This window comes from Natronogracilivirga saccharolytica, assembly GCF_017921895.1.
Classification (GTDB): domain Bacteria; phylum Bacteroidota; class Rhodothermia; order Balneolales; family Natronogracilivirgulaceae; genus Natronogracilivirga; species Natronogracilivirga saccharolytica.
The window spans coordinates 1-57,671 of record NZ_JAFIDN010000007.1 but is presented as its reverse complement, the minus strand read 5'-3'; the positions used below and the strand labels follow the sequence as shown (position 1 = coordinate 57,671).

The following is a 57,671-nucleotide window of genomic DNA, read 5'->3' as shown; positions in this document are numbered from 1 at the left end:
AATGCAGAAAAGCGGGAATATGGCAGGGCAAAAATCAGCGTAATCAAAAGGAATGCCCTGTTTGCAGGAATTCCCGATGAAAATACCGTCTGGATGAGTCATGGTGACCACATCATCCACCTGCCGGACAGCTTTGATGTCATCGCCCGGACAGACAATGCTCCGGTAGCCGCCGTTAAAGATCATACCCGGCCAGTTTACGGCGTACAGTTTCATCCGGAGGTGGTGCATACCGAACACGGCCGTGACATACTCCACAATTTTGTGCGCAAAATTTGCGGCCTGAAGGGTTACTGGACGCCGGAATCTTTTGTCGACAGCACCATTAAACGGATCCGTGAGCAGGCCGGCGACGGCAAAGTCATATGCGGATTGTCCGGCGGGGTGGACTCTACCGTAGCCGCAACGCTTTTGCACCGCGCTATCGGCGACCGACTGTTATGCGTTTTTGTAAACAACGGCGTACTGCGAAAAAATGAATTTTCCGATGTACAGCATCTTTATACCGAAAAGCTGAAACTCCCGGTCAAGGCTGTGGATGCGTCCGACCTGTTTCTCGACCGTCTGAAAGGAGTAAGCGATCCGGAAAAAAAACGGAAGATCATCGGCAATACCTTTATTGAAGTATTCGACAATGCCGTCAGCGAGGAAAATGGATTTACCCATCTGGCACAGGGCACACTTTACCCCGATGTTATCGAGAGCGTTTCATTTCGCGGTCCTTCCGTTACCATCAAATCGCATCACAATGTTGGCGGGCTGCCTGAAAAAATGAACCTGAAGCTTCTGGAGCCGCTCCGGGAACTGTTTAAAGATGAGGTTCGCAAAGTCGGCGCCGCCCTCGATATTCCTTTCGATTTTCTTGGACGCCACCCCTTTCCCGGTCCCGGACTATCGATCAGAATTCTTTCCGACGTCACCCGCGAGAAAGTCCGCCTGCTTCAGGAAGCCGATGCCATCTACATCGAAGAACTGCGCTCACATAACCTGTATGATTCGGTCTGGCAGGCCTTTGTGGTCCTGCTCCCGGTTCAGAGTGTGGGAGTAATGGGAGACGAGCGCACCTATGAGTTTGTGGTCGGCCTGCGGGCTGTTACAAGTGTAGACGGAATGACGGCCGACTGGGCCCACCTCCCATACGATTTTCTTGCAAAGGTATCCAACCGGATCATCAACGAGGTCAAAGGTATCAACAGGGTTGTCTACGATATCAGCTCCAAGCCCCCGGCAACGATCGAGTGGGAATAGGCATATCGGCAACAGCAGATGTATTTCCTTCAATGAGTTATACGTTAACTGGTAAATCATTCTATTTAAATTATCCTTTATGAACAACCACCGTTATTTGTCCGGTCTCTTTTCCATCATTTTTTTCGGCGGATTGCTGCTTTTTTCAGGTCTGACTGCAAATGGTTCTGCGGGGATTACCGGCATGTCCGGCGGCACAGAAGCAACCGATACCGATGACCGCTTCGAGAAAGGAATGGATCATTACCGGAATGCTCAGTTTGACTCAGCGGCATATTTTTTCTCCGGCCTGGAGACTCCTGAAGCAAAGCTTTTCCTGGGCAAAAGCTACTTTGCCCTCAGCGAGTACCCAAAAGCCAAAAACAAGCTTCGCCAGCTGACACGGGATGATGATCCCCGGCTGCATGATGAGGCCCGCTATACACTGTCACTTGCCGATTTTCAGACCCGCCAGTACGGAAAAAGTCTTGATAAGCTGTACAATCTCAAATCCCGTCCTGCCTACCAGGATCTGCATGAAGATGCCGAAATTCTCTATGATCAGATCATAGGGTACCTCACAACCGGACAACGCCGCAAGGCATTTATGCAGAGTGAGTATCCGAGGGTGCAGTTTGATCTGCTGCGTTACGGGCTGGACTACATGGCCAGACCGGAAGCATCAGAGCTGTACAGTACACTTGAGAATTATTTCCATGACACCATCGATACCAATATGGTAGCCGCTCTGAAAAGACGGATCGACCGGTTGCCGGAGCAGAGAAGTGCATCGGCCAGATACGGGCCCGCTCCTGAAGGCATCGTCTACAATATCGGAGTGCTGCTTCCTGAAACGGAAAGCGAATCAAGAGAGTGGCGTGTGGCGCGGTCTCTGTATAACGGATACCTGCTTGCAGCCGAAGAATTCAACAGAGAGAATGACGACAAGCATATCCGTCTGCATCATGTAACAACTTCCGATACTGCACTCACAAACAAGGCGGCGATGGCAAAAATGGCCTGGAAATATCATGCTGACGCGGTAATCGGGCCGCTGTTTTCCGAGGCGGCTTATGAAATCCGGGACCTTGCCGAATATTATCAAATACCCGTCATCCCGCCACTTGCCAATGCGGATACCCTGAACATCGAAAATCCATACATCTACCAAATTAACCCGACATTCGAAGTCAGAGGCAAGGCCATGGCGCGCTTTGCCGTAAACAAACTGGAGCTGGATACACTGGCCGTGATCACCCAGAGCAACCAGCCTGTGGTCCGCGAAGCCCAGGCTTTCAGAAATGAAGCCGAAAAACTGGGAGCCAAGGTGGTGCATTACTTCAGTGAAAATTTTGAAGAGACCGCTTTTGATGTCGATCATATCACTCCCTGGTTTGCACGGAGCGAGCGGCATCTGGGAAGAGGTGTAGACCCTGATGACTATCCTCTTGTACCGATAAAAGGACTCTATCTTTCGGTAACCGGATCAGGGTCGGATCAGCTCATTGATATCATATTGACAGACCTTCAGGCGAACCGGAGCGAGGTTACGATACTTGGAAACGAGGAGATGTCACATGTCGACCTGAGCGATGATAGACGCCGCTATTTTGACATATATTACAGTGATTTTTTCCACACCGATGAAGATAAACGGGCAACCCGCAGATTTCAGGACAACTACCAGTCACTCACCGGCTCCGGCGCCGACAACTTTGCGCACCTTGGCTATGATGTGGCCACATATCTTTTCAAGAGCCTGACTGAATTGCAGAATCCCGGAAGAATCAAGCCGCGCCTGCGTCATTTGCCTGAATACGAAGGAGTGATTACAAACATCGACTTCCAGGGCTCTCACATCAATAATTATCTCCATTTTCTGCATGTCACCAGAGATGAAACCATTCTTTATGTCCCTGAAAAAGATGAGGATGAGGATGATGAAGACGAAGATAACGGTGATAATGACGGGAATACGGATGAATGATGCCGTCCCGGGATGATGATACCATCCTGAGATGATCGTGCCATCATGAAATGATGTTTTTTTCTCAGAGAAAAAGATCGCCCTGAGATGCTGAGAGAATTCCGGACCGGGTTTATCAGCAGAGTTGCCGGATTGTTACCAGTTGGGACGACTTATTTTCGCATTATCGGAAGCCTGGAAAACAGGCTGATTTTTTTCTGCGGGAAGTACCCTTCGCTGGCAGAGCGGACATCCTCTACTGAAATGAAGGCTTTCGGCATTTTTTCATTGATAATTCCGATCATTTCCTGCAGGTCCCGACGCTTTATTACGCTCAGTATAAGACGTACCTGACCGCTGACACCACTTGCCGATATTGATGTCACCCCGAACTCTTTTTCCTTCAGATAGTCGATCAGTTCGGTAGCATCTTCGTTGGTAATCGTGCGGACGCATATCAGTCCCATGGCGATTTTTTCTTCCAGATATATTCCGACATAATTGCCAAGTGCAAATCCGGTTGCATATGCCAGATAGAGTCCGGCATTGGTCAGGCTTTGCATGATCTGCCCTATGGCCACCAGCCAGATCAGCGATTCAAAAAAACCGATCAGCGGGGCAATTTTCCTCATTCCCCGGGATACAAATATAATCCGGAGTGTTCCAAGGGTCACATCGACAACTCTCGCAATGAGTATCAGCAGGGGCAAAATGACCCAGCCGAACCAGCTGAATTCGAACGTAAAAATATCCAGTATTTCCATTTCCCTTCCCTCTTTGTGATCAACTGACCCTCTGTCAGCGATTCATAAAACGATTTTGTAATAATACGTTCAGTCTGCCGCTGCTCCCTGCCGTGCTGCTTCTTCCCTCTCCATCTCTGCCTGCTTCATACGCTGCTCCCGGAGCCAGTCGGTCCACTCCCTGCTCTTCCGCCGATGTTCGGCATATGTTCTTGAGAACGCATGGTAACCGTCGGGCCGTGCCACCATGAACATGTAATCGTGATCTTCCGGATATAGTGCGGCACGCAGTGATGAGTACGAAGGATTAGTAATTGGTCCGGGCGGAAGACCGTGAATGCGATAGGTGTTATACGGGTGATCGATTCTGTAGTCGGCATACACCAGCCTGCTTCTTGTCCCTTTCGCGTAATTGACTGTCGGATCAGCCTGCAGACGCCATCTACTGTCCAGCCGGTTCCAGTAAAGGCCGCTGATAGCCGGTTTCTCATCGTCATATTTAGCTTCCCACTCTATGATGGATGCCAGTGTTGTAACTTCATCGGCACTAAGGCCAAGCTCATCCATCCGGTCAGCGTAACTTTCCATAATCCGCCTTTCAAACTCCGAAAGCAGTCTGTTGACAAGACGCTCAGGCGAGGTGGTCCAGTAGACTTCATAGGAATCACCTATAATCCGCCCGTAAAGTTCATGCGCCTCAATGCCATACCGGTTCAGTATGCTTGTGTCGGACATGGCTGCTGCAAGATCATCGGCTTCAAACTGCATCTGAGAGGCTATGCGCTCTTTCAGTCTCTCCTTGTCAGCGCCGGGAGGTATGCGAAGCGTCATGGGATCCTGCAGGCCCATGGCAAGTTTGTTGAGGAACTCAGGGTAGCTAATGCCTCCGTCAAATTCATACCGGCCGGTGCTGAAATTCCGCAACCCCACAATGCCTGAGGCCCACCGCAATTCATCTGCATCAAAGGAAATGCCGCTTTCTTCCAAAAGGGAAATCAACTCATCCAATTGTATTCTCTCATCGATGAGCAGCACGGTAGCGGGCGGCGCCTGAATGGCTGAATCAGAGTTGAGACGGTATGTCCGTGAAGAGAAAACCAAAACAAAAGCCAGTAAGAGAACCAGCACACCGGCAGCCCATTCCCTGAGTTGCAAATGGTTGAAACCTGATATAAACATCATCACCTTATTTCTTGAAAGCATCTCTGTAACTAATAAACTTCAATGATCTCTTTTTCATTTCGCCTGGACCGGATCATCGCAATGATGGTTGTTATCCCGTAAAGCAGCAGAAATGCCGCAACAATGATGGATATGATATCCGGAAACGAAATGAGCAATACTGCCGCCAGCAGCGGAATAACAGCAAACAGGGTAAATCCGCCACTAAGCAGGGAACCGATTCCTATAACCAGAAGAAAAAAAGCAAAGAAATAAGGTATAAACGAGGGAAAAACAAAAATGAATATACCGGTCACCACGGATGCCGCAACAATCACAGCGGGAGCCTTGAACACCAGAAAAACAAGACCGGTTGCAATCAGGTAACTGCCAATGATGTAGTACAGCGCATCCGGCCAGAGCATGACAAGCACGCCTGTCACGATGGCCAGCAGTGCGTGAAATACACGGCGCTTACCTGTATTGGAATTCATCATAAAATGTATCTGCACAGCCAATTTTTAATTCTCCTGTTTGGTTTCTGAGAACTCTGAATAATACAAAGAACCGGATGTCAATAGAAATACTCTTTGCTCAATAACGGCGATATCCCGAAGTTTTTTCCAGGGCTCATCAACCCGCCAGTTGCCGAGATGCTGCCCGGACAAATCAAACAGGTGCAGCACGCTTCCGGACAGGACCCATATCCGGCGGTCAGCCACACGGACGCGCTCCAGATCAGCGAAGGTGCCGATGCTGGCCAGCTCCCTGCCCGTATCGGTCATGATGTAAATCGTTCCGCTTTTGTAATCGGTGATAAACAGTGATTCATCAAAATAGATCAGGCGCGTCGGGTCTTCGAGGTCATCAAGCCGGAAATGCTGCAAATAGCTGCCGTTGGCATTGAAATGAAACACCCGTCTGTTCCGGCGGTCCAGCACATATACCTCCCCGATTTCATTGGTGGTCACATCTGCTGGTGAAAATTCTGTGTCTTCAAGTGCCCACGAAGGCACTGTAAACGACCGGACATATCCAAAGTCGTGATCCAGCCAATGAACCTGCTGTGAACCTGAGCTCACTACCAGAATTTCGGTATCCAGGATCAGTGAGAGTGACTCCGGCTTGTCCAGATCCGGCAGGATGCGTTCTTCGCTGACAGCATCGGCAGGCGCTGCATGGTCATCTTCAGCAGTTTCTGTGTCATCTGTGGAGCTATCCGTTTCTCCGGATGCATCCGCGTCCTCTTCATCAAATGATACCTGGTAAACGGAGATCCTGTCTGCTCCGGCTTCGGCGATAATCAGCTCGCTGTTTTCGCGGACAACCATGGATTTCGCCTCCTCCAGCCCGCCGACCATCTCGATTTCATTGAGCCGCAGGGTATCTGACCGTTCATCATGTTCCTTATCCGCAAAACCCTCTGCTTTCTGTGCGAAACAAACGAGCAAAACTACCATTCCGCCAAAAACAGCCTTTTTTATGTCACCCGGAAAATGCATGTGCAGCCGTTCTCTAAAATTCAACATATACCTGGCCGGTCAGCCCGCGCTCCACCGGCACATCTTCCTGTATAAAATACAGAGCCGGCTTCCGGAACGGATCAACCCGTCCGGGATCCCAGTTTCGTGAATCATCCCTTATTTCGAATACCTTCACCACATAATTTCCCGGCGGCAGCTTTTCGAACTCCCGTTCCCCGGTCATTTCCTCATCACGCACAACATGGCCCCGTTCATCGATAATGCGGACGCGATAGGTGAGGGTATCCTTTTCGATTTCACCGTTTTCATCCTCTTCAATGATCACATTCATCCCGCCCATGTCGTCTTCGTAATGAATCTGAGGCTGAATCGTTCTGCGGCTCATATCCGCTTCATCCCAGACGCGTATCTCATATGATTCGCTGCTGCTCCACTCCCCGTCAGGATACACAAACAGCAGATTATCCCTTATTTCGGCGTGCGGCCACGGGCTGTGGGTCGTCTGGCTTTCCACCACAATAAGTGAGTCCAGCACATCCGGAGAATCATCCAGGAGTCTTGCATACCGAAAGACGAGGGGTTCATCCGGAGTAATTCCATGCCTGGTATCGTTGCCAATATAGCGTGCAAACGTCGTGTCGGCTTCATCCGACCCCGGAAACTCTTCAACATCCGATTCAGCCGTGTTTCCGGCCAGGTCGGTTATACCCTGCATCTGCAGTTTGTATGACACGCCGTCGGGAAGCGGCTCAGGTGACTGGGCAAGTATGATGCCCTGATCCTGTTCATCTACATAAAGCGGGATGGCATCGGTTATGAACTGCCCGCCGGTATCTGTAATTTCCAGCAGTGCATCATCTTCGATCATCACCTCTTCGCTGAACCGCAGCCTCAAGCGCACTTCAGAAAGCATTCCCACTCCCTGGAGTCTCGGGGGGATGGTGTCCTCACGGGTTACGAAAACCGTGCCGATATCCAGCTCATCTGCTCTCCCAAGCCCGATGGTATCTGTGCGAAACGGCTGGGCGTCTTCGCGGTCACGATCCCATCTGCGGTTTCTGTTCCGGTCATCGAGCCAGAACGCCTTGTACTTGCCTTCACGAAGATAATTGAAGCTGACCACACCGGCAGAATCAGCCTGGGCTACATAATCGGCGCCGGTTTCAAGATCGACAGGATAGCGGTAGAGCACCACCCGCTCGCCCCTCTTGCCCTCACCGGTGCCGGCATCCCTGACCCTGGCCGTTATCTTCCCTTCGTCGATATCAGGTCCGGTGGAAATGGCAAGCTGGTAAGGGGAATTGATTCTGTTGTTGCGGGTATCGGAAAGATCGGTTCCCAAAGTGAAAATGATGGTGGTTGTATCCGGCAACGGATCTTCAAATGTAACCCTGACCGACCTGCGCCGGAAACTGATATCATATTCTATGTCGACATCCGGTTCCATCTGAAAGGCCTCCCGGAAACTGTCACGGTCAACATACTTTGAAAACTGAAAGGTGATCCGGTCACCGTCAAACATAGTGGTGCCGGACGGCGGGTCGGTTTCCACTACTTCCGGAGGAGTGCGGTCGGCAGGTCCACCGGAAGGCTGCGTGGGCGTGGCGCACTCCACCAATAAAAATGCTGTGCTGACAATCAGAAGAAAGAATAAAAATCGGTGCATTCCGGGTTGCATCAACTTCTTACGTTATAGAGAAGGTAAATGGTGACAGCTACTGCTCCGGTAATAATTGCTGGTTCAGCCAGCCGGCTGAGCACGGAGAATCGCCGGGACTCTTCCCTGTGATGAAACCTTGCCGGGTTCCAAGTGCCCGCCAGATCCGAAACCTGACCGGAAGGTATCTCGTCCTCCACATGAAACGAGCTGCTCCATGCAATTTGTATCTCCTGATCCGGATCCAGCCAGGTAAAAAACAGATCGGAGCTCAGGATCCTGCGGCTGGATCCGCCACGTTCAATGATAACGGTATTTTCAGGTTCCCACTCGATACGAATCACATGCCGTTCACCGGAAGAATCGGCCAGCCTGATGCCTTCCTCAAGCAGGCTCCGGTACATCTGGTCACGCACCGAAGCCGGCACATCCATATCAAGATAAACCGGCTGCGGGATGATTCTGTCGTCTCCGGCCAGCAGGTTGTTGTCCGAATCGACATGATCCAGTATGATCCTGACGGTCTCCCCGGCAACGACGGAAGCATTAGAAGCTACCGTATCGTCGCTATCGGAGCCGGAGTCACCGGCGGGGTCACCTGCTTCCGGGGACATTGCCCGGCCGGGTTGCAGCAAGACCGCCATGAATAAAAATGAAATGAATATGCTTACCGGTAAATATTTCAACCTGGGACACGACATCATTTTTAACGCATTTTTCAGAATGAGATGACCAAATTTGTTGCAACAGCAAATACCTGATTGTGGAAATGCCGTTTTCCAAGGCAATATACCTAACTTGTTTTGAATTACGAATTGGTAACACTAAGTTTGTACCGTTACATTCAGAGCAAACTGATTGCCGGGATAGCTTGTTACTTCTCTGTATATCACCTGAATTTAATTATCTGTACATGGGAATAAGGGACATATCGCACCCCGGCTTGTATACCGATCTGTATCAACTGACAATGAGTCAGGGATACTTCAGGACGGGAATGCATAAAAAGCCGGCCTGTTTTGACTACTTTTTCCGGCAGGCTCCATTCGGGGGGCAGTTTGTCGTATTCGCAGGCCTGGCTGACCTGCTGGAAGTGCTGGAATCCTACCGGTTCAGCAAAGATGAGTGCAACTGGCTGCTGGACAAAGGATTTGACCGCGAGTTCTGTGATTATCTTTCCGGTTATCGTTTCGACGGAACCGTCATCAGTGTCAGGGAAGGAGAAATCGTTTTTCCGGCTGAACCCGTACTCACTGTTTCGGGCTCGATGCTTTCCTGTCAGCTGATAGAAACCCTGCTGCTCAACATCCTCAACTTTCAATCGCTTATTGCCACAAAAGCCCGCAGACTCAAACTTGCCTGCGGTGACCGGAAGCTGATCGATTTCGGCCTTCGGCGTGGACAGGGGACCGGAGCAATTGCCGCATCGCGCGCGGCCGCCATCGGAGGCGTCAGCGCCACTTCCAACGTGCTTGCCGGCTATCGTCACAACATCCCTGTTTCGGGAACCATGGCACACTCCTGGATCCAGTGTTTTGACAGCGAGCTCAACGCTTTCCAAAAGTACGCCGATATGTATCCGGATACGTCCATCCTGCTTGTAGATACATACGACTCGGTCGGCTCAGGCATTCCGAATGCGATCACGGTCGCAAAGGAACTGGAGGAACGCGGCAACCGGCTGCTGGCGATCCGTCTGGACAGCGGCAACCCTCTTGAGCTGTCCCGCAAGGCCCGGGCGATGCTGGACGATGCCGGTCTCGATTATGTGGCCATTGCTGTTTCTGACCAGCTGGATGAAGGCCGGATTGTATCATTGATGCGTGATAAAGCCCCGATAGATTATTTCGGAGTTGGTACCCGGCTTATTACCGGCCACCCTGACGGGGCTCTGAGCGGGGTGTACAAGATGAGCTGGTTCGGAGACCGCCCAACGATGAAGTATACTGATGAGCCATCGAAACGAAGCCTTCCCGGTATCAAAAGCCTGTCCCGCGTGTCTGATGAAGACGGTACTTTCCGCCACGATATCATATCACTGAAAAAAACCGGCAGCAGTGATCCCGAAGCAGACAGCGATGGTCCTGACGGACGGGATTCCGTCAATACGCAGCAGTTTATCCGAAAGCTCGTGATGCAGAACGGCAAAATCACAAAAACCACCACCGACCTTTCCGCTATCGCAGGTTTCAGCTCAGAAAGAACAGACAGGGTTCCGGAACCTGTAAAACGATTAAGCAATCCGGCTTGTTATGACATCAGAATCAATCAAAGCATTGCAAACCTTATAGATAAACTGAAGCAGAAAGTGTAATCCATAACAGGACATACATCTCAGCAAAACAATTTCACAGTTTTTATGAATTCAGCTCTTTTGATAGTTGATACTCAAAATGATTTCTGCCCCGGCGGCGCACTGGCTGTGCCTGAGGGAGACCGGGTCGTACCGGTTATCAATCAGCTCACCGGAAAATTCCGGAATATCATTCTTACCCAGGACTGGCATCCTGCCGGACATCACTCCTTTGCCTCATCTCACAGCGCCAAAGAACCTTTTGATGAAGTGACCATGGACTACGGCAGACAGGTACTCTGGCCGGATCATTGCATCCAGGGGACCAAAGGCGCCGAATTTCACCCCGATCTGAATGTCGAATCCGCCCAGCTTATTATCCGCAAGGGGTTTCGCAAAGAAATTGATTCCTACTCCGGGTTTTTTGAAAACGATCATCAGACGGCAACCGGACTTGCAGGATATCTCAAAGAAAGAGATGTTGAAACACTTTATATCGCTGGATTAGCAGCAGATTTTTGCGTAAAATGGACTGTCCTGGATGCCCGGAAACTGGGCTTTCAGGTACATGTTGTAAAAGATGCGGTACAGGGCCTTGATGTGAACGGGTCGCTGGATCAGGCCTGGCACGAGATGTCCGCGTCAGGGGCTCATTTCATTGAATCCAAACAACTTCTTGCGTAAGTACCGCAGTCACGATGACAACTACCGGCAAACGGATGTCGTGTCCTGAATTTGAAAAAAGTAATGTGAAGCATGGAAAAATTTGATGTCATCGTCATCGGCGGTGGATTGGCCGGACTTGCAACGGCAGCACAGCTTATTGAGAAAAACAAAAAACTCCGGATACTGGTACACGAAGCCAGGGAAGTTGGTCAGGGAGCGTCCGGAGTACCCGGGGCAATGGTAAATCCCGCTACCGGACAGAGGGCCCGGATTGCCTGGAATGCAGAGAGCTGCATGCATATGCTCGAGGAGCGGCTGAAGCGTGTTTCAGCATACACAGATGAAAAGCTGTGGACCAGGAACGGTGTATTGCGTCCTGCCATAGATGAGGCTTTGAGTGAAAATTTTCGTAATGCGCTGAAGCGCTCCCGCTGGCCGAAAGGCTGGGTAGAGTGGCTCCAGCCGGATGCCGTTTCCGGTCTCGTCCCCCGCCTGAAAGATCAATCGGGAGGGCTCTTCATACGAAAGGGCATGGTAGTGCAGACTCCGGAATATCTCAATGCCTGCGTCAGATATTTGCAAGAACAGGGAGTTCAGTTTCAATACGGCGGACCCTACCAGCTGGAGCGTGAACGTAACTGGACCCTTACCAGCTTCAAAAAACAGGCAACGGCTCCGACTGTCATCCTAACCGCCGGCTACAAAAGCCGTGAAAACAAATACTGGAATGAACTGCCGCTGAATTCCGTCAAAGGCCAGCTCGCCATTTATGAATGCCAGGAAAATGTGAGCGACCTGCCGGCGATATCTGCCTACGGTTATATCGCACCGATCTCCCGCAACCGTCTGGTCGTTGGAAGTACCTATGAACACCATTTCCATGACGAAAACCCGGATGATCAGGGTGCCGGCCTGCTCGATCAAAAACTCAATGAGCTTCTGCCCGATTTATACACCAAATGCCGCAGAATTGGTCAGTGGTCCGGCATCCGCGCCACGACACCCGATCGTATTCCTCTGGTCGGAGAGCACTATTCCGAGAAAGGCCTTTACATTTTCGCCGGACTGGGTTCCAAGGGCCTGCTTTACTCCGAATGCATTGCCGCCGGGCTGGCCGAGCACCTGATCCGCGGAGAAAAGCTGCCTAAAGAGTTATCCCTTTTCAGGTTTTCCAAACTGCGGGACCTCAGGGAACAAGCGGCTGAAGAGTAACATTTGAATCTGTTCAATCAGTCACGCCGTGTTCCGGGAAATTGTACACTTCAGAACCGGACGACGAATCCGCTCAGGGCCGCACCGATATTGCCTCCTCTGCGCTCCGACCCCGGGGTTGTCATTACACTGAAGCTGAATTCAAAATTTCTTACATCAACCCCGGTTCCGAAGGACAGATTGACGCTTGAACCGCCTCCGGCCCTGATTCCAAAACGCAGCGGAATGGCATTGATCAGCATATATTGACTGCCCAGTGCCGTATAAAATCTCCGGCTGTTTACACCCCGGTTGTTGATTCCCTTCCCGATATCGAGCATCACACCCAGCTTCCCCATGGTTACTGCTCCCCCGAAGGTGAATGCAGGCGTCAACCCAATCCGGTGACTGCTTGTTTCCCTGGATGAAAAGTTGCCATAAATATCACTGCCGATACTGTCTTTGACGACATATTCGAGATAATCCAGCACGTCACCGTCATGCTCCCTGTCGATATAGTCAAAGTCAACGGTCACTCCTTCCCAGTCGAAGGTATCAGCGGCACGAAACTCACCGGCATTATCATCAAAGGAGATAGCTCCGATATCCGTGATTGAAAAAGAGGCTCTGATAATTTGCGGACCCGAGCCTATGACCGGCAGGTCGATGTCTCCCCGGTACCATTCCCAGGTAGCACCCAGATCCAGTCCCAATCCGGTGCCAAACACACCGCCCAGATCCGAGAACGAATCGTCATCGACAAAGTCGGAGAGCAGGGCGTCTTCATTCCCCCTGACACGCCTTTCCTGGTAATAGGCCTCCAGGTCATCCGTAAGATTTCCCACGGTCAGCAGCTTGTAATCAAATTCATGATGCACCCTGGCCTGACCCTGATTCTGACCGGTGACTTGCAGGGACGATTCCAGTCCGATACGGGCATAACCCATTCCGAAAAGGAGTTTGGGTGCAATCCCGGCATAAATACGCTGTGCACCGGGCTCAAAACGTTCCGAATTTCTCCATACCTCCATGGCATATCCGAAAGACCACTCCCACATTCCAAGGAACTCACCTGACAGATCAACATTTTTGGGATCTTTGAATACCTTTGAGCTGAGTCCGGTCAGCGCCAGTTCAAAGAAGCCTTTGCTCATGCGGGCGCTGCTGAGAGTCCGGGCACGTATGGCAGAACTGAAGGCCATACGATCCCGGCGATAACTTGCACCAAGCGGCACAACGCTGACATCGGCTCCCGCATATCCCATGGCATTGCGCGATGTACCGAACCAGTCATCTGAAATATCCATAACCCGGTCGGAATCCAGGACATGGCCTTTTGTGAAATGCTTGTTGTAGAGTGATATATTGACGAGGCTGCCGCCGGCAGAGGAACGAACACCACCCAGCACACCCAGTGTAATGCGTGTGTCGCGCTCCGGGAGCATGAGATTGGCCGGATTTACAAAGGCAGCATGGTAACCCGGCACATAAGCCGAGCCGCCCCCGCCAAGGGCCATACTTGTGGCAGTGGTATGCATTCCCTGCGCAAAAGCACAGTACCCGGGCTGAAATATCAGCCCGGCAATCGTCAGCAACACCGGGAGCAATATGCCTTTTCGCAGATTCATGTGTTTAAAATGACCGGTTTATCGGACCACCTGTTCTTCAGTAACAGTGTTTAATGATATTCCTGCGTTGCAGAGCTCATGCTTTGCCACGCAGTATGTTAGTGTGATCAAAAATGGGTCAGTTAACTTTCAGATTTGTTGAAATATTGACATTGACGCTCAGGGTTATGGTATCGCGGGCACGCACTTTAACCTCACCGGAAATATCATCCCTGCTTGTGGCAAGATCGCCCGTAAGTCGAATTTTCCGTGTCCTGTACAAATAATCAGCCTGTTCACCGCTCACAGTAATTTTCGTAAGACCATCTTTCGGCCGTTCAGTAAAACGGGTTTCCGGATTGACAGTGGCCCCGTCCACAGTGAAACTGAGACTTTCAACAGGTTCACCGCGTGATGTTGTTATGACATTATCGGATGCATCCAGAAACTCGAAAGTAAATTCGCTGTCAAAGGGGAACCCGTTCACATAGGTGATAATGAACTCGGCTTCCGTCAGGCTCAGGTCATCCTGGCTGTCAGGAAGGTCGGAAAGGTCGGCATCAATGATGTCACTGATAGTGGCACGGTCACCATCGCCGGTCGAGAAGGAAACGGGAATATCAATGCCCATGGATGTATTGAATATAACCGGATCTTCAATGAATCCCGGCTTATTGTCCGGATTGGCGGCAACCATCCCGATAAACCGTACCTCAACGGGGAAATTGCTGAGAAACTCATCCACATTTGTAGTGCCGGCATCAAATCTGACTACATTATCACGCGACTTTTCACCCGGACCGGATGCAGGTTCCAGTTCAAACGATATGAGATTGCTCCTGTCTATCGGATTGCCGTCCGCGTATAAAGCGGGGGGATCATCAACGGGCGGTGCTTCCCTGTCGGTTCCCGGTTTTCCGGACAAAAACACCTTCTCTCCTTCCTCATTGACACCCACTATGGCAGCAATCACCTCACCTTCCACTCCGATATTGGTATCATAAAACAGATTGATAACGGGATCGGTGACTGATATTCCGGATACTCTTTCTGAAAACCCTTCAAGATCTTCTATATTGGTGATTTCCGCCTCATTGTCGTTGAATATATCGATTATTCCGTCATCCCCTTCATCCTCGTTGATCAGCTCGGTGCGCGGTGTCACTTTCCCGAACGCCCTGCGAAGCTCCAGATTCTCAACTTCAAACAAACTTGAAACCGCATGATGTGATTCAACCGTGCGCACAGTATCATTTCCGGCAGCAGTACGCGTATCTTCGGTGACCGCAGAAAGGTGGTACGGTATCTTGTTGTCCGGAGCATATATGCGATAATTGTCCAGATCATGTCTGATCCCGGGCTGTCCGGCCCCGGCATCTGATGATCGCCTGATGCGATCCGGTCCCGAAAGTTCTATCCACAGGGAGTCAGCCGGATCGTAAGCCCCGTTGCGGTCTTTGATGATGGTTGGAAATGAGACAATAAGCGTGTCAACATCCAGATCTATCTGATTCTCGATATCACGTATTACGAGCACGCCGGAGGCAATTTCCACATAATGATCAGGGGATGTGAACAGCAGCTCTTCATCTGAAATGTCTGATGCGTCACTTTTTGTAAACTCCTGAGGGCGCAACACAGATGAGGCTGAGGTCAGCAGCACGGAACCTTCCATTTCAGTTCGAATAACGTCGCCGGAAAGTACGGTTGCCGGTTCTGCTGTTCCCTGAGAAGAAGCCGTGCCCTCGTATGCAATGCGATTGGAAATTCCGGTGTTTTCAAGTGGTATAATTTCCGTTATCTCGGACATCGGAGGAATTTCAACTCCCTCGATTTCACCGATTTGTGATCCGCGGTCGAAAAAGGCGCCTGTATTTTTCGCCCGGAACGCCTGGTCATTGTAAAACTGCAGGTAATCAATGGTCAGCGGGAGCTCGCTTTCATTGATAAAAGTCACTTCGATCTGCCCCTCTTCAACCTCTGCTTCCACAAAATCGCCGTCAACATCTTTTACATCTTCAAGGATGATGTCGGATTGAGGATCAATGGCTGAACGGACTTCCTCGAATTCAAGCTCGGTAGTTTCAGCGGTGATTACAATCAGGTCGTTTTCATCCACAGTCAGGTTTCTGCCTCCGGTTGTGCCTATATCGATCTCGTAGGTAAGGTCCCGGGTCAGTTTTTGTCCAGACAAATCAAAAACAGCCGTTGCCGTTTCGTCCTGATTCAGCCTGTCTGCCCCGGGCGTGCTTTCATTTTCAAACCGCCCCGGGCCATCCAGCTGCTCTCCGTCGGAGTTGAATATTGTGATCACCGGCATGCCTGAAATCAAGCTGTCCGCCACAGGCAGCTCGGTTTCATTCACGATCGTTACGATAAGTTCGTAAGGGCTGCCCGGCTCCGGATCATCAGAGACAACAGCGTAATCAAAATCAGGATCAGAAACCTTCAGATCATCCTTTTCCGGTTCCAGTCCCTGTTGTCTGACATTCCCAACAGCGTTTCTTGCCCGCAACCGCTGATCTGATATCCGGAAATGAAGCTCACCCTGGTCTGAACTCATGTTCTGGTCATCCCATTCCGTTGTTACCTCTAATGCCAGAGATGCTTCGAGGAGATCCCCGTCTGAAAAAGCGATGGAACCACTATCCTGTGAACCGTGCTGCAGGTTTTCAAAGAGAAGCGGCGTTCCCACAGGGCTTCCTGTTCCGTTCTCTTCTGAATAGTCTGACAAGAGTGTCACTTCAACTTCGGATAAATCAAACCCGAGATCATTGGCAATTTCCACCTGCATGCTGCCTTGCTGAATTTCGGCTGAGATGAGATCATCATCGTCCAGAATGATAACCGTAGTCGGAGGCTGATCGGGATCGGATCCTGGCAGCGGATCGCCCGGTCCTGGTGATACACCCGGCTGATCAACAACATCACTGAAAGCGGCAGACCCCTGTGCTTCATACTCCAGCTCAAAAGTGCCCACCCTGTTATTCTGATCATCAACAGCTTCCGGTTCATTCTGAATTTTGCCGATATCCGACTCAAAAGATGACGAAAAATCGTCAACTTCTATCAGTCCCAGTTCGGCATCCATGCTTTGCGGATCAACATTCAGGGCGGGGATAATATTATCAAGATCACCCGTTTCGAAATCAAATTCAGAGGAAAAGTAAACCAGCCCCCCGTCACCGGCAGAAAACAGTTCCCGAAAATCGGTACGGGTAGTGTCTATGATCGCTCTGCTGCCCTCACCCACAAAGCGGTAGCTCAGATCACTGAATACCGGTATCTCCATTTCCTGATTCACCTGAAAATCGGGACTTGACGGACGTTCACATGCCACCAGCAATGCAGCAGTCAGAAATGCTATCGCAAATACTTTTTTCATGGAAAAATGGTAAAACCCCACTAACAACCCCGCAGGAATGGATAATGAATTACACAGTCAGAATATTATTTTTGGGAAAAAGGAGTTTTTGCTCCCAATGCTTAGTGAAACCGTTCAGAAAAAATAAGCTGTCTTACAACAAGGTTACCGGAAGATTCCGGATACAACATTAACAAACAGTTTTATTATAATATTTTAATATTACAAAAGCGACACCTTTCCGCCAACAATTTTCAGGGATTTGTCTAAATAACGGACTGCCAGAGGAGGGGCGATAAAAAAGGAGCGGAGAGAGAGGGATTCGAACCCTCGGTACCCGGTTAGGGTACACTCGCTTTCCAGGCGAGCCCGTTCGACCACTCCGGCATCTCTCCATTTCTGTCAGCCCCGGTAATCGAGGATGCCAATATATGACAAATACCATCGCGGGGCAACAGAGCAAGGATATTTTCAATGGTATTTTGCCGGCTCCAAAATAACACCACGGCAAGAAATACACCGGCAGTCAGGCATCGGGCATGTTCAGCTGCCAAATGTAAAGCGATGGCTGGTCGTGGACCTTACCGGTTCGCCCTGATACATGGCGGGGTTAAACCGCCACTGCCTGGCGGCCCGAAGCGTAATTTCCCTGAAGCCGTATCCTGTCTCGCTAACCGACTCAAACTGCCCGGTTTCTTCATTAAAAACCCGGAGATCCTCGATTTCTGCCTCTTCAACCTCTCCGGTTTCCGATACCACGTAAGAAACAATAACCTCCACACGCAAACCGTCCCGTCGCGCAGCCGAAGGAGTAACCGGTTCGACAATCCTGCGGACACTGGGAGGCTGGTCAGGTTGTCCGACAATTTCAGCGGGACCGGGATCTTCAGCAAACGGGGCCAGGTCGCCGTCATCCATACCATTCAAGTCGAGATCATATTCCACATCGACCACTTCATCATCGGGAACGGTAACATCAGGCCGCGGAACCGGGGGAGCATCACGCTGCACGGTCACTTCTTGCCGTGCGATGACAAAATCCTGGTCAATCAGCTCTTCATTTGAAAAGCGCTCCGACAAATCCTGATCCGATTGTTCAAAATCAGGCCAGAACCGGAACAGCATAATAAACACAATCAATGATGTGATTACGGCTATCTGAATTCGGAAATAATAAACCTGGTCTCGCCTGTCTATGGAATGAATAAGCCTCACAATTACGCTTGTTTTGTCAGCCGGAGGCGAAAGCTGTCAGATCCAACGACCAACGCAATTAATCCTTTTCGTAGGACTGTAACGCAGCACGGATAAAACCGTTGTGGTCTTCGAGCTTTTTTTCGGCCTCTTCCCTGCTCACCTTTGCCAGGCCCATCAGCAAGGCAATTTTCACCTTTCCTCCAGACTCTTTTAACAGGCGTGATGACTCTTCGTAACCGGCATCGGTAAACATGCTTATGATACGCCGTGAGCGCTCTACAAGTTTCTTATTGGTAAGCATCAGGTCTACCATGACATTCTCGTAAACTTTTCCAAGTCTGATCATCGCTCCGGTAGAAATCATGTTGCAAACCATTTTTTGAGCGGTGGCACTTTTCAGCCGCGTGCTTCCCATGATGACCTCCGGCCCGACCGGCACGTCAATCATGACATCGGGTTCTTTTTCCAGTTTTACCCGGTCTGCAACCACACAGCAGACCATCACGGTTCTGGCTCCCCTTCTCTTGGCTTCATCCAGCGTTCCAAGCACATAGGGGGTCCGTCCGCTGGCGGCAAGTCCGCAGACCACATCCTTGTCGGAGACATTCAGCTCGGCGATGTCCCTTTCTCCGTGTTCGGGAAGATCTTCAGATCCCTCCTGAGCCACAAACATGGCTTCTCTGCCACCGGCAATGAGACCGATCACCTGGTCGGGATGGGTCCCGAAAGTAGGCGGGCATTCTGCGGCATCAAGCACACCAAGCCTGCCGCTTGTCCCGGCGCCGGTATAAATAAGGCGTCCGCCCTTTGCCAGTGCCTTGTGAGCAAAATCAACGGCCATGGCAATCTGATCTTTTCGCGCGCTTACATACTCGGCAACCTTTTTGTCCTGTTCGTTCATGAGCCTTACTATTTCGCCCGGATCAGCAAGGTCAATATGCAGGGTTTCAGGGTTCCGCTGTTCTGTTTCGAGTTTCTTGAGCTGGTCGTAAAGTTTTTGGCTATCAGACAAATCAGTACTCCGTATTTCTTAATTGGTTGAATTGTAATGTCCCTGTTCATACATATGCAGATAAGTCCGTTTGATAACCTCAGGCAAAGCACCCATCTGCAATAACTGCAAATATACGGAAGTTGTATGAAGGTGTTTTGAAAAATCGGGATGCCGGTCCGCGGTTTTCCATTTGCCGTTTGCCCATCGCATTGGCATCCTTGCGCCGGCAGGCAGAATCAAAAAGGCACATCCGGCCGAAGAAAGATGCCGAAGAAAGATTCAGGGTACGTGGCGCCGCAGTATATCACCCCATATTTCCCAAAGATCTTCCCCCGTTTCAATCCAGTAGTCAAATACATGGTCTATGGCTTTTGAGCGCAGAATATCACTCAGCATGTAGTTGATATCGGAGTAAGGGTCATCCGGGGTGATGACCAGACGGATGTCGGCATTTTTTATGTCATCAAGAAGAGACTGTTCCTCGAGATTGGGCAGATACTCAAGCGGATTGTTATAATACACATTGTCATCAAAGTAATCGTCCATGAACGGACGTATCTGAACGCGTCCGCCAATGGAGATGACTTTCTGGATCTGGCTTGGATATTTGAACAGGAGATTGAGTGCATGGTATCCGCCCATGTGAATTCCGGATGCCATGACAAACAGGTCATCTGACTGTTTGCGTATAAAGGGCAGTACCTCATCAATGATATATTTTTCATATTTCCTGTAGCGTCTGATCCGTGAAGCAGGATCGATATCACTGTTGAAAAAGCTTTCCTGATCGACGGAATCAACGCAGAAAATCATATTGTGCCCGTTATCGATCTGATAAGACAGTGCTTCGATAAGCCCATGCTCTTCCCAGTCATTCCGGTTGCCTGCATCTCCGGGAAAAGCCAGCAAGGGAGTACCCTCAAAACCATAGACCGTCACCGATGTTTTCCTTCCAAGACTGGGACTCTGCCAGTGGTGCTCTTTCTTTTGCATCTTTTGTTCTCTTTTAGCAGCTGATAGTGAATGATCCGAATCACCAGCAAGCTAATGCATCGGAATGAATTTTAAAACAATTTCCGTCAAAAACGGTTAGAAAGCCACCATGCTTTCGGCAGAATGGTCATTTTCTGCATCCAGGTGAGATGGGCACGCGAATCAAATACCTGATAGTTGTTTTTTTCGATGCAATCGAGAATACGCGCATAATTATGGCGCGCAAGCAATACCGGAATCCTGCTGTCTGGTGACAGCAGCGGGATGCCTTCATCGGAACTGGCGTAATATCTGCGGGCACGATCAATCTGAAAACGCATAAAACTCTTGAAGTCCGGAGTCACCTGCTTTTGCTGAATATCATTCTCTGTCAGACCAAAACTGTGAAGCTCATCCAGCGGGAGATATATCCGGTCTCGCTGCAGATCTTCTCCTATATCCCGCAGGATATTGGTCAGCTGCATTGCTATCCCAAGATCAACTGCCCGGTCAAGGGCCTTCTCATCATCGTAACCGAAAACTTCGGATGTCATGAGCCCGACCACCGAAGCCACCTTGTACGAATAGTCGTACAGCTCTTCAAAATTCTCATACCTGTTTTTCACAAGGTCGCTCTGCACTCCATCGATCAGTTCGAAGGGGAGCGATATGGGGATGGCGTGACGCTTCAGCACATCGGAAAATGCAACCAGCACGTAATTATCCGCCTGCTTTTCCTCATAAGTCTGCTCAAGCTTGAACTTCCATTCGTTCAAAGCCGTCCCGGCGTCCCGGATGGCAACAGGGTTTGCCCCTGAGAGATCCTCGGCTTCATCTACGATATTGTCCAGATGGCGGCAAAGTGCGTAAATGGCAAAAATGCTTCTTTGCTTGTGATTTGGCAGAAACCGGGTGGCAAGATAAAATGTTTTCGCGTGTTCACGTGTGACCGATCGGCAATGGGCATAGGCATCACGGACACAGGAGTCATCCACCTCCTCGATAACATTCCTGTGCATTGATGTTCGTTCATACATCGGCCGTAACGCCTGGAAAGCTGATATGCCGGTTCGCTTGCTCATTAATAAATGGTTATAAATAGAAAACTATGCATGTCTGTTGAATTGTCTCTGCAAGACCGTTTTGGAGACCGTAAAAGCCAAAAGTGATTCAGAAAAAAAATCGTTCCCGGAAGCAAACGCAATATTGCTTTCAACCCGCTGTCGTAACATCCTTTAGCTTCGGGACAATCACATCTGCCTGCTTATCAGCCAAACTAACCCCGATGAACCGTATACTGCAAACGCCGCATGCAAATGCCGATATAATTTTTCCTTAAATTTTACTATTATGTAATAATAATTTTAATCAGCAGAAATATTTTTATTCCGGCCGGTTTGATGTCATTCCGGTTGATCAGTTTACGGAATGAGCTGAAGTTTGTACTGCTTCTGATGTCAATGAAAAACCGGCTGACAAACACAGTAAATATACGGGACTGAGGGTCATGTATATGTTACATCCACCTGCTGCAAATATTTTTATCAGGCTTACAGGTTAATTTTACAGATCAATGGCAAAAAAACATACAATCTATGATGTGGCTCGCATAGCCAATGTGGCTATTTCCACCGTATCGCGGGTTTTGAACGGATCGCCCTACGTTTCCAATGACACCAAAGAGCGTGTCCAGAAGGCAATTGACCAGCTGGATTTCAGACCGCAGGTCAATGCCCGCAAATTAGCCCGGCAGGAAGCCCAGATCATTGCAGTAGCATTGCCTACGTTTACAACGCCTTTTTTCAATGAGGTCCTCAAAGGGGTCAAGGATAAGATAAAGGACACCGACCTTGATTTTATCATCTACAACACCGGCTCTGACAATCCCGAAGAGACACTGAAGACATTTCTTGACCGGGGCATTCCGGATGCACTCATCATCTTTTCAATCAATCTGGATGAAGATACCAGAAAACGCCTGCTGAATGCCGGCATCCCGGTGGTGCTTGTTGGATTCAAGCACGAAGATTTCAATTACCTGTACTGGAACAATTACAAGGGCGGTTATCTGGCCGGGGAGCATCTGATCAAGGAAGGGTATCAGAAAATCGGAATGGTCCGGTCGCACAGCAAATCTCCTGTTGCCGACTCCAGGGAAAACGGATTCCGCGATGTGCTGGTCAAATACAACCTCCCTCTGGATGAGAACTTTTTTGTAAAGGGTATCACCAAAAAGCACTCCGGTTACAGCGAGGAAGCCGGCTACGAATCGGTTCAGATCATGCGTGAGCGCGGCGGGTTACCGGAAGCTATCTTTTGCACCAACGATGCCCAGGCGATCGGGGTCATCCACGCGCTGGATGAGCTGAACCTGCGCATTCCCGATGATATCGCCGTAATGGGATATGACAATATAAAAACTGCCCAATATCTTGGCCTTTCCACCATAGATCAGCAGATGTATGAAGTAGGCACCGAGGCCATCTCCCGAATAACAAAAATGATCAAGGACAAAGACCGGTCGCTCGTTCAGAAAGAGATCGAGCCCAAACTAATTGTCCGAAAATCAACCCGCAAACCGTGAGCCAGACCGAGTACAGCCAGAACCTGCTTGACCACTGCATTAACGAAACCGATGCCTCCGGACGCCTCCCGGATTACCGCGGCAAAGTCCGGGATATTTACAATCTCCCGGATAATCAGATGGCGATCGTGGTTACCGACCGCATATCTGCTTTTGATCACATTTTTCCGGAAGCCATACCTTTCAAAGGGCAGTTGCTGAATCTGATCGCATGGCATAACTTCAAGGCAATACAGCCTGTCTGTCCCCATCATGTGCTGGATGTCCCCCATCCCAACGTCACTATTGCACGCAGATGCGATCCCCTGCCGGTGGAGGTTGTCGTCAGGGGATACCTGGCCGGACACGCATGGCGGGTCTACGATCAAGGCGGCAGAACACTTTGCGGAAAAAAACTTCCGGAGGGGCTTCGCAGGAATGAGGCACTTCCGGAACCGCTGATCACGCCCACAACAAAAGCAACCCGCGGACATGATGAAGATATTTCCGAAGATGAGATCATTTCCGGAGGACTCGTGCATCCCGACCGGTGGGAAGAGATCAGACGTGTATCACTTTCCCTGTTTGATCAGGGTTCAGAAATGGCAGCACAAAAGGGACTGATCCTGGTTGATACCAAATATGAATTCGGTATCAGCAACAACGAGCTTGTACTTATCGATGAGGTACACACTCCGGATTCATCGCGCTATTTCTATGCGGATGAATATGAAAAACGGCTGGCTGAAGATGCACCCCAGAAACAGCTTTCAAAAGAGTTTCTCAGGGAGTGGCTGATTGAGAACAGGCACCACGAGAATCTTGACAATCAACTGCCCCGGCTGCCGGATGATTTGCGGATTTCGATCTATGAGCGGTATCGCGAGCTCTATGAAAAACTGACCGGCACATCGTTTGAACCGACCCCTACTCCCGGTTTCAATGCCTTTCTCGCGGATCTGCTGGCATGGTATGACCGCAAGTGACGGATCCTTGCAGAATCAGGGTACATTCAGGAGTTTGTGTGTTTGCAGGCTGATCCGCCAGTCAGGATTTTCCTTGACGTATTTGACGATAAGCGGAACCGACTCCGGGGTGTCCCACTCCGGCTGAAGCATTTTCAGGGTGCCGGCAGGACATTCAGCCGCGTTTTTTTCTGCATAAATGAGATCTTTACGCGTGAGCACCACCACTTTCAATTCATCTACGTGCGGAAAAATCTCCACGAGCGGTTCCTTGAACCTTTTGGGTGACAATGTAACCCAGTCGATATGGCCCGTCAGCGGCGAGGAGCCGCTGGTTTCAAGGTGAATCTGCAGTCCCGCCTCGTGAAGGCCTTCAGTCAAAGCCGTCAGGTCGTGCATCAGCGGTTCTCCTCCGGTTATGACGACAATTGAACTGCCTGATTCACAGGCGGCATCAACCAGCTCTTCCGCAGCAATTTCCGGGTGAACCGATGCATCCCAGCTTTCCTGTACATCGCACCACCAGCATCCGACATCACATCCGGCCAGGCGAATGAAATACGCGGCCTGACCTGCATGGGCTCCTTCGCCCTGAATCGTATAAAAGTGCTCCATGACGGGATAAGCCGTCAGCTTCCAGTCTGACCGCTCCTTGTTTCCGGTATTGCGGGATGAGGTCGTGCTCAATGATGCAGGCATTGCATTATGATGTGTTGCTTTTGATTTGAGTACAGCATGCAAAGGTAACGAAAAACAGGCAGAAGATTGTGCATAATATGCAGTACCCGTCCGTCAGAACCGGATGCTTCGGAGCCAACCCGTAGCTGCAATTCAAGGTTCCCAGTAATGCCGTGACATATCAACGCTGCCGTCCGGATCAAAGCGCACCCCCTCAGATCTGAGCAGATCCTCCATTACATCACCGCCAAACCAGGCTTTGCCGGTCAGTTCACCGTTGCGGTTCACAACCCTGTGACAAGGCAGCATGGTTTGCCCTTCATTTGTTCCGGCTTTTTCTTCCGACAGGGTGCTGTTCAATGCCCATCCCACCAGCCGGGCACTGCCACCCGTACCCAGATGCCGGGCAATGGCGCCGTATGTCGTTACTTTGCCTTCGGGTATGCGCGCTACCACTTCAAAAACGCGCTCGTAAAAATCCTTCCCGGAACCATTTTTTTTATTTCCGCCTGCAGTCATTCTTCTTCGTTCAGCCAGCTTTCAAGTTCACTGTCGCGGGAATCATCCCTGCCGTCTACCCGCTTTGCGACCCTCAGGGCAGCCTGTCCCAGTTCGCGGTACAAACGCAGCGCCTCCGGGTTGCCGGCGAGCAGTTCAATATGCTTTTCGATGGTTTTGGTATCACCACGCATAACAGGTCCGGTCAGAACCTCTTCGGGCGGATTCTCAAGCAGCCCCTTGACCGTCTGCTCAACCAGCGGACGGAAAATCTCCCGGGCCCGGACATTGTTTCCGCTTGCAGTAAGCACCTGCTGTGATGCATCAAAAAGCGGCGCCAAGAAATTGCAGACGAATACCGCACCAAGATGGACTGCAGATTTCTGATCACGATCAACGGGTAGTGGCCGTGCACCGATGGCACGGACCAACAGCTTCAAGTCAGCACACAGTCCGGCATTACCCTGCAGCGTAATAAAACACTGTTCAAAAGCCGCTTCCTGGTTTCCGGAGGTAAATGTTTGAATCGGGTGAAATGATGCGGTTCCCGCCCCTTTATCCGAAAGAGGCTTCAGTACCTCAGCCGGCAGAGCACCTGAAGTGTGTATCCAGGCGGGATGCAGATAGTTTCCGTTTCCGCCCGCCCCCTTGCGCTTGTCCGGGTTATATTCGCCGGGATCCTGATCCCCGTAGATTTGCTGTGCAACGTCATACGCAAAACGTGATATCTGATTATCCGGCAGACACAAAAAAACCAGATCTCCCAGATCCGACCGTTTCAGCGGAAAGGTGTTGCATATCCCGGCATCAACCTTATCTGCAATACGTTCACATGATTCGGGGTTCCGGCTGTAGAGACTTTTAATGGTGTATCCCTTGCTGTGGAGCCGCAGGGCAAGAGACGACCCGAGACGTCCTGTGCCTATGATGGATATGCCTCCGGGAAAGCGCTGTTTGCTGGATTCAAGTGGTGTCATATCTTATCTGTCTGGGAAACCGGCATGGGCGGAAAGCAGGTTGTCATCCGGATTGCCGGATGATGTCCGGTAAAATCGGATTTCCCGTTCGCGATATCGTGCCGCCATCACTCCGGAGAGAAAAACGCCGGCTCCGTGTATGTGGGACTCGCCGCTGTATATCAGATTATTCAGTCGTGTGTCATTTTCTTCGGATATGGCCCTGGTCAGCTTATCGAAGGTATCCTGATACTGTGCCGGCATTTCACAACAGAATACGATCAATCCGTTTTTAAATGGCATGATCTCCTTCAGGACAAAGGTCAGTTCCTGAACAATCGGCGGCGATTCATCCATGAGCTGCATGCCAACCACACTAAAGTCATTTTGCGTCAGCTGAAGCATCTGCAGATGATCGAAGAATCCCAGATGGGTCACATCCGCATCTTCACGGATATAAAAATCATCTTCTTCATCGCAAAAATCGTCTCTCAGCCGCTCATCCAGCGGAACCGGCCCGGACGGCGTCTCAACACTTCTCCCTGCAAGAAGCTGAATTTTTCGCTTTGCATGCCATGAGTCCGGCTCGATAATCACTATGGTATCGTAATCCGTATCCATGATCTGACGGTAGACAAAGCAGAACTCATCCGCATTCTGAGTGGTCATGCGTGGCGGGAGAAAAAGCATGCGCAGGCCGTCCTGACCGCAGTAAGGCATTGACGCCATCCGCTCCTTCAACTCTTCATTTGTGAAGGGGAGCTTGCGTTCGCAGACAAAATGATCGTGTATCATACCTCCTGATTTTCCTTTTCTTTCAGTGCCACTGCAATCCAGTGCTCCCTGAAAAGAAACGAAAAGATTTCGAGGGTATCCACCCCGGTTTCAGCCCGGAACCTGTTCTCATCCAGCATATCGAGTCTGATTTTGCTCATGGCCAGACGAAGGCCCGTTCCCAGGAATTTCAGGGCCGCCTCTTTGATGGTCCACATGCGAATGCAGCACAGATCATCAGGCAGCATTTCCTCTTCCTCCGGATGGCATATGCGCTCGCGCAGGCGCGGATGGAGTGTTCGCCCGGCAGGTTCCACATCCAGTCCGATCTCGCCGCTGGTGTGAATGCCGCAAACCAGCAGCGAGCTGCAGTGTGAAATCCCGATGCCGATATTCTCTCCGTTCACAAGACCGAATGGTTTGCCCGTATCCATTTTCCTGAGCTTAAACGAGCCGGAATCGAGTCCCTGCCTGTCAATGAGCCGGGACAGCACCTGAACGGGGTCGGCACCGGCAGGCCGGTCTTTTCCGGGTTCGCCACCCACAGCCATCAGGATGCATCCGGGCGGAAAAGCAACCGGCACATGGGTATGAACTAACCACTCCACGAGTACCTCTCAATTAATCGAATGATATCAGTTACGCCGGAAAACCGGCAGGCAACAGAAAAAGCCCGACATTACGGTCAGAGCGGCATCCTGTCCGTCCTCTCAAATATAGATAAAAAGCGGAATTTATACCGTTTTTTTGCAATCATTTCCGTAATTTTGGCACTTCAAAATTATCCGTAACAAAACACATTATACATGCAAGAAACCGAGCTCAGTCTGACCGAACAGGCACGCATCCGCCGGGAAAAACTGGATGAAATCCGCAAAATGGGTCTGGATCCCTATCCCCATGATTTTGAAACGGATCATCATGCCGAAGAAATCCGGAATACCCCGGAACTTCTTGACGGCGAAGAGGCTGAGCGGAAACGGGTACGCATTGCCGGACGCATCATGACCCGCCGCATCATGGGCAAAGCGGCTTTTTTCAATCTGCAGGACGAGTCCGGAACCATTCAGGTCTATATTCGCCGGGATGATGTGGGTACAGATATCTATAATACCCTTTTCAAAAAGCTGATTGACATCGGTGATATTGTCGGTGTGAGCGGATTTGTTTTCAAGACCCGGACCGGTGAACTTACGGTTCACGCCGAGTCCTTTGAGCTGCTGACCAAAACACTTCGCCCCCTTCCGGTGGCCAAGGAAGTTGAGGATGAGCAGGGCAACAAGGTCACCTACGACGCTTTTGCGGACAAAGAGCACCGCTACCGTCAGCGCTACCTTGATCTTATTGTCAACCCGGAGGTTCGCGGCGTATTCGAAAAGCGGTCCAGAATGATCCGTGAAATGCGCAACTACATGGCAGACATGGGTTATCTGGAGGTGGAAACGCCCATCCTGCAGCCGGTTTACGGCGGTGCCGCCGCGCGCCCGTTTGAGACGCATCACAACGCGCTGGACATGACCCTGTTTCTGCGGATAGCAAACGAGCTGTACCTCAAACGGCTCATCATCGGCGGCTACGAGGGTGTCTTTGAGTTTGCGAAGGACTTCCGCAATGAGGGAATGAGCCGCTTCCACAATCCGGAATTCACACAGGTGGAGCTGTATGTTGCCTACAAGGACTATGACTGGATGATGGGCTTCGTGGAGCAGATGATCGAGCATGTGGTCAAAGCCCTGCACGGAACCACCAAAATCACCGTCGGGAAGAATGAAATTGACTTCAAGGCTCCCTGGGCCCGCATCCCGATGCTGGATGCCATCGCTCAGGAAACCGGGAAGGACCTCTCCGGGATGGATGAGGATGCCATCCGTAAAACCGCACGTGAACTCGGCGTTCCGGTGGATGAGACGATGGGCAAAGGCAAGCTGATTGACGAAATTTTCGGCGAAAAAGTGGAGGCCAAACTTGTTCAGCCTACATTCATAACCGACTACCCGATCGAAATGAGTCCGCTCGCGAAAAAGCACCGCTCAAAAGAAGGGCTGGTGGAGCGGTTTGAGCTGATCTGCAACGGCAAGGAACTTTGCAATGCCTTCACCGAGCTCAATGACCCCGTGGATCAGCGGCAGCGTCTTGAAGAACAGGCCAGACTGCGGTCTGAAGGTGATGATGAAGCGATGGTGGTGGATGAAGACTTTCTCAAGGCGCTTGAATACGGCATGCCGCCGACGGCCGGACTGGGAATCGGCATTGACCGGCTTGCGATGATCCTGACCAATCAGGAGTCGATCCGGGATGTGCTCTTTTTCCCGCATATGCGGCCGGAGTGATACGTTAGTCTCCTATGAATTTTAAATGGTTTCTTGCATACCGTTACTTTCGCGGCCGCACCACTGGCAGCGCCTTTCTTTCATTTATCAAGATCATGGCTGTTGCAGGCGTTGCTATCGGATCGGCCGGACTGCTCATTGCACTGTCAATCGTGCACGGATTCAGTTCGGTGATCCAGGAAAAAATCCTCGGTTACGGAACACATATTTCCATATCGACCTATGCCGATGACCCGCTCTACCGCAGCGATACTCTTGCGGTTTATCTGCAAGATATTCCGGGCGTCGATGACAGTCAGGCGGTAATCTACTCCCAGGGGATGGTGCAAACCCGCGACTTCGCCGAGGGCACCTTTATCAAAGGCGTTGACCGTGACGGTGACTTGTCCAATATCCGTCAATACATACGCGACGGAGAGTACAATCTGGGGCCGAATGAGGAAGGTCTGCCCGGCGCCGTGATCGGCGCCCGGCTGGCCCGCAACCTCGATGCCTCACCCGGCAGCGTAATAACCGCCTATGCCATCAGAGGCATGCCGACGCCGCTCAACCTTCCGCAAATACAGCAGTTTCATGTATCGGGTATCTATCATACCGGCATAGATCAGTTTGATGATGTGCTGATGCTGGTTGACGTTGACTATGCCCGCGGGCTGTTCGAAATGCCCCCGCCAAGAGCGACCCAGGTGGACCTGCGTGTTGCTGATCTGGACGAAATTGAGAAAGTCAGCGCTCTGCTCAGTGACAGGCTGCCGTTTCCCTATTATACCGAAACCATTTACGAACGCTACAGGAGCATTTTTGCCTGGATCAACCTTCAGGAGCAAACGATTCCTTTTGTCATTGCCGTGATGATTATTGTGGCGGCATTCAACCTCATCGGAACCGTGCTTATCATGGTGCTGGAACGGACGCGGGACATAGGCATTCTTAAGACCATGGGGGCAAACGACAAAAGTGTCCGTTCGATCTTCCTGATTGAGGGGATTATCGTGGGTATTGCCGGACTGCTGATCGGAATTTTTCTGTCACTGGCGTTCTATGTGATCCAGGATACATGGCAGGTCATTCCACTGCCTGAGGAGAGTTACTACATGACTGCAGCACCAGTGCAGCCGCGATGGTTCGACTTTGTGTTAGTCAGCACCATCACACTGATTCTGTGCGCTCTTGCATCCTGGCTTCCGGCACGGGTTGCCGCCAGACTGAACCCCCTCTCTGTGATATCATACGGGCGCTGAGAAGCTGCTGTTGGCCAGAAAGCCACTTGCTGAACAACCGCTGTTGATACATCTGCCGGGGGCGTGATTTCGTCCCCCCGGCAAAACGTATCATTATCTTATTTTGCTCTCAGTACCGGATTACGCTGCGCCGGTTCAGTTGATGAACTCCTCAACAGGCTTCCAATCCAGATCAAATGCGCCGGCAACATCTTTATGTGTGATATCGCCGTAAGCGACATTCAGCCCGGGTATGAGCTCTGGATATTTCCTCAGCGCTTTCTTCCAGCCGTGGTTGGCAATCTCGACCGCATACGGGGTAGTCGCGTTGGTCAGTCCGACCGTCGAGGTGTAGGGAACCGCACCCGGCATGTTGGCGACACAGTAATGGATGACATCATCCACCGTATAAATGGGATTGTCATGTGTTGTCGGTTTGGCCGTTTCGATGCAGCCTCCCTGGTCGATGGCGACATCGACCAGGACTGAGCCCGGACGCATGGTCTTGAGCATGTCGCGGGTTATCAGTTTGGGCGCTTTGGCGCCGGGAATAAGCACACCGCCGATCACCAGATCCAGATTGGGAAGCATTTCACGGATATTGGCTTCCGAGGAGTATATGGTGGTTACATTTCGCGGCATGATATCATCAAGATAGCGCAGCCTGGGCAGGCTGATATCCATGATAGTGACATTGGCCCCCATTCCTGCAGCCATTTTTGCGGCGTTTACACCCACAATACCGCCGCCAAGGACAAGGACGTTGCCGGGTTTCACACCGGGGATACCACTGAGCAGCACTCCGCGTCCGCCCTGGGCTTTTTCAAGATACTTCGCACCCTGCTGTACGGACATCCGTCCGGCCACCTCACTCATGGGAACCAGCAGCGGCAGCGAACGATCAGGATTTTCTACGGTTTCGTAGGCGATAGCGATGCAGCCGGAATCCATGACGGCCTTTGTAAGCTCTTCACTGGCGGCAAAATGGAAAAAGGTGAAGACGATCTGCCCTTCGCGCATGCGCTTGTACTCGGGTCCGACCGGCTCCTTCACTTTCATGATCATTTCGGCATCTGCCCAGAGCTTCTCGACATCCGAAACAATTCTGGCTCCGTTTTTTTCGTAGGCTTCATCTGGAAATCCGCTTCCGGCACCCGCGCCGGCTTCTACAATGACTTCATGACCATGGCGAATCAATCCGAGTGCACCGGATGGCAGCAGCGCCACTCTGCTTTCATGTGATTTAATTTCTTTGGGTACTCCGATAAGCATAATACTATCCCCGTTAATGATGGTTAATGGCTTCTGAGAAAATAATGAAATGGCAGTAAAAAAATACCGCTATGTTACGACACCTGAAAGTATGCAAATCAGCTTCTTTCTGAGGGATTCATTAAAGCAGATGACATCGCATTTGAAATCACATGCCGGACTTCCGTATTATGAGCGGTACCTAATTCTGCTGATGCCATGATCTCCAAAGAGCTTTTTAAAAAAATACGACGCATCGAAATCCACACAAAAGGTCTTGTCAACGAGATTTTCGGTGGGGAGTACCAGTCGGCCTTCAAGGGACGCGGCATGACATTTTCCGAAGTGCGGCCTTATCAGTTCGGCGATGATGTGCGTCAGATCGACTGGAATGTCACGGCACGCAGCCAGGAGCCGTATATCAAAATTTTCGAAGAGGAGCGTGAGCAGACGCTGATGCTGTGCGTCGATATCTCTCCGAGCGGCCAGTTCGGAAGCGGAGACAGGCGTAAGCTGGATCTGGTCACCGAGCTGTCAGCCGTTCTGGCCTTCAGCGCCATCAAAAATAATGACAAGGTGGGCCTGCTCCTGTTCACCGACCGTATCGAAAAGGTGGTTATGCCACGCAAAGGCCGCGGACACGTGCTGCGTCTGATCCGGGAACTGCTGACAACCAATCCTGCCGGTACCGGCACCGATATTGCCGGCGCGGCCGGATATCTGACAAAAATTCTCAAACGTCGCTCCATTTTCATCCTCATCAGTGATTTTCAGGCATCGGGCTTCGAAAAGCAGCTGCGCATTGCCAACCGCAAACACGATTTTGCTGCCATAGTGATCGATGATCCGCTTGAGCGGGAACTGCCCGAGCTGGGCCTTCTGCCGCTGCATGATGCGGAAACCGGGCGGATTCGCATCGTTGATACCTCCAGCGAACAGGTCCGCATCCACTATCGGAAGCGCCGGAAGAACCGCCTGGATCGGCTCAGAAAACTGTTTATCCGATATCAGATAGATTCCATTACATTGCAAACCAATGAGTCGTATATTGACCCGCTGATATCCTTTTTCAAACTCCGGCTGCGGCGCCGGTGATCTGTCAGAATCCCTGCAACAAAACGTCCGGAATCGCAGGTGCTCAGGTTCCGTGACGCCGACAATTCACATTCAGCGTGCAGAAAATCTTATCCGTTATTTTAGATAAAATCATTGCCACGGTTGCAGAAAGCCTGTCCCGGCATGCGGCTGAGTACATTGCTTCAAGTGCGTTTGCTGTGCGTATTACTGCTGCAGGATGTGCGGCATTGGCAGTTATGGCAGCTACACCGGGCCTGACCCCTGCCCAAACCGTGGAATCAGAAATGGACAGGGACACGCTGCGAACCGGCGATATGTTCGAGTATCATGTCACATTAGCCAACCGGGCGGCATATGACGCGGTTATCTATCCTGACAGCGCGTCATTCGGACCGGATTTCATCATCCGGGACACTCAAACCGTGCCTGACAATGCCGGTGAAAGACGCACGTACACCCTGCATTTTTTCGGCGTTGATGTCGATTATGTTCCGGAAATACCGGTACGGCTGGTTGACGGCACCGATACTCTTGATGCGACCATTCCCGCTCAGCCATTTGTTTACGAATCCCGGGTCGATGACGCAGAAACAGCACTTCGTCCGCTGAAACCGATTTTCCCGTTTTTCCGCAACTGGCTGCCCTGGATCATTGCAGCTGTCATTCTGGCGCTGGCAGCCGCCTGGGTATTATACCTGTACCGCGAGCGGATTTTTGGTCAGCGAAAGAAACCGGAGCCAAAGCCCCGCCAGCCAAAGGCCGAACCCTTCCGCAGTCCGCTTTGGCGCCTGCGCATTGAGCTCAAACGCATTGAAGAAACTCACAAAGAGCCTGTAAAAAACCCGGTGCCCTATTTCACCGAGCTCGGAGATGCCTTCCGGACCTACATCGAAGAGGTTCACGGATTTCCGGCACTGGAGTCCACCACATCCGAACTGCTCACCTATCTGAAGAGCCGGGGATTTGACGGCGAGGTGATCCGTTTCCTGAGGTTGATCCTGGAAACAGCCGACCTGGTGAAATTTGCCCGATTTGAGCCCAATGAATCCGACTGTTCCGACGTTATGAAATACGGTTCGGCACTCGTCGACCGCATTTCCCTTACAGACAAGGAGAGGCTCGAAGAGCTGCGACGAAAACACGAAGAAGAACAACAAGCCAAATTACAGGAAGAAAAAAAAGATGATTTGGGATAATCCCGCATGGTTTTGGGCATTGCTGATCATTCCCGTGATGGTATGGGTACAGTATCGCTATTTCAAGCGGCGGCAGATTGCCTGGCTGACCTATTCGGATACCTCCGATCTGGATCACCTGCCCGGCAATTGGCGTACCTACGGGATTTTTGCGGGGTTCGGTCTTCAGATCATCGCTGTCATTCTGATCATCACCGCACTTGCACGTCCTCAGCACGAACAGGTATATACCGAGCGTACGGTAGAAGGCATCGATATCATGCTGGTGCTGGATATCTCCTCATCCATGCTTGCCGAGGATATGCAGCCCAACAGGCTCCTTGCCGTGAAAGATGTGGCTTCCGGTTTTATAGACCGGAGGGAGTCTGACCGCATCGGGCTGGTAGTCTTTGCCAGGGAGAGCTTTACGCTGGTCCCGCCGACACTCGATTATCAGCTGCTTCAATCCCAGCTTGAGCATGTCGACCTGGGCATGGTGCGCGACGGCACGGCAATCGGCATGGGACTGGCTACAGCCGTAAACCGGCTTCGCAACAGCGATGCTGAAAACCGGGTAATTGTACTTCTTACGGACGGCGAAAACAATGCCGGGGAAATCGATCCCATCACCGCAGGGGAGCTGGCAGCTACGTTCGGCATCAGGGTCTACACGATCGGCGCCAGTACGGATGCTCGGACCGCCCCCTACCCGGTTGATGATCCCATACGCGGCACGCGCTATCATGAAATTGTAGTTCAAATCGACGAGGACATGATGCGGGATATTGCGGAACGGACCGGCGGACGCTATTTCCGGGCAACAGACAATGAGTCCCTCGAACAGGTCTACAATGAAATTGATGAACTTGAAAGAACCGAGTTTGAGGAGTCGGTTTACCATGAACTTGCTGACGCCTATCAGGGTTACCTGGCCTGGGGAATGATACTCCTTCTTCTGTCGTTTGCATGCGACAGGTGGCTGTTCCGCATCGAGCTCAACTAACGCTGCCGCAACTGCTTCTTGCTGCAACTGTTTCAGATGTTACCATTTTTTTTCAACTGCATATTACTATTGTTTTCATGTCTCTGAAGAACATTGCTGAGATATTTTCCAAACATTTTCCTGTTGACGAGCTTTCCGGCAACATAGCCCCCGGAAAAAGCGTGCGGCTACAGCACTTCGTGGGGTCCACCCCCGCCCTGCTTATGTCCGGGCTGGCAAAGAAGCACCTCCCTCTTATCGTAATAACACCCGACGCGGAACGGGCGCAGTTCCTGAAGTCAGATATTGACGCACTCGGAAACGGAAACTCGCTTTACTTTCCGCCTTCCGGCGCCCGGCCCTATCAGTCCGGACGAGTAAGCGATACGACCGTTACCGCGCAGCGTTCGGATGTCATTGACCAGATCCGGGAAACCAGAGAGGTCGTCGTGGTGACATCCGCAGAGGCAGTCTTTGAAAAAATGGCATCGGCCGATCATTTCGACAAAGCATCCATTTCGTTGAAGAAACAGAGTGAAATGGATCCGGACGCGCTCGCGGAGAAGCTTGCCGACCAGCAGTATCAGACGGTATCGTTTGTCAATGAACCCGGTGAATATGCCCGGCGTGGCGGCATCATCGACATTTTCCCGTTTTCCGGTGAATATCCGGTACGGCTGGAATTTTTCGGCAACGAAATCGAATCCATCCGGGAGTTTGATCCTGATTCACAGCGGTCCGTTGCATTTCTGGATCAGATACGGCTGCTGCCCAATCTGGAGTCTTTTTCGGACGCAGCGCGGCAGTCGCTGATCTCCTTTTTTGATGAACATGCGGTGATTGCCGCCGTGGATTATCCGGGCATTGTGTCGGAGATCCACAGGCTCAGTGAAGAAGCGGCTCAGCGGTATCGCGAAGTAGTGAGTGAAAATAAAAAAGCCGCTCCAAAACCTCCGGAGCACCGGTACATGACCGCAGACGAGCTGGCCGGTGAACTGCAGCGCCATCCCCGCCTGCTTTTCGGTGCCATCCCGCCTGATCTGACACCTGATGCCGAGTTTACCCTCCAGGCGCGCCCGCAGCCGGACTTCAACTCTTCGGTCAAGCTGCTCCGGAAAGACCTGGCCGACCTCAGTCTGCAGAATATCGAAACCTGGATTTTGTGTGACAACGAGGGGCAGCGAAACCGGTTTGAGGAGCTGCTCGGTGAACCCGGACCGGAACTTCGTTACCGGCTTACAATGGAAACGCTGCACCGCGGTTTCATCCTGCCGGAAATGGACATCGCCGTTTACACCGATCATCAGATTTTCAATCGCTACCATCGTCCCAAAACGCGTTCAAAAGTTCGCCGCGGCGGCATCTCTTTCAAAGAACTGAAAGACCTGAACATCGGCGATTATGTCGTGCACGTTGATCACGGCATTGGGAAATTTGCCGGGTTCCGGAAAATCACCGTCCGCGGGGCTGACCAGGAGTCCGTTGTACTGCGGTACCAGGACGATTCGACGCTTTACGTCAACGTATCCAGTCTGCACAAGCTTCAGAAATACTCCGGCAAGGACGGCACTGCACCCAAGGTCACCAAACTCGGATCGGGCGAATGGGCCAGGAAAAAGGCCAAAACCCGCAAGCGTGTCAAGGACATCGCCCGGGAGCTGATTACGCTCTATGCTAAGCGCAAAGCACAAAAAGCGTGGTCCTTTTCGGGGGATTCGTCCATGCAGACCGAACTTGAAGCGTCCTTCATGTATGAGGAGACGCCGGATCAGGACTCGGTAATCCGGGATGTAAAATCGGATATGCAGAAGGAAATGCCGATGGACCGGCTGGTATGCGGCGATGTGGGCTTCGGCAAGACCGAGGTGGCTGTGCGCGCCGCGTTTAAGGCGGTACTCGACGGAAAGCAGGTTGCCCTGATGGTGCCCACAACGATCCTGGCCGACCAGCACGCCAAAACCTTCCGGGAGCGGATGAAAGACTTTGCCGTAAACATTGAGGTCATCTCGCGTTTTCGCAGCAAAGCAGAGCAGACCGATATCATCAAACGCACCAGGTCGGGCGAGGTCGACATCCTCATCGGAACGCATCGTATTGCATCGAAAGATGTATCTTTCCGGGATCTTGGACTGCTGATCGTGGATGAAGAGCAGCGGTTCGGGGTGAGCGTGAAGGAAAAACTCAAAGAGCTGCGGGCCAGTGTGGATGTACTGACGCTTACGGCAACCCCCATTCCGCGTACGCTGCAGTTTTCACTGATGGGCGCACGGGACCTGAGTGTGATCAACACGCCGCCGCCCAACCGGCAGCCTGTCCTGACCGAAATACACAGCTTTGACAAGCGGTTGATCCGTGATGCCATCATGCAGGAGGTCAGCCGCGGCGGACAAGTGTTCTTCATCCACAACAGGGTGCAGAATATTGAAGAAATTGCCGGGATGGTCCGGTCACTCGTACCGAACATCCGGGTGCGTTTTGCGCACGGACAGATGACCGGCAGCAAGCTTGAAAAAATCATTCTGGACTTCTACGATCACAAATTTGACGTGCTGGTTTCAACCAACATCGTGGAGAACGGAATCGACATTGCCAATGCCAACACGATTATCATCAATCAGGCCAATCATTTCGGACTTTCGGAGCTGCACCAGCTGCGCGGACGGGTCGGGCGTTCAAACCGCAAAGCCTACTGCTACCTGATCACACCGCCGATGGAATCCCTGACGCTGGAGTCACGGCGACGACTGCTGGCACTCGAGGAGTACTCCGACCTTGGTTCGGGATTCAACATTGCCATGCGGGACCTCGACATCCGCGGAGCCGGGGATATCCTGGGCGCCGAGCAGAGCGGTTTCGTCAATGAAGTCGGTTTCGAGATGTACAACAAAATTCTCAACGATGCGGTGCGCGAGCTCAAGGAGACCGAGTTCGCCGGTCTGTTTGAAGAGACAGAGCACATTCCCGAACGGCCCGAGACTACCGTGGAATTTGACTATTCGGCGCTGTTGCCCTCAGATTATGTCTCCGACAATGTGGAAAGGCTGAATCTGTACCGGCGGTTATCCGGATCTGCAGAGCTCAAAGAAGTATCAGACTGGCAGGATGAAGTGGCTGACCGGTTCGGCCCGCTTCCGGAAGCGACCAGGAATCTGGTCACCGCAACAAAAATCAAAATTCTGACATCGCGGCTCTGGCTGACCAAAGTAACGATCCGTGCCGGGCGGATGTGGCTTCAGTGTCCGGACCATGCCAGCGAGGCAGGATCCCGGTTTTACGACCAGGGAGTGATGCAGCATCTGATGCACCGGCTGGAGCAGTTGCGGCCCGATGCGTTTCAGCTGGCACAAAAAGATCAGGCCGTGCGATTTGTGGTTCAGCAGATTTCTGATCCGGAAACGGCCCTTTCGGTTCTTGAGCAACTTCAGCCGGAGAAAACAGCAAAAGAACCGCAGACGGTTTGAGTCCGGCAAACGGAATTCTGGAAATTTACGGCCCGGACTTAAACTGCAGCCATCATACTGGTTAAAACAATGCAGTAAGCATTCACTACTGCATTGACTTAAGCAATATCAAAACCACTGTCAGTCTAATATACATGTTTTGTAGCAGGGCGAAGCCGGTTCACTATCCGAATATTGTTTCGAATATTTCGTGTATTTTGTATATTTCGATAAATCCACGTTAAATTTACTAGACCATGAAGCAAAAAGACAAGACGATATCAGCCGATGATAGAACCTTGGCCAGGCATTCTTTAAAAGTACTGAGAAGAATCGCAAAGGTTCACAAGGAACAATCAAAGCCTTTAGAACTAAAAGTAACTGATGATGGTTCTGAACTTCAAATTCCGTTGTCCGCTATTGACGATCTGGAAAAGCTCTTGAAGAACCTTTCACAAGGGAATAGTATTGAGGTATTAAGTGAGGACCAGATGTTGACCAGTCAAGAGGCGGCCGACTATCTGAATGTTTCCCGGCCATTTGTCGTAAAACTAATGGAGTCGGGAAAAATTCCGTTTTCCAAAGTGGGGCGTCACCGGCGAGTGAGGTTTTCTGATCTTAAAAAATATGAAGCCCAACAACAAAAGATAGCGGATCAGAAGTTGAAAGAATTAACACAACAAGCGCAGGATCTGAATCTGTATTGAGAATGAGAAATACTGCTGATCTTTTGGAGAATCTGCTTTAGCCGGATAGTTATTTTGTCACTTATGATGTGTACATATTAAGAGAGACTACCCGTTGTTAAAAAATATCTCCATTTTGTCATTTTCATTATACTCCGTCCATTCTGAATACTATATTATTGGATTGATCATAAAAAAGCAGTCATGGTAGAAACACATCCTGAAATATCACTTTCCCGATACGCCGGGCAAATCCGAAGCGGAAACGTGGTGGCTTTTCCCACCGAAACGGTCTACGGCCTTGGCGCCGATGCGTGGAATGCAGATGCCGTAGCACAAATATTTGCTCTGAAAGGCCGCCCGCCAGACAATCCGCTGATTGTGCATGTCAGTTCCCTGGAAATGGCTGCTACGCTTGTAACCGAAATTTCCGAAGATGCCCGGCGGCTGATGGACCGGTTCTGGCCCGGCCCGCTTGCCCTTATCCTGCCGAAACGCCCGGAAGTTCTGGATATCGTCACGGCAGGTCTGCCGACGGTGGCCATCCGCATGCCGGACCATCCCATCCCGCTGCGTCTGATATCCGAGGCGGGCCCGATTGCCGCGCCCAGTGCAAATACATCCGGCCGGCCTAGTCCGACCCGGGGCGAACACGTGCGTCAGGATTTTGGGAAAGATGTGCCGGTCATCGACGGCGGATCGTGTCAGTTCGGGCTTGAGTCGACGGTTCTTGATCTGTCAGAGCGGCCCTACACGGTGTTGCGGCCGGGACACATCACCCAGTCTGAGCTGGAGCAGGTGCTGCTTCAGCCAGTCCGGATGGGCGGATTTACGGAACAATCCGGCCCTGAGAGCGGAATTCGCGGACGCGTAGGCTCGGTCCGGGAGCGCGATAGATCCTCATCCGGTGACGACAACAAAGCATTCGGCGGCCATGCTTCGGCACCCCGCAGCCCGGGAATGAAATACACGCATTATGCACCTGATGCGCTGGTGCGATGGATGCATCCCGAAGAACTTCCGGAACCCGCCTTCCCTGCCGAAAACACCCTTTACCTGCTGCATCAGATCCGTCCTGAAGAAAACAAAGGCGAAAATACTTCTTCCGTATCAGCAGATCGTGACATCCCTGTTTCCGGCGATTCCGGTTCCGCGGACTTCGGAAGCATGCAAAACGGAGCAACGCCCGGAGTTATCATACGCTATGACGGCGACTATCAAGAGATGGCGCGCGACCTGTACGACCGTTTCCGGATGGCGGACCTGCAAGGCTTTGAAGAAGTGGCCATAGAACCGTTTTCCAGCTATCCCGAAGAAGCCGAGGCACTGCTTAACCGGATCAGGAAAGCCATAGGCGAATAAGGTTGGCGGTACCACCAGCCTACAGCATCAGATATCTTCTGATAAATTTATAGACAAGCCAGAGTACCACTACGGCCAGCAAGATTTCAAAAAGTTCTCCAAGCATGGTACCCTCCTCCTTATTTCTCGAAACTAGAAGTTATAAGAGTTTACCACCTTTAAATAATAAAAGAGTCACCTATTAGCGCAACTTATCTCTTGATTAAACAAAAAAAACACAAGATGCCATGACAATCTCTTATGAATTTCAAAAATTTACAATTCAATAACAGTAGTGTCCAATTAAAAGTCGAAGAGCCCCAATTGGTTAGGGTTTGACTCTATTGGTTCTGTGAGTTTAGGGTTCAAAAATAGCTCTTTAAACGTCATACGCTCCAATAACGAGACACTGAGCACTTGCATCATCGTGCGTAAATTGACGTTAAAATCATATCTTTTATGGATGATTATCAAGATCATATAAGTACAAACAGCCGTCCAGATCTGGGTTTTGACGGCATTGATGCTTTGTCCGTAAAACGCCTTGATTCGCAAGTTCTGTTTGATCCATTTAAAAAACAATTCAATCTGCCAGCGGCTTTTATAATACTCCGCGATTTGTTGGGCATCACAGTCCATGATGTTAGTCAGCAGGACTATGTCATTATGATTTTCCGGATCAATCAGCCGAACACGCCGCAAGGGATGCGGGTAACGTTGTTTGGACTGGGGGCCTGTCAATCGGATAATTTGATCGCATTGCAATCCGGTCGAGGAATCAACCGGTGTGGAGGATTTTCGGTAAAACTGCAGATTCTTCTTGGCTCGGACCACAAATCGACCACCACTGGTGTGCAGATGATACAGGCGCTGGTAATCCAGGTAGGCACGATCCATAATATAGATGCTGCCGGCAATGATGGGAATCATATCCAGGATCTTCACATCGTGGGTCCTGCCGTCAGAAATGTGAATAAATGTCGGTATAGCCCCCTGCAAATCCATGAGGGTGTGAATCTTAATGGCCCCCTTATGCTCCCGGAACTCAGCTCATGGGAACAGCGACAAACACAGGTCAATGGTCGAAGAATCCAGCGCTTTTATCGACTCAGAGAACTCATCCTTGCCATAAAGCTTTTGACCATGAGCGATCAATACCATGGCCAGATCCTGATAGATTTGCCAGGGCCGATTGGCATTAGCATAAGACAGGGTGCTCAGGGGTACATTGGTTCTGATGCCCATATGGTAGCGACGAGAACCCAGAGCGTTGAGGGTGGAGGCCAGATCCCGAAGGCTGATGTGGTACCCTAAAGCAGGACACCTGAAATAACCAACAGAAGCGGTATCTTGGAATACCACAAAAAAACAGGTGTCTGAAATGAAAGAAAACAAACCTCGCAGAACCTACCCCATTGAATTCAAGCAACAAGCGGTTCCGCTCGTTCGGCACACGGCGTTTGAAACCCCTTCTGGAAGATTTGGGAGAAATCATCTCCCGCAAAAGACTTCGGCGATTGATGCGCGAGTACGACATCAAAGCCATCACGAAACGGGCATATCGACCCAGAACGACTGATTCGCGTCACGATCTACCCATTGCTCCCAACCGGCTTGATCGGGACTTTACGGCCCCGGCGGCCAATCGGGTTTGGTGCGGCGACATAACCTATTTGAGATGCGGTTCGGGTTTTGTATATCTGGCCGTGGTTTTGGATCTGTATTCACGCAAAATTATCGGATGGTCGGTGAGTCGGCGCATGCATACCAGGCTGGTCAATAATGCTTTGAAGATGGCACTGGCCATGAGAGGCCGGCCAACCGGGGTGATTTTTCACTCGGACCGGGGCAGTCAATATGCCAGTAGCGAATACCGGAAGTTATTGGTGGATAATAAACTGGTTGCCAGTATGTCACGGAAAGGAGATTGCTGGGACAACAGTCCAGTGGAGAGCTTCTTTACTTCGTTGAAGAAAGAGTCGTATCTGCATGCCTTGATGAATTATCATCAAATTCGCAACGAGATATTTGAATACATTGCTGTATTTTATAACCGGCAACGACCTCATTCCTGGATGGATGGCAGTAGTCCGGAAAATTTTGAAATCAAACTCCAACCCTTAAACAAATGTGCTTAACCGGGTGTCCTGTTTTTGGGGTCCACTCCAGGCTGTCTCGAAAAGTAAGTTGCCCAAAGCACATACAAAGGAATTGATCCCGGCACGTGAGTTTTTGTGCACGGTAATCTCCTTTGTATTGCTCAACTATTTTTCGAAATTCATATTTGGGAACAACATCCATAAGCTGTGCAAAAATGGTTCGGCCAGTGTACATGATAGCATATATCGATCCAGGATTAAACTGCGTAGACACTGGCAAGCTACGAGTTGAAGTCGATAAAAATTTCAACAGAATCTATTCCATTGTATCACATTGATTTACAGAAACACATAACCGCCTTAATTGGACACTACTGATTCAATAATTCAAATACCTTAACCCGAAGTTAAAATTTTACTCAAAAAAAATATTGAACGAATTGGTTATTCTGTCTTATTATAAATCCATTAAACTGAAGCCCAAAATTGTTTTTTTCAATTTTGATTTGTTTCAAAGTAATTAAGATTGGCAATTAATCTCTATGATTTTTCAAACCGTTGACTGGGTAGTACTGGTCCTTTTTTTTGTTATTTTAGTATCAATCGGTTATTTGGCCTCTTATCAGGCCGGTAAAAGTACCACCAACTTTTTCCTATCAGGGCGAAATATGCCATGGTGGCTGTTGGGTGTATCCATGGTGGCAACCACTTTCTCAGCCGATACTCCTAATCTGGTAACCGACATGGTTCGCACTGGTGGCGTTGCAGCCAATTGGCAGTGGTGGGCTTTTCTGCTTACAGGCATGCTCACAGTTTTTGTATATGCCAAATTGTGGAACCGATCACAAGTAATGACAGATCTTGAGTTCTATGAATTGCGCTATAGCGGAAAAATGGCCGCTTTTCTCCGGGGATTCAGGGCGGTGTATCTGGGCTTCTTTTTTAATGTAATGGTGCTTGCTACGGTATCGCTGGCATTCATCAAGATTTCAGCGGTGATGCTCGGACTGCAACCTGCTCCCGCCCTGATTGTCGCCGCAATAATTGTCGTATTCTATAGCGGGCTTGGTGGTCTCAAATCTATACTCTGGACGGACTTGTTTCAGTTTTCGTTTGCACTGTTCGGAGCAGTAGTAGCTGCAGTCTATGTGGTCAGATCTCCGGAAATTGGCGGCTTAACCAATCTGTTCACACATCCCAATGTACAAGACAACCTGTCATTTGTTCCAAGTATTTCGCAACCCGAACTGTTTGTCAGCATTTTTTTAATACCACTTGCCGTACAATGGTGGTCTGTATGGTATCCGGGTGCGGAACCTGGCGGCGGTGGATATATTGCCCAACGCATGCTATCTGCTAAAAACGAACGTCATGCTGTAGGTGCCACACTGATGTTCAACTTTTTCCATTATGCTTTAAGACCATGGCCATGGATCATTGTAGCCTTAGGGTCCCTGATTGTCTATCCCGATATTGCTTCGATGGCGAGGGAATACCCTGATGTTCCGTCTCACTACATGCAGCACGATTTTGCCTATCCTGCAATGTTACGTGAATTTCTGCCCCCTGGCCTGCTGGGTCTGGTAGTAGCATCACTTATAGCTGCATATATGTCGACCACAGCATCGCATATCAACTGGGGTTCATCTTATTTGGTGAATGACTTTTACGCACGCTTTTACAATCCCGATGCTACTGAACGCCAAAAGGTGCGTTTTGGCAGATTTTCAACTATTAGTCTGATGTTCTTTGCCCTTATTCTGGCACTGACATTGCAAAGTGCTCTTCAAGCCTTTCAGTACATTTTGATGATCGGTGCGGGAACCGGACTTATCTACATTCTTCGTTGGTTCTGGTGGCGAATTAATGCTTTTTCGGAGATTGCGGCTATGATTGCAGCCGGAACGTTTTCTTTGATGTTCATCATAGTAGAAAATTTCGTCCTTGTACAACATAACAGCGGTGATGTTGAACTGTTTGGTTTGGTTACTTCCATGAGTTATTGGAATGTGATCAAGCTGCTGGGCACCGTAACCTTGACTTCACTGACCTGGATTATCGTCACTTTTTTGACCAAACCTGTCGACGAGGAAACTCTGAGAAAATTTTATACAAAAATTAAACCTGGCGGCCCTGGTTGGAAACATGTCGTGGAGCGTGCCAAGGCTGATAATGTAGAGCTAACTAAAGAAGAAAATTTACGATGGGACGTACCCACTGGCATTTTATGCATGATACTGGGCACGATTTCCATATACAGCATGCTATTTACAATTGGTAATTTACTGTACGGAAATTTGCTTCCAGCTCTTTTTCTGGCAATAACTGCCATATTATCCGCATTATTGCTCACCCGCTACTGGAATAGGCTCCGCATGAAATAAATCCAAAGCACTGAGCAATAATTGATAGTACACAAACTCTATGAAACCTGAACTGATCATATTAGCAGCTGGTCTGGCATCACGGTATGGCAGTCAGAAGCAGACTGAAACGGTCGGCCCCTCTGGCGAGGCCATTCTAGACTATTCCTTATATGATGCCATACGTGCTGGATTTGGCAAAGTTATATTCATAATCCGTAAGGAAATGGAGGATTCTTTCCGTAAAAATTTTGTCAGTCGTTTCGCAGACCGCATTGAAACAGTTTGTGTACTACAAGATTCATCCGATTTACCCGATGGCTTTCCTGCTACGCCACTTCGACAAAAACCATGGGGCACAGCACATGCACTTTTAGCTGCACGTAAAGAAGTCAAAGCTCCGTTTTGCGTTATCAATGCCGATGATTTTTACGGTAGGGAAGCTTATGATACCATGCATAGATTTTTAATATCAGATGCAACCGATCATTTATATGCCATGATCGGTTACCAGTTGTCCAACACAATATCACAATATGGCAGTAACTCGCGTGGAATTTGCGATGTGGATAATGACGGATATTTACGGTCGGTAACAGAGCTGACCCAAATCATACGAAGCAACGGCCGTATAATTGGTAAATATGAAAATAACCGGATGGAGCTGCCGAAAGATACCATAGTATCCATGAATATGTGGGGCTTCACTCCTTACATATTTACATATATTCATGAGCAGTTTCGCGCTTTTCTGAAAAATAATATTAACGATCCCAAAGCCGAATTCTATATTCCAACCGTGATCGACCGTATTATTGCAAGCAGAAAAGCACAAGTCAAAGTACTTCGCTGTAAATCCCCCTGGTTTGGAATCACGTATCGGGATGATCTTGAGTGGGTTCGTACTTCCGTACAAAAAAAAGTAGATGCCGGTGAATATCCATCCAATCTTTGGGGTAACCTGTAATTATTCTTTATACACATGAATAAATCATGCATCCCCTCTATTTTTGATCAATTTGCAACCGGTGAAACACTAGAAGATTATGAACCTTTCGGATCAGGACATATTCATCAAACATGGTTAATCCGTTCCAGTGGTGATCATCGTCCCGATTACGTGCTTCAAAAGATAAATCAAAAGATTTTTTCATCGGTGGACGGTATGATGAGTAATATCCAAAAGGTTACAAATCATATCCGGGAAAAATCGACTACTTTGGACAAAAACTGTTGCGATGACCGTGTATTGAAAGTAATTCCGACCCGTGTGGGTAATAGCTACTTGACTGACTCCAGTGGAGAACACTGGCGGTTATATTTAAAAGTAGAATCCGGCATCAGTTACGATTTAGTGCCCAACGAAAAAGTGGCCTATGAAGCAGGGAAAGCCTTCGGTCAATTTATTACGGATCTGGAAGATTTTCCATATGACGAGTTAGAGATTGTTATTCCTGACTTCCACTCAGTGGAGTGGCGATATGAACAACTCTCCGATGCATTGAAACAGAACCTGGCAGGACGAAGAGACAAGGTCGACCCGGAAATCACATTTGCCCGCGATCAGATCAAGCGAATGGTGGTTGTTCCCAGGTTGGTTCAACAAGGGTTATTGCCTGAAAGGGTAACCCATAACGATACCAAATTGAACAACATACTTTTTGATCAGAATGACAAAGCAAAATGTGTGATAGACCTGGATACTGTTATGCCGGGTCTGGTACTCTACGATTTTGGTGATCTTATCCGTACGGCGGCAAATACAGCCCAGGAAGATGAAGCCGATCTGGAACAAGTTCAAATCAATTTTCCGGTTTATGAGGCGATCACTTCAGGTTTTTTTGAGAGTACTCGAAAAATACTGACTCCTGAAGAGGCAGATATTTTAGCTTTGGCGGGCCCATTTATGGCCTATTTGATGGGGATCCGTTTTCTGGCTGATTATCTTAATGGTGACCAGTATTATCACATCGACGACCCCGAGCAAAATCTTAGACGCTGCAGGACGCAGTTTCGCTTCATAGAGCACTTGTTACATGAGGAATCGGAATGTCGGAAACTGATTCAAAACTATTATTCAAATGTCACCCAAAAAGGAAGTTCATTCACTAAATGACACGCGCTCAATGACTCCGCGGAAAACGCCTTCATCAATAACCTCTCCGACTTCATCTCTAATATCCTGTTCCTGCACGACAACCCTTTTGACAAGGCCGTTGGATTCAAAATAGGAGGTCATGTTAAATTCGGATCCATTGAGATAATTGGTCGTCTCAATCACATAGGTATCATACTGGTTATCGTTAATTTCGATGACTTTCTGACCGGTGATCTCGCTTTTACTCAGGAACGGATCGGTGAACGAAGTCCATTTTCTCCCGATGTGAAACCTCACAGGGTGTACCCGTCTGGGGTCCGACCGAAGCGAGAGCTCCTCGTCCTCATTATCCTCAAGATGGAAATCTCCGGTGATCATTCTCACCGGACTGAATTTTTCAAGCAGGTGTGAAATGTTGGCCCGTGGGATTTTTTTGCTTAATTCCGCGATTTTTGGTTGTGCCAGTGAGCCCAAGGGCGGACGGGAATAAACATATTCGGTAAAAAATAGCTCATCATAATGATACCAGACACTGCCGTGAAAGGTACCGGATACTTCCTGTTCCAGGGTCATTTCCATTTTTATGAGGTCGGTCAGCAGCGTATCCCCGATTTCAAGATGATCGTCTGCTTTTGTAACAACCGTTTCGGTTAATTCGGTATACAGCTTTTCATATTCTGTGGAATCTGCCGGACGGAAGTAGGACCTGCTTTCGTAAAGCGAGGTCTGCCCTTCCTGATAATTGACAAAAGGCACACTGCCGTCCCTGTCGCTTGAAAAAATGTTACATCCGGCAACCGCAAGCAGCAGAATTAATGGTACAGACAGTTTTTTCATGTGTTTATAATTTGTGATTCTGACGTCACATGTAGTACCCATGTTGGCTATAATCATGCTCCTGTGTGACGGTAAGCCGCCATGGGCATTTCATCTGTTTAAAATTTTTGATTCATATGGTCAGATGAACCGAAGGTCACGAAGTGAAATGCCATGACCGTATTTAATCATACGCCTGTTTGTCCGGGCGCCAGCCCGGTCATGGACATTTCATAGCATCCTCAGCTTTAATCATAGCTTTCAATTCAATTTAGCGATCCTGCACGCAAGAAAAAAGTCCGGTAATGCCCGACCTACTTCCTCCGTTCCCAGATTCCCATCAGCAGGATCAGAAAAACGGTGCTCGTTCCCAGTCCCCACCCCACCACTATGGCCAGGGTTTGCCAGAAACCGTCCCCCTCCAGCAACATGAGCGGCAGGAGTCCGGCCAGTGTGGTACAGGAGGTGATGAGTACCGGTCGGATTTTCTCCCGGTAGACGTTGAACCAGCTCCGTATGCCATGCACCCCGAGCAGCCGCATCTTCTGCTTGCCGTGCATCAGCAGGATGGCGTTGTTCACCACCACGCCCATCACCAGCAACGCCCCGGCCATCGCGCTGCGGTCAAATGGCAGTTCATGGAAAAGCGATCCGGCCATGATTCCGATACCGCCGAGCGGGATTGCCAGCAGGATGATCAGCGGGTCGCGCCACCGCTCCAGCAGCGCCGAGATGATCATCCAGACGCTCAGCATGGCCATCAGGAAGATGAGCAGCAGGCTGCGGTCCTCATCCTCCCCGAACCAGCCCTGATGGCCGGTCGTGACCGACATTCCGGGAGGTACGGGGAACGTCCCGACGACCTCTTCGGCAACGGATTGTGCAAGCCGATGCGGACCGAGAAAGTCGAACGCCACCACCCTGGTGTACATCTGATCTTCCCGACGGATCTGCGGCAACGTCCGTTCCTGTGTCAGCTCCCCGATATCGGCCAGCGTAAACACCGTCGATCCTGTCAGCCGGGGTGCATGCAGAAAATCCTCCACATACTCGCGGTCACGGAGGTTCCGGGCGATCAGGTACATCTGCGTACCGCCGAATTCGATCCGCCCATACGGCGAATGCTCCCGGTTGATATCCAGCTGCACGGCGTTCAGCACCGCCGGACGGTCCAGCCCCCGCCTGGTCATCCGGTCGTCGTCTGGGCGCAGCACATACTGGTAAAGATCACCCCGCCAGAACCTTTCTGACTGATTGATATCCACATCCTCCACCCGCCGGTGCCGCATCAGCCGCCGCCGAAGCTCCTCAGCCGACGCCTCCAGCTGGTCATACGAGTAGCCGGTCAGCGTGATCCGGTGCTGCATCCGCCCTCCGCCGAATCCGGTGCCGAATGACTCCCCAAAGCCGCGAACCGATATCCTCGTATTGCCGGTCCGCGCCGCCAGATACGATGCCTGCCCGAACAGACGGAACGGATCCGGCCGGTCGAGGTACTCCTCCTTGAAATGGATTTCCAGCCGTCCGAACGCCCCCTGCTCGTTGACCTGCGACTCGTAATAGGTGACGGCATGCTCAAACGATCCGGTCAGCGCCTCAAACTGCCGGATGATCTTGTCGATCTCCTCAAACGGGGTACCGACCGGCGGCTGCACTGTGACAATCACATGATCATATTCCGGCCACCCGGCCCAGCCTTCCCCGAAACGGACTCCGCGATGGAACCGGTATCCGATCCCCCCGAGATAGCGGTTAATCACTTCCTCGTTATCAAAATAGAGCTGCGACCACTCATACAACCGCCCCGGCTCGTCCTCATCATCGCCCCGCTCCGGCTCGGGGATGAGATAGAGCGGCACGCCGATCAGCAGCACCATGGCCGGATAAATCAGCCAGCGCAGCCTGTGGCGCCAGGTGAAGAATCCGAGCAGAATGCGGGTCCGGCCGACCCGTTTTTTCCGGGGGGATGGGTCCTGCGACCGGAAAGAGAACCGGAGGCGGGATGCAAGTTTCGACCAAAGCGTGCGGGGGGATGGGGATTGTGCACCGGGCATCCGCACAAGCCAGATCAGGGCGTAAGGTATCCAGGTGAGCGAAATCAGCACCGAGGCGAGCAGCGTCAGCGTGAGCGCCATGCCCAGCGGCATCAGGAACATCCGCACCTCCTCCATCGCAAAAAGCAGGGGGACAAAGATGCCGACGGTGGTGAGGGTACTGCCGATGACCGGGACCAGCACATGGGGCAGATGGCGGCGGACATGCTCAATGCGCGCCTGCCGGGCAAGCGGGAGCCGCGGATTGATGTGCTCGAACACCACCACCGCGTTGTCGATGATCATCCCGAGGGCGATGGTGAGTCCGGCCAGCGTAATTACATTGATGGTATAGCCCAGAATGTGCAGCATGATCACTGAAAGCAGCAGCGAAAAGAGGATGCTGCCGAGAATGACCAGCGGGGCGCGGACTTTTCGGATGAACAGCAGCAGCACGAGGAACACGGCAAGCAGGCTGAACATCGCCTGGCGTTCCAGTGCGGCGAGCTCTTCGCGCAGGTCCTCGGTGGCGTCGCGTTCGATCTGCAGATGGATGTCGGACGGGAACGCGGCTTCGATTTCATCCATCCGGGCCATCACCGTTTCGGCCAGATCAAGTGCATCCACGCCGGTTTCGCGCTCGAAGCGGATGGTGAGCGCCGGGTTTCCGTTGATACGCCTGGCGGTGCGCTCGGGATAATCGCCTACCGTCACCCGGGCGATATCGCCCAGCGAAATCTGCCGTTCGCTGTCCGGAAGACGGACCGGCATGGCGGTGATGTCGGATGTACCTTCAAACATCGGGGGTACCATCAGGCTGTACCGCATCCCGGCGTGTTCGCGGTATCCGGCCGACCGCCATGAAAGCCGTTCATTGACCTGCCGCATCACATCGGTGGTGCTGATGCCCAGCCGTTCGGCGGCCGGCACGTCGAAGTCGACCAGCAGTGCGGGGTCGCGCACCCCTTCAAGCTCCACCCCCGCGACGCCGCGAATCCCGAGCATCGGCAGCTTGATGTTGCGCCGGGTGAACTCCAGCAGCTCGTTCGGCTCCCGCTCACCGCTGTTGATCGAGTAAATCAGAAAGGTCTGCATTTCCTGAAGTTCCTCCGGAACCCGGTGACTCACCCTGCCGGGCTGCACCGACGGCGGCAGGCTCTCCTCCAGCACGCGCAGATACTCCTGCAGCTCCACGCTGCGGAATTCGACCGGGGCGTGTTTGTGGAAATAGACGGTCACAAAGGAGCGTCCCTCGTTGCTGACCGATGTCACCCGCTCTACATCCCGAAGCCGGCGAACCTGCTGCTCCACGCGGCGAGTGATCTCCTGCTCGACTACCTCAGGTGAGGTCCGGCTCCACTGGTAGCTCACCGTGATGCTCGGCATCTGCACGCCGGGCGACATCTCCACCGGAATCCGCTGCCACACCATAATTCCGACGGCCACCACCGCAAGGTAGAACATCGAAATCAGGTATTTTCGCCGGAAGAGTTCTTTCATGGAAATTCAGCGGTGACGTAATCCAAATTATCAAAACCGGAATCTCGGATTCACCTTCTGCATGTGGCTGATGGCGAAATGCTGATCAACAGCCAGGGTGTCTCCGGGGGTAATTTCCTCATCGTTGATCACCACCCATTCGGATGTGACCGCGACGGGATCGATGTAAATCCATTCGACCTCATCGCCGTTGAGCCGGAAGACGAGCGGACGATCGTCGCGCGTCAGCTTTGCGGCACGCGGTATCCGGGAGCGCCCCTCGACCGATTCGATGAGCACCCGCCCGTCAACCGTCATCCCCCCGCGCAGGCGGCCTTCCGGATTGTCGAACAGCGCCACCACCTGTCCGGTCTTGCTTTCGTCATCCACAACCGGCGAGACCGCCTCCACAACACCGGAAGCCCGGTAGCCGAATCCGGTCTCAAGCTCAACCGTCATGCCCTCGTCGACATCCGCCAGCTCGCTCTCCAGCATGTCGAACCTTACGCGCACCTGCGACTGATCTACCAGGCGGCCCAGCTCGGTTCCGGCCGACAGATATTGCCCGCGCGTGAAATTCTCCCTTGTGTGGATCTGTCCGTCGAACGGGGCCACGAGGGAGGTGTAACTGAGGTCCAGCTCCGCCCGGCGGACCTGAACCATCGCTTCGGAATATCCGTGCACGTTGCGCAGAAACCGGTCCATCTCATCCGGAAGCGCCTCCGAACCAGCGTCACGCAGGCGCTGGTTGCGCTCGATCTGATATTCGGAGGAGGCTTTTTCAAGTGCGTTTTGCGCATCCTCCAGCGCCATCTGCCACTCGCGATCGTCCAGTGCGAGGATGGTGTCGCCCCCGGCAACACGCCTGCCGTCCCGGATCACGTTGGATTCGATGAACCCGGCCAGGCGGTTGTACAGTTTGATCTCGCGGAGCGGCTCCACGGTGCCCTGCGTTTCGATGTGATGATACAGGGGCTGATCATCGGCACGGTCGAAGATGACAACCGGCCGGACCTCCTCCCGTTCGGTGCTTCGGGTCCCGGCCTCCTCCCCGCCGTTATCATCGGAACAGGCCGCGGCAAATCCGCCGAAAACCAGGCTCAGGATGAGTAGTGGTGCCGTGTAAGGACGGCTGCCGGATAAATGGGCTAATGCAATCATTATTTTACTATTTCAAGTGGCAGTTTAGTCACATGCCAGATTTATTAGATAGAATGTTCATAAAATGGCAGATTCATCAAAGTTCATCAGTCATTTCTTCTCATGGCATCAAGATCTCCGGTCCAGCTGACTTTTCCTTTGAGCTCCCGGATATCCCCCTGCTTTTTGCGTTCGATCCACCGGAAAACCATCGGCACGAGGAAGAGCGTGAGCAGCGTGCTGGTCACCATCCCGCCCATCAGGGCAAGGGCCAGCGACTGCCGGAATTCGTATCCATCCCCGATCGGGATGATCATGGGCAGCAGTCCGAGCAGCGTGGTCATCGTGGTCATCACGACCGGACGAAACCGGTGCCGCCCCGCCAGATGCACAGCCTCGTCGAGGTTGCCGGTGTCCTGGAAGTAGCGCCGCATGAAATCGACCTTGAGGATGGCGTCGTTGACGGCGATCCCGGTGAGCACCAGAATCCCCATGAACGACAGGATGTTGAGGCTGAGCCCGGCCGGCCAGAGCACCAGCAGCGATCCGATCCACGCGAACGGCACCCCGAGCATGATGATCAGCGGGTATTTCATGTTCTCGTACTGCACGGTGAGGATGACGTAGATCAGAATCACGCTGATGAGCAGCAGACGCGCCATATCGCGGAGCAGCGACTCCACCTGGATGGCGGTGCCCGAGAGATGCACATCCACGCCGGTCTCCATCCGGAACGCCTCCACCACTTCGCGGAAATCGCCGCGCTGCCACCACCACGATGCCAGTCCGATGTTGCTGAGGTAACTGATGACCGGGGTCTGGTCGATACGCTCAATCTGCTCCGGCTCGCCCACATGTTCGATGGTCGCCAGCTCGGATAGGCGCACCATGCGGCCGCGGCTGGGCAGGCGCATTTCGGCGGGATCGAAGTGGGCGCTGACCTGCTGATAGAGCCTGATATCGATGTTTTCATCCTCCTGCATCCACTCGGTGATCATCGCGCCGCGGGCGGCGGATTCAAGAAACGAGATCACCTCCGGCTCGGTGATGCCGTAGCGCAGCAGGCGGTCCGGACGAAAATGCAGGTGCCAGGTCTCTACCTCTTCGGTGTGCTGCAGGTCGAGCTGCCAGTCCGGATTGCGCTCGGACAGCATCCCGCGCAGACGCTCGGCTCCGGCGGCCCCTGCTCGACGATCTTGCCCGGCCACGTGGACTACTACCGGGGCGGCCTGGCGTCCGAGCACATTTTCGAAGAGCGGCAGCGCCTCCAGCTCCTCGATGCGCCAGTGCGGCTGGTTCTGCCGGAGGGTTTCGATTTGGGAGCGGATGCGTCCGGCCGCGCGAGGATCGTTCAGCGGAATTTCGATGACAAAGCGGTTGAGTCCCTCATCCGCCAGCCGGGCGATGTTGGTGTCGTCGGTGTAGCCGCCGAGCGTCAGGATGGGCCCCACCGCCGGACTCGTCCCCCCATCATCCGGGTTCGTCGCGCCTGTATAAGGATTCAACCCCGCAGCATTATGGATGGATGCGGTGAACGTGCGCGCCGCCTCCTCAGTGCTGCGAAGCGCGGTATTGCCGGGCATGGTGACCCGGTAGCGCAGCCGCTGCTCCTCCCCTTGCGGGATAAGCTCTTTCGGCACATAGAGAAAAGCGACTACTGCGAGGGCCATCGCGAGCAGGAAAAGCGCGATGACAAGCACCGGCCGGCGGATACTGGCGAGCAGCAGCTTTTCGTAGCGGGCCTGGGTGCGGTCCATTGCGCGGGTGAATATCGTGCTCCGGTCTTCGGGGAGGTCCGCGGGTGTTGTTTCGGGGGGATGGGGCCGGCGGCCGGATTCGGCATCCGCGATCCTTTTGTGCTTTCTGCGCTTCTGAACCTGAAGCACCAGCACCGGCAGAATCAGCAGCGCCACCAGCAGCGAGGATAGCAGCGCGATGGAGAGTGTCAGGGCCTGGTCCCGGAAAAACGCGCCCTCGAATCCGCCGAGGAAGACCAGCGGCAGAAAGACGGAGATGGTGGTCAGGGTGGATGCGGTCACCGCCAAGGCGATCTCGCGGGTGCCTTTGCCGGCCGCATCGAAGAGCGGGAGTCCGGATTTCCGGTGACGGTTGATATTTTCCAGCACCACGATGGCGTTGTCGACCAGCAACCCGATGCCGAGGGTGAGTCCGCTCAGCGAGATGATGTTGAGCTGAATCCCGGACAGGTACATCACAAAAAAGGTCAGCATGATGCTAACGGGGATGGCGATGCCGATGGTGAGCGGACTGCGCGGGTCGTTCAGGAAGAAAAAGAGCACAAAAAAGGCGAGGATGCCGCCGAGCAGCAGGGTCTGGAGCAGATTGTTGATCGAGGCTTCGATGAAGGTGGCGTTTTCGCTGAGCACGTCGATGGAGATGCCGGGAAATTGCTCGCGCAACTCATCGAGGACCGGGGTCATCAGATGGAACACCTGCACGAGGTTACTGTCGAAATCCTTTTTCACCAGGACGGAAAGGACCGGGCGGCCATCCACCATGGAAAATGAGACCGGATCGCGCTCATCCATGTGAACCTCCGCGACATCTTGCAGCCGCAGGATACGCTCTCCGCCGATGGTCTTGAGCGGCAGGCGGCGGAGCTGTTCGACCGAGGTGATACGGCTTTCGATTTTCAGCGAGTAGCGGTACCAGCCGTCGCGCAGCTCCCCGGATGGAGAAAACTCGTTGGCCTCGCGGACCCGTGCCTGGATTTCGGCGGTGGAGAGGTCGTAGCGATCCGCCAGGTGGGGCTGATACCGGATGTGCACCTCGGGGGTGACGGCACCGACGACGACAGCCTGGGCGATGCCGTGCTCCTGCTCGAGCCGGCGCGTGAGCACGCGATCGGCCCACTGTTTAAGCTCCAGCCGCTCATCGTAGCCGGGGTCGGGGTTATCGCGCAGCTGAATCCCGAGGATGGCCACCGGTTCATCACCGGGATCGGAGTAGACCAGCTGCGGGCGTTCGGCCTGCTGCGGGAGGCTGAACCGGACCTGATCGAGCCGTTCGCGGGCATTGAGAAACGCCAGATCCATATTGTGTCCCCACTCAAACTCAAGGGAGACAAAGCCGATTCCCTGCCGGGCGAAGCTTTGGGACCGCCGGAGTCCGGGCAACGTACCCAGCGCCGCTTCCAGCTGCTCATTGATACGCGTCTCCACCTCACTTGCCGAAGCCCCCGGCCACTCGGTGCGGACCATGAGCGAAGGTACGTCCACATCCGGAAGTAAATCCACTGAAAGCTCCTGCAAGGCGATATATCCGAAGATAAACGTCGCCAGGACGAGCATAATGGCGGTTATAGGGCGTTTAAGGAGCAATTTTTCGCTATGATATCACAGTTGGCAAAGATTATCCCGGATGGACATATGTCAAATTTGATTCCTGTAGTATAGATAGAAAATCGGGCTTTACTTGCTGTACCAGATTACAAAATATAATCATGAAACTCACAGGGTTTTGGGAAACTACCGGGTTTTGTCCATAATTCTGATACTTCCCCACCATGCTGTGTCTGAAGTAGAAAAAAGTCTTTTCAATTTCAAATAGGTGACTTCTGGAAGAGCCTTGATTCAGCTCAGTTCTCAGTTCTCAAAATTTCGTCTTTCATCATTATAACCTGCTTCCGATCTTTTTTCGATTTACCGACCAGGCTATAATTCTTGCCCGACCGATTAAATATTCTTCCGGAATCGAACCCCATGTCCGGCTATCAGCGCTTAAACCAGGATTATCACCGCTCATAAAATAAAAATTTTGTCTGAAGGTATATGATTTTATTTCTTTGCTGAATGACTCTTCGTTAACTCTTGCACCATCTCTTTTGATCATAGGCAGCCATTTATCGATATTTGAAGAATCGATTTTAACCGTCATGTTTTTTTGGGGGACGATTATTTTCTTCTTCTGTTCGTCGGTGACTGGCAGGTTTATTTTATGTTTTGTGTAAATCCGGTTCTGAAACAACCATAAGGTGTCGCCGGGCAAACCAATACAGCGTTTAACGAGAGTCATTTTAAAAGATGGGTGGTGAGCCGGGCTTAAAGGGGATTTAAATACTACAACATCATCTCGTTTGACTGAAAAAGGCCCTTTAATCGAATAATAAGGAAAAGGAATATTGGTCAGCGGATAAAATTCCGGTGTGCGGATTCGGTAAGACATTTTGGAGACAACTAAAAAATCCCCGGCTTTTATTGTTGGGTGCATGGAAACTGTCGGCACGGTATACACAGAGAAAACAACACTTTTTAAAACCCAAGCTAAAAGGTAAATCGTTAAAATATAACAAAACCAGTAAAGCGTTTTTATTCCGTAATGCCAAGTTAGGTCAAGGTAGTTGGGAAAATGCTTCAAGTAGTTCGGGATAAGGATTGATATTTTTCGTTCGCAGCGGAAATAGCCTGGATATTACCATGATTTCAAAATGAAGATGCGGAGGTGTTGAAACGGCATTACCGGTATTGCCAACAAAGCCGATAGTTTGGCCTTGTGAAACAGGCTGGCCTCTTTCAAAATCAAGATAGGATTGAAGATGGGCATAGTAATAAATCCGCCGATCATCTCCCAGTATCCTGACTATATTTCCACCCAGAGTGTTGCGTCCGGAAATCAAAATTACACCATCGATAGCACTAACAACAGTTGTGCCTCTCGATGCGAAAAGATCAATACCTTGATGGGTTCTGTCTCCCTGTCTTGGCGCTCCCCAGGTATTTTCAATATTTTCTTTCACCAGATCAGAAACCGGGATGATAATATCTGATGCATAATTATTTGCCGAAAGATTTCTGTATATAATAATCCACTCCGCAGGAATGAAAACATAAGAGATCAGCAAAAAAACTGATAAGTATAACACTGTATTTTTACCATATTTTTTTATCATCTCATTGGCTTGCCTCTGGCTGTGAATTATTAATAAAATCAGACATTTCTTCCTTGATTTCCCTTGCCGCTGTCGTCGGTACTTTTTCTTCCATCCGGATGATTTGTGAAGCAAGTTGTACGGCATTTTCCTGTTCACCGGCTTTTTCCGGGTCAATTGCAATTGTTGGGGAGAAAGTTGAATCAAGCATATAGTTTGGAAAGGCGGAACAGAAAGAATTCGGTATCTGTCACACCACGTTGAATGGCACGAAACAGTTTCACTTTGGCATTGAAA

46 protein-coding genes, 1 tRNA gene and 1 pseudogene (1 of these 48 running past the window's edge) are annotated in these 57,671 nt (G+C 51.2%); 19 read left to right on the top strand and 29 right to left on the bottom strand.

Annotated features, from left to right (window positions below; translation table 11 throughout):
- A protein-coding gene (gene guaA, locus NATSA_RS09750; RefSeq protein ID WP_210512113.1) for a glutamine-hydrolyzing GMP synthase crosses the window boundary here: on the top strand, nt 1-1,248 show its 3' portion. The gene continues 312 nt to the left of window position 1, outside the view; 1,248 of the gene's 1,560 nt are visible here — the last part of the coding sequence; its start codon lies off the left edge, out of view; the stop codon is at nt 1,246-1,248.
- A 79-nt stretch (nt 1,249-1,327) separates the two neighbouring features.
- A complete protein-coding gene (locus NATSA_RS09745) occupies nt 1,328-3,214 on the top strand; it encodes an ABC transporter substrate-binding protein (protein ID WP_210512111.1) in 1,887 nt (628 codons plus the stop codon).
- 152 nt (nt 3,215-3,366) lie between these two features.
- Here the strand turns inward: NATSA_RS09745 and NATSA_RS09740 are convergent, their stop codons facing one another.
- The 6 genes from NATSA_RS09740 to NATSA_RS09715 form a co-directional block, all read right to left on the bottom strand.
- Entirely contained in the window at nt 3,367-3,957 is a 591-nt protein-coding gene (locus tag NATSA_RS09740) for a DUF2179 domain-containing protein (RefSeq protein WP_210512110.1), read from the bottom strand.
- A gap of 69 nt (nt 3,958-4,026) precedes the next feature.
- Nucleotides 4,027-5,139, bottom strand: coding sequence for an endolytic transglycosylase MltG (gene mltG, locus NATSA_RS09735; RefSeq protein ID WP_210512108.1), 1,113 nt, complete (start codon nt 5,137-5,139; stop codon nt 4,027-4,029).
- Between the two features lie 8 nt (nt 5,140-5,147).
- Complete coding sequence (locus NATSA_RS09730) at nt 5,148-5,591, bottom strand: DUF3096 domain-containing protein (RefSeq protein ID WP_210512106.1); 444 nt, start codon at nt 5,589-5,591, stop codon at nt 5,148-5,150.
- 27 nt (nt 5,592-5,618) lie between these two features.
- Nucleotides 5,619-6,626 (bottom strand): NHL repeat-containing protein, encoded by a 1,008-nt coding sequence (locus NATSA_RS09725; RefSeq protein WP_210512104.1) that lies wholly within the window; start codon nt 6,624-6,626, stop codon nt 5,619-5,621.
- Nucleotides 6,613-8,247, bottom strand: a complete 1,635-nt coding sequence (locus NATSA_RS09720; protein ID WP_210512103.1) for an Ig-like domain-containing domain — start codon at nt 8,245-8,247, stop codon at nt 6,613-6,615. The genes NATSA_RS09725 and NATSA_RS09720 overlap by 14 nt, the downstream gene beginning before the upstream one ends.
- Nucleotides 8,248-8,258: 11 nt before the next feature.
- Entirely contained in the window at nt 8,259-8,852 is a 594-nt protein-coding gene (locus NATSA_RS09715) for a hypothetical protein (RefSeq protein ID WP_210512101.1), read from the bottom strand.
- 299 nt (nt 8,853-9,151) lie between these two features.
- Between NATSA_RS09715 and NATSA_RS09710 the strand changes: the two genes are divergently transcribed.
- From NATSA_RS09710 to NATSA_RS09700, 3 genes are all read left to right on the top strand, one after another.
- Complete coding sequence (locus NATSA_RS09710) at nt 9,152-10,552, top strand: nicotinate phosphoribosyltransferase (protein ID WP_210512099.1); 1,401 nt, start codon at nt 9,152-9,154, stop codon at nt 10,550-10,552.
- Nucleotides 10,553-10,597: 45 nt separating this feature from the next.
- Nucleotides 10,598-11,215: a bifunctional nicotinamidase/pyrazinamidase gene (gene pncA / locus NATSA_RS09705; RefSeq protein ID WP_210512097.1), complete on the top strand. Its 618-nt coding sequence runs from the start codon at nt 10,598-10,600 to the stop codon at nt 11,213-11,215.
- Between the two features lie 72 nt (nt 11,216-11,287).
- Nucleotides 11,288-12,409 carry an NAD(P)/FAD-dependent oxidoreductase gene (locus NATSA_RS09700; protein WP_210512095.1) on the top strand — a complete coding sequence of 374 codons (1,122 nt, stop codon included), beginning with the start codon at nt 11,288-11,290 and terminating at the stop codon, nt 12,407-12,409.
- Between the two features lie 50 nt (nt 12,410-12,459).
- Here NATSA_RS09700 and NATSA_RS09695 read toward each other — a convergent pair whose 3' ends face one another.
- The 7 genes from NATSA_RS09695 to NATSA_RS09665 all read right to left on the bottom strand — a co-directional run bounded on the left by NATSA_RS09695 (nt 12,460) and on the right by NATSA_RS09665 (nt 21,604).
- Nucleotides 12,460-14,016, bottom strand: a complete 1,557-nt coding sequence (locus tag NATSA_RS09695; RefSeq protein WP_210512093.1) for a DUF5723 family protein — start codon at nt 14,014-14,016, stop codon at nt 12,460-12,462.
- A 118-nt stretch (nt 14,017-14,134) separates the two neighbouring features.
- Nucleotides 14,135-17,380, bottom strand: a complete 3,246-nt coding sequence (locus tag NATSA_RS09690; protein WP_210512091.1) for a hypothetical protein — start codon at nt 17,378-17,380, stop codon at nt 14,135-14,137.
- Between the two features lie 286 nt (nt 17,381-17,666).
- Nucleotides 17,667-17,754, bottom strand: a tRNA-Ser gene (locus tag NATSA_RS09685).
- Between the two features lie 148 nt (nt 17,755-17,902).
- Entirely contained in the window at nt 17,903-18,574 is a 672-nt protein-coding gene (locus NATSA_RS09680; protein ID WP_210512089.1) for an energy transducer TonB, read from the bottom strand.
- 58 nt (nt 18,575-18,632) lie between these two features.
- Entirely contained in the window at nt 18,633-19,568 is a 936-nt protein-coding gene (gene murQ / locus NATSA_RS09675) for an N-acetylmuramic acid 6-phosphate etherase (protein ID WP_246481777.1), read from the bottom strand.
- 261 nt (nt 19,569-19,829) lie between these two features.
- On the bottom strand, nt 19,830-20,543 hold the full coding sequence (locus NATSA_RS09670; protein ID WP_210512088.1) for an alpha/beta hydrolase-fold protein: 714 nt from the start codon (nt 20,541-20,543) through the stop codon (nt 19,830-19,832).
- Nucleotides 20,544-20,629: 86 nt separating this feature from the next.
- Nucleotides 20,630-21,604 carry a phytoene/squalene synthase family protein gene (locus tag NATSA_RS09665; RefSeq protein WP_210512086.1) on the bottom strand — a complete coding sequence of 325 codons (975 nt, stop codon included), beginning with the start codon at nt 21,602-21,604 and terminating at the stop codon, nt 20,630-20,632.
- 491 nt (nt 21,605-22,095) lie between these two features.
- On the opposite strand from NATSA_RS09665, the gene NATSA_RS09660 reads away from it, so the two are divergent.
- Nucleotides 22,096-23,106 carry a LacI family DNA-binding transcriptional regulator gene (locus NATSA_RS09660; RefSeq protein ID WP_210512085.1) on the top strand — a complete coding sequence of 337 codons (1,011 nt, stop codon included), beginning with the start codon at nt 22,096-22,098 and terminating at the stop codon, nt 23,104-23,106.
- Nucleotides 23,103-24,071 carry a phosphoribosylaminoimidazolesuccinocarboxamide synthase gene (locus tag NATSA_RS09655; RefSeq protein ID WP_210512083.1) on the top strand — a complete coding sequence of 323 codons (969 nt, stop codon included), beginning with the start codon at nt 23,103-23,105 and terminating at the stop codon, nt 24,069-24,071. Before NATSA_RS09660 ends, NATSA_RS09655 begins: the two co-directional genes overlap by 4 nt.
- A gap of 15 nt (nt 24,072-24,086) precedes the next feature.
- On the opposite strand, the gene NATSA_RS09650 is transcribed toward NATSA_RS09655, so the two are convergent.
- The 5 genes from NATSA_RS09650 to NATSA_RS09630 form a co-directional block, all read right to left on the bottom strand.
- Nucleotides 24,087-24,749 carry a 7-carboxy-7-deazaguanine synthase QueE gene (locus NATSA_RS09650; RefSeq protein ID WP_210512081.1) on the bottom strand — a complete coding sequence of 221 codons (663 nt, stop codon included), beginning with the start codon at nt 24,747-24,749 and terminating at the stop codon, nt 24,087-24,089.
- 132 nt (nt 24,750-24,881) lie between these two features.
- Nucleotides 24,882-25,247: an MGMT family protein gene (locus NATSA_RS09645; protein ID WP_210512080.1), complete on the bottom strand. Its 366-nt coding sequence runs from the start codon at nt 25,245-25,247 to the stop codon at nt 24,882-24,884.
- Nucleotides 25,244-26,203 (bottom strand): Rossmann-like and DUF2520 domain-containing protein, encoded by a 960-nt coding sequence (locus NATSA_RS09640; RefSeq protein WP_210512078.1) that lies wholly within the window; start codon nt 26,201-26,203, stop codon nt 25,244-25,246. The genes NATSA_RS09645 and NATSA_RS09640 overlap by 4 nt, the downstream gene beginning before the upstream one ends.
- Nucleotides 26,204-26,206: 3 nt before the next feature.
- A complete protein-coding gene (amrB, locus tag NATSA_RS09635; RefSeq protein ID WP_210512076.1) occupies nt 26,207-26,977 on the bottom strand; it encodes an AmmeMemoRadiSam system protein B in 771 nt (256 codons plus the stop codon).
- Nucleotides 26,974-27,564: a 4'-phosphopantetheinyl transferase family protein gene (locus NATSA_RS09630; RefSeq protein WP_210512075.1), complete on the bottom strand. Its 591-nt coding sequence runs from the start codon at nt 27,562-27,564 to the stop codon at nt 26,974-26,976. Before NATSA_RS09630 ends, amrB begins: the two co-directional genes overlap by 4 nt.
- Before the next feature lie 198 nt (nt 27,565-27,762).
- Between NATSA_RS09630 and lysS the strand changes: the two genes are divergently transcribed.
- A complete protein-coding gene (gene lysS, locus NATSA_RS09625; RefSeq protein ID WP_210512073.1) occupies nt 27,763-29,286 on the top strand; it encodes a lysine--tRNA ligase in 1,524 nt (507 codons plus the stop codon).
- Nucleotides 29,287-29,300: 14 nt separating this feature from the next.
- Nucleotides 29,301-30,527: an ABC transporter permease gene (locus NATSA_RS09620; protein WP_210512071.1), complete on the top strand. Its 1,227-nt coding sequence runs from the start codon at nt 29,301-29,303 to the stop codon at nt 30,525-30,527.
- A 135-nt stretch (nt 30,528-30,662) separates the two neighbouring features.
- Here NATSA_RS09620 and ald read toward each other — a convergent pair whose 3' ends face one another.
- The gene (ald, locus tag NATSA_RS09615) at nt 30,663-31,778 is read right to left on the bottom strand and encodes an alanine dehydrogenase (protein ID WP_210512070.1); all 1,116 of its coding nucleotides are present in this window, start codon (nt 31,776-31,778) and stop codon (nt 30,663-30,665) included.
- A gap of 198 nt (nt 31,779-31,976) precedes the next feature.
- Here ald and NATSA_RS09610 point away from each other — a divergent pair, with 198 nt between their 5' ends.
- The 6 genes from NATSA_RS09610 to NATSA_RS09585 all read left to right on the top strand — a co-directional run bounded on the left by NATSA_RS09610 (nt 31,977) and on the right by NATSA_RS09585 (nt 40,479).
- Nucleotides 31,977-32,852, top strand: a complete 876-nt coding sequence (locus tag NATSA_RS09610) for a DUF58 domain-containing protein (RefSeq protein ID WP_210512069.1) — start codon at nt 31,977-31,979, stop codon at nt 32,850-32,852.
- Between the two features lie 218 nt (nt 32,853-33,070).
- Nucleotides 33,071-34,030 (top strand): hypothetical protein, encoded by a 960-nt coding sequence (locus NATSA_RS09605; RefSeq protein WP_210512068.1) that lies wholly within the window; start codon nt 33,071-33,073, stop codon nt 34,028-34,030.
- Nucleotides 34,017-35,012, top strand: coding sequence for a vWA domain-containing protein (locus NATSA_RS09600; RefSeq protein ID WP_210512066.1), 996 nt, complete (start codon nt 34,017-34,019; stop codon nt 35,010-35,012). Before NATSA_RS09605 ends, NATSA_RS09600 begins: the two co-directional genes overlap by 14 nt.
- Nucleotides 35,013-35,089: 77 nt before the next feature.
- A complete protein-coding gene (mfd, locus tag NATSA_RS09595; protein WP_210512064.1) occupies nt 35,090-38,452 on the top strand; it encodes a transcription-repair coupling factor in 3,363 nt (1,120 codons plus the stop codon).
- Between the two features lie 236 nt (nt 38,453-38,688).
- On the top strand, nt 38,689-39,138 hold the full coding sequence (locus NATSA_RS09590) for a helix-turn-helix domain-containing protein (RefSeq protein WP_210512062.1): 450 nt from the start codon (nt 38,689-38,691) through the stop codon (nt 39,136-39,138).
- A 183-nt stretch (nt 39,139-39,321) separates the two neighbouring features.
- Complete coding sequence (locus NATSA_RS09585) at nt 39,322-40,479, top strand: L-threonylcarbamoyladenylate synthase (protein WP_210512060.1); 1,158 nt, start codon at nt 39,322-39,324, stop codon at nt 40,477-40,479.
- Between the two features lie 282 nt (nt 40,480-40,761).
- Here the strand turns inward: NATSA_RS09585 and NATSA_RS09580 are convergent.
- Nucleotides 40,762-41,493 (bottom strand): annotated as a pseudogene (locus NATSA_RS09580) (IS4 family transposase); the annotation flags it as partial.
- A gap of 15 nt (nt 41,494-41,508) precedes the next feature.
- Complete coding sequence (locus tag NATSA_RS09575) at nt 41,509-41,820, bottom strand: hypothetical protein (RefSeq protein WP_210512057.1); 312 nt, start codon at nt 41,818-41,820, stop codon at nt 41,509-41,511.
- 53 nt (nt 41,821-41,873) lie between these two features.
- Between NATSA_RS09575 and NATSA_RS09570 the strand changes: the two genes are divergently transcribed.
- The gene (locus NATSA_RS09570; RefSeq protein ID WP_210512055.1) at nt 41,874-42,596 is read left to right on the top strand and encodes an IS3 family transposase; all 723 of its coding nucleotides are present in this window, start codon (nt 41,874-41,876) and stop codon (nt 42,594-42,596) included.
- On the opposite strand, the gene NATSA_RS15775 is transcribed toward NATSA_RS09570, so the two are convergent.
- Nucleotides 42,565-42,792: a DUF4372 domain-containing protein gene (locus tag NATSA_RS15775; protein WP_419539868.1), complete on the bottom strand. Its 228-nt coding sequence runs from the start codon at nt 42,790-42,792 to the stop codon at nt 42,565-42,567. The genes NATSA_RS09570 and NATSA_RS15775 overlap by 32 nt on opposite strands.
- A 307-nt stretch (nt 42,793-43,099) precedes the next feature.
- Here NATSA_RS15775 and NATSA_RS09560 point away from each other — a divergent pair, with 307 nt between their 5' ends.
- The 3 genes from NATSA_RS09560 to NATSA_RS09550 are packed head-to-tail and all read left to right on the top strand — an operon-like array spanning nt 43,100 to nt 47,036.
- Nucleotides 43,100-44,941 (top strand): sodium:solute symporter family protein, encoded by a 1,842-nt coding sequence (locus tag NATSA_RS09560; RefSeq protein ID WP_210512052.1) that lies wholly within the window; start codon nt 43,100-43,102, stop codon nt 44,939-44,941.
- A gap of 40 nt (nt 44,942-44,981) precedes the next feature.
- Entirely contained in the window at nt 44,982-45,887 is a 906-nt protein-coding gene (locus tag NATSA_RS09555) for a nucleotidyltransferase family protein (RefSeq protein ID WP_210512050.1), read from the top strand.
- A gap of 15 nt (nt 45,888-45,902) precedes the next feature.
- Entirely contained in the window at nt 45,903-47,036 is a 1,134-nt protein-coding gene (locus NATSA_RS09550; RefSeq protein ID WP_210512049.1) for a phosphotransferase enzyme family protein, read from the top strand.
- Here NATSA_RS09550 and NATSA_RS09545 read toward each other — a convergent pair.
- From NATSA_RS09545 to NATSA_RS09515, 7 genes are all read right to left on the bottom strand, one after another.
- Entirely contained in the window at nt 47,022-47,855 is an 834-nt protein-coding gene (locus tag NATSA_RS09545; protein ID WP_210512047.1) for a hypothetical protein, read from the bottom strand. The genes NATSA_RS09550 and NATSA_RS09545 overlap by 15 nt on opposite strands.
- 293 nt (nt 47,856-48,148) lie before the next feature.
- Nucleotides 48,149-51,367 carry an efflux RND transporter permease subunit gene (locus NATSA_RS09540; RefSeq protein ID WP_210512045.1) on the bottom strand — a complete coding sequence of 1,073 codons (3,219 nt, stop codon included), beginning with the start codon at nt 51,365-51,367 and terminating at the stop codon, nt 48,149-48,151.
- Nucleotides 51,368-51,397: 30 nt separating this feature from the next.
- Entirely contained in the window at nt 51,398-52,507 is a 1,110-nt protein-coding gene (locus NATSA_RS09535) for an efflux RND transporter periplasmic adaptor subunit (RefSeq protein ID WP_210512043.1), read from the bottom strand.
- Between the two features lie 86 nt (nt 52,508-52,593).
- Nucleotides 52,594-55,827: an efflux RND transporter permease subunit gene (locus NATSA_RS09530; RefSeq protein ID WP_210512042.1), complete on the bottom strand. Its 3,234-nt coding sequence runs from the start codon at nt 55,825-55,827 to the stop codon at nt 52,594-52,596.
- Between the two features lie 292 nt (nt 55,828-56,119).
- The gene (gene lepB, locus NATSA_RS09525) at nt 56,120-56,863 is read right to left on the bottom strand and encodes a signal peptidase I (protein ID WP_210512040.1); all 744 of its coding nucleotides are present in this window, start codon (nt 56,861-56,863) and stop codon (nt 56,120-56,122) included.
- On the bottom strand, nt 56,838-57,395 hold the full coding sequence (locus NATSA_RS09520; RefSeq protein ID WP_210512038.1) for a M23 family metallopeptidase: 558 nt from the start codon (nt 57,393-57,395) through the stop codon (nt 56,838-56,840). The genes lepB and NATSA_RS09520 overlap by 26 nt, the downstream gene beginning before the upstream one ends.
- Nucleotide 57,396: 1 nt before the next feature.
- Complete coding sequence (locus NATSA_RS09515; RefSeq protein WP_210512037.1) at nt 57,397-57,585, bottom strand: hypothetical protein; 189 nt, start codon at nt 57,583-57,585, stop codon at nt 57,397-57,399.
- Between the last annotated feature and the right edge of the window lie 86 nt (nt 57,586-57,671).

Bases quoted from the DNA above. Each gene is read 5' to 3' on its own strand.
- NATSA_RS09745 (WP_210512111.1), top strand. From the start codon at position 1,328: ATGAACAACCACCGTTATTTGTCCGGTCTCTTTTCCATCATTTTTTTC.
- NATSA_RS09740 (WP_210512110.1), bottom strand. From the start codon at position 3,957: ATGGAAATACTGGATATTTTTACGTTCGAATTCAGCTGGTTCGGCTGG.
- mltG (WP_210512108.1), bottom strand. From the start codon at position 5,139: ATGCTTTCAAGAAATAAGGTGATGATGTTTATATCAGGTTTCAACCAT.
- NATSA_RS09730 (WP_210512106.1), bottom strand. From the start codon at position 5,591: ATGAATTCCAATACAGGTAAGCGCCGTGTATTTCACGCACTGCTGGCC.
- NATSA_RS09725 (WP_210512104.1), bottom strand. From the start codon at position 6,626: ATGTTGAATTTTAGAGAACGGCTGCACATGCATTTTCCGGGTGACATA.
- NATSA_RS09720 (WP_210512103.1), bottom strand. From the start codon at position 8,247: ATGCACCGATTTTTATTCTTTCTTCTGATTGTCAGCACAGCATTTTTA.
- NATSA_RS09715 (WP_210512101.1), bottom strand. From the start codon at position 8,852: ATGTCCCCGGAAGCAGGTGACCCCGCCGGTGACTCCGGCTCCGATAGC.
- NATSA_RS09710 (WP_210512099.1), top strand. From the start codon at position 9,152: ATGGGAATAAGGGACATATCGCACCCCGGCTTGTATACCGATCTGTAT.
- pncA (WP_210512097.1), top strand. From the start codon at position 10,598: ATGAATTCAGCTCTTTTGATAGTTGATACTCAAAATGATTTCTGCCCC.
- NATSA_RS09700 (WP_210512095.1), top strand. From the start codon at position 11,288: ATGGAAAAATTTGATGTCATCGTCATCGGCGGTGGATTGGCCGGACTT.
- NATSA_RS09695 (WP_210512093.1), bottom strand. From the start codon at position 14,016: ATGAATCTGCGAAAAGGCATATTGCTCCCGGTGTTGCTGACGATTGCC.
- NATSA_RS09690 (WP_210512091.1), bottom strand. From the start codon at position 17,380: ATGAAAAAAGTATTTGCGATAGCATTTCTGACTGCTGCATTGCTGGTG.
- NATSA_RS09670 (WP_210512088.1), bottom strand. From the start codon at position 20,543: ATGCAAAAGAAAGAGCACCACTGGCAGAGTCCCAGTCTTGGAAGGAAA.
- NATSA_RS09665 (WP_210512086.1), bottom strand. From the start codon at position 21,604: ATGAGCAAGCGAACCGGCATATCAGCTTTCCAGGCGTTACGGCCGATG.
- NATSA_RS09660 (WP_210512085.1), top strand. From the start codon at position 22,096: ATGGCAAAAAAACATACAATCTATGATGTGGCTCGCATAGCCAATGTG.
- NATSA_RS09650 (WP_210512081.1), bottom strand. From the start codon at position 24,749: ATGCCTGCATCATTGAGCACGACCTCATCCCGCAATACCGGAAACAAG.
- NATSA_RS09645 (WP_210512080.1), bottom strand. From the start codon at position 25,247: ATGACTGCAGGCGGAAATAAAAAAAATGGTTCCGGGAAGGATTTTTAC.
- NATSA_RS09640 (WP_210512078.1), bottom strand. From the start codon at position 26,203: ATGACACCACTTGAATCCAGCAAACAGCGCTTTCCCGGAGGCATATCC.
- amrB (WP_210512076.1), bottom strand. From the start codon at position 26,977: ATGATACACGATCATTTTGTCTGCGAACGCAAGCTCCCCTTCACAAAT.
- lysS (WP_210512073.1), top strand. From the start codon at position 27,763: ATGCAAGAAACCGAGCTCAGTCTGACCGAACAGGCACGCATCCGCCGG.
- NATSA_RS09620 (WP_210512071.1), top strand. From the start codon at position 29,301: ATGAATTTTAAATGGTTTCTTGCATACCGTTACTTTCGCGGCCGCACC.
- ald (WP_210512070.1), bottom strand. From the start codon at position 31,778: ATGCTTATCGGAGTACCCAAAGAAATTAAATCACATGAAAGCAGAGTG.
- NATSA_RS09610 (WP_210512069.1), top strand. From the start codon at position 31,977: ATGATCTCCAAAGAGCTTTTTAAAAAAATACGACGCATCGAAATCCAC.
- NATSA_RS09605 (WP_210512068.1), top strand. From the start codon at position 33,071: ATGGCAGCTACACCGGGCCTGACCCCTGCCCAAACCGTGGAATCAGAA.
- NATSA_RS09600 (WP_210512066.1), top strand. From the start codon at position 34,017: ATGATTTGGGATAATCCCGCATGGTTTTGGGCATTGCTGATCATTCCC.
- mfd (WP_210512064.1), top strand. From the start codon at position 35,090: ATGTCTCTGAAGAACATTGCTGAGATATTTTCCAAACATTTTCCTGTT.
- NATSA_RS09590 (WP_210512062.1), top strand. From the start codon at position 38,689: ATGAAGCAAAAAGACAAGACGATATCAGCCGATGATAGAACCTTGGCC.
- NATSA_RS09585 (WP_210512060.1), top strand. From the start codon at position 39,322: ATGGTAGAAACACATCCTGAAATATCACTTTCCCGATACGCCGGGCAA.
- NATSA_RS15775 (WP_419539868.1), bottom strand. From the start codon at position 42,792: ATGTACACTGGCCGAACCATTTTTGCACAGCTTATGGATGTTGTTCCC.
- NATSA_RS09560 (WP_210512052.1), top strand. From the start codon at position 43,100: ATGATTTTTCAAACCGTTGACTGGGTAGTACTGGTCCTTTTTTTTGTT.
- NATSA_RS09555 (WP_210512050.1), top strand. From the start codon at position 44,982: ATGAAACCTGAACTGATCATATTAGCAGCTGGTCTGGCATCACGGTAT.
- NATSA_RS09550 (WP_210512049.1), top strand. From the start codon at position 45,903: ATGAATAAATCATGCATCCCCTCTATTTTTGATCAATTTGCAACCGGT.
- NATSA_RS09545 (WP_210512047.1), bottom strand. From the start codon at position 47,855: ATGAAAAAACTGTCTGTACCATTAATTCTGCTGCTTGCGGTTGCCGGA.
- NATSA_RS09540 (WP_210512045.1), bottom strand. From the start codon at position 51,367: ATGAAAGAACTCTTCCGGCGAAAATACCTGATTTCGATGTTCTACCTT.
- NATSA_RS09535 (WP_210512043.1), bottom strand. From the start codon at position 52,507: ATGATTGCATTAGCCCATTTATCCGGCAGCCGTCCTTACACGGCACCA.
- NATSA_RS09520 (WP_210512038.1), bottom strand. From the start codon at position 57,395: ATGATAAAAAAATATGGTAAAAATACAGTGTTATACTTATCAGTTTTT.
- NATSA_RS09515 (WP_210512037.1), bottom strand. From the start codon at position 57,585: ATGCTTGATTCAACTTTCTCCCCAACAATTGCAATTGACCCGGAAAAA.